This is a genomic window from Kocuria sp. CNJ-770 (genome assembly GCF_001942375.1).
In the GTDB taxonomy this organism is placed as follows: domain Bacteria; phylum Actinomycetota; class Actinomycetes; order Actinomycetales; family Micrococcaceae; genus Kocuria; species Kocuria oceani.
Window position 1 is genome coordinate 1 of the sequence record NZ_MKJW01000077.1, and the last position, 54,627, is coordinate 54,627.

At 74.6% G+C, this 54,627-nt stretch carries 52 protein-coding genes, 5 tRNA genes, 6 pseudogenes and 1 riboswitch (1 of these 64 only partly in view); of the genes and pseudogenes, 40 read left to right on the top strand and 23 right to left on the bottom strand.

Annotated features, from left to right (window positions below; all coding sequences use genetic code 11):
* From BJF77_RS04150 to sepH, 3 genes and pseudogenes are all read right to left on the bottom strand, one after another.
* Positions 1 to 462 (bottom strand): annotated as a pseudogene (locus BJF77_RS04150) (hypothetical protein); the annotation flags it as partial.
* Between the two features lie 160 nt (positions 463 to 622).
* Positions 623 to 982: a hypothetical protein gene (locus BJF77_RS04155; protein WP_075871353.1), complete on the bottom strand. Its 360-nt coding sequence runs from the start codon at positions 980 to 982 to the stop codon at positions 623 to 625.
* Positions 979 to 2,097, bottom strand: a complete 1,119-nt coding sequence (sepH, locus tag BJF77_RS04160; protein ID WP_075871354.1) for a septation protein SepH — start codon at positions 2,095 to 2,097, stop codon at positions 979 to 981. The genes BJF77_RS04155 and sepH overlap by 4 nt, the downstream gene beginning before the upstream one ends.
* A 299-nt stretch (positions 2,098 to 2,396) precedes the next feature.
* On the opposite strand from sepH, the gene BJF77_RS04165 reads away from it, so the two are divergent.
* A complete protein-coding gene (locus BJF77_RS04165) occupies positions 2,397 to 2,696 on the top strand; it encodes a DUF4193 domain-containing protein (RefSeq protein ID WP_047802547.1) in 300 nt (99 codons plus the stop codon).
* A gap of 87 nt (positions 2,697 to 2,783) precedes the next feature.
* Here the strand turns inward: BJF77_RS04165 and BJF77_RS04170 are convergent, their stop codons facing one another.
* Complete coding sequence (locus BJF77_RS04170; protein ID WP_047802548.1) at positions 2,784 to 3,305, bottom strand: DUF3093 domain-containing protein; 522 nt, start codon at positions 3,303 to 3,305, stop codon at positions 2,784 to 2,786.
* A gap of 111 nt (positions 3,306 to 3,416) precedes the next feature.
* Between BJF77_RS04170 and dut the strand changes: the two genes are divergently transcribed.
* The 4 genes from dut to BJF77_RS04190 all read left to right on the top strand — a co-directional run bounded on the left by dut (position 3,417) and on the right by BJF77_RS04190 (position 5,776).
* Positions 3,417 to 3,845 carry a dUTP diphosphatase gene (gene dut, locus BJF77_RS04175; protein WP_369821359.1) on the top strand — a complete coding sequence of 143 codons (429 nt, stop codon included), beginning with the start codon at positions 3,417 to 3,419 and terminating at the stop codon, positions 3,843 to 3,845.
* Positions 3,846 to 3,910: 65 nt separating this feature from the next.
* Positions 3,911 to 4,609 (top strand): DUF3710 domain-containing protein, encoded by a 699-nt coding sequence (locus BJF77_RS04180; protein WP_047802562.1) that lies wholly within the window; start codon positions 3,911 to 3,913, stop codon positions 4,607 to 4,609.
* A 3-nt stretch (positions 4,610 to 4,612) separates the two neighbouring features.
* Positions 4,613 to 5,005, top strand: a complete 393-nt coding sequence (locus tag BJF77_RS04185; protein ID WP_238985989.1) for a hypothetical protein — start codon at positions 4,613 to 4,615, stop codon at positions 5,003 to 5,005.
* A gap of 30 nt (positions 5,006 to 5,035) precedes the next feature.
* Complete coding sequence (locus BJF77_RS04190) at positions 5,036 to 5,776, top strand: DUF3159 domain-containing protein (protein ID WP_047802551.1); 741 nt, start codon at positions 5,036 to 5,038, stop codon at positions 5,774 to 5,776.
* Positions 5,777 to 5,836: 60 nt separating this feature from the next.
* Here BJF77_RS04190 and BJF77_RS04195 read toward each other — a convergent pair whose 3' ends face one another.
* Together BJF77_RS04195 and BJF77_RS04200 are read right to left on the bottom strand one after the other, a co-directional pair.
* A complete protein-coding gene (locus BJF77_RS04195) occupies positions 5,837 to 6,520 on the bottom strand; it encodes a TrkA family potassium uptake protein (protein WP_047802552.1) in 684 nt (227 codons plus the stop codon).
* Positions 6,520 to 7,265, bottom strand: a pseudogene (locus BJF77_RS04200) (TrkA family potassium uptake protein). The gene BJF77_RS04195 and the pseudogene BJF77_RS04200 overlap by 1 nt, the downstream one beginning before the upstream one ends.
* A gap of 85 nt (positions 7,266 to 7,350) precedes the next feature.
* On the opposite strand from BJF77_RS04200, the gene BJF77_RS04205 reads away from it, so the two are divergent.
* The 4 genes from BJF77_RS04205 to dxs all read left to right on the top strand — a co-directional run bounded on the left by BJF77_RS04205 (position 7,351) and on the right by dxs (position 15,970).
* Positions 7,351 to 9,357, top strand: a complete 2,007-nt coding sequence (locus BJF77_RS04205; protein ID WP_075871356.1) for an APC family permease — start codon at positions 7,351 to 7,353, stop codon at positions 9,355 to 9,357.
* A complete protein-coding gene (locus BJF77_RS04210; RefSeq protein WP_075871357.1) occupies positions 9,354 to 10,748 on the top strand; it encodes a class I SAM-dependent RNA methyltransferase in 1,395 nt (464 codons plus the stop codon). Before BJF77_RS04205 ends, BJF77_RS04210 begins: the two co-directional genes overlap by 4 nt.
* A 159-nt stretch (positions 10,749 to 10,907) precedes the next feature.
* The gene (locus tag BJF77_RS04215) at positions 10,908 to 13,733 is read left to right on the top strand and encodes an aconitate hydratase (protein ID WP_075871358.1); all 2,826 of its coding nucleotides are present in this window, start codon (positions 10,908 to 10,910) and stop codon (positions 13,731 to 13,733) included.
* 209 nt (positions 13,734 to 13,942) lie between these two features.
* The gene (gene dxs / locus BJF77_RS04220) at positions 13,943 to 15,970 is read left to right on the top strand and encodes a 1-deoxy-D-xylulose-5-phosphate synthase (RefSeq protein ID WP_075871359.1); all 2,028 of its coding nucleotides are present in this window, start codon (positions 13,943 to 13,945) and stop codon (positions 15,968 to 15,970) included.
* Between the two features lie 5 nt (positions 15,971 to 15,975).
* Here the strand turns inward: dxs and BJF77_RS04225 are convergent, their stop codons facing one another.
* The gene (locus tag BJF77_RS04225; protein WP_075871360.1) at positions 15,976 to 16,407 is read right to left on the bottom strand and encodes a Rieske (2Fe-2S) protein; all 432 of its coding nucleotides are present in this window, start codon (positions 16,405 to 16,407) and stop codon (positions 15,976 to 15,978) included.
* A gap of 304 nt (positions 16,408 to 16,711) precedes the next feature.
* Here BJF77_RS04225 and BJF77_RS04230 point away from each other — a divergent pair, with 304 nt between their 5' ends.
* The gene (locus tag BJF77_RS04230) at positions 16,712 to 17,125 is read left to right on the top strand and encodes a hypothetical protein (protein ID WP_075871361.1); all 414 of its coding nucleotides are present in this window, start codon (positions 16,712 to 16,714) and stop codon (positions 17,123 to 17,125) included.
* A gap of 159 nt (positions 17,126 to 17,284) precedes the next feature.
* On the opposite strand, the gene BJF77_RS04235 is transcribed toward BJF77_RS04230, so the two are convergent.
* The 4 genes and pseudogenes from BJF77_RS04235 to msrB all read right to left on the bottom strand — a co-directional run bounded on the left by BJF77_RS04235 (position 17,285) and on the right by msrB (position 19,940).
* On the bottom strand, positions 17,285 to 18,718 hold the full coding sequence (locus BJF77_RS04235) for an HRDC domain-containing protein (protein ID WP_369821355.1): 1,434 nt from the start codon (positions 18,716 to 18,718) through the stop codon (positions 17,285 to 17,287).
* A 52-nt stretch (positions 18,719 to 18,770) separates the two neighbouring features.
* On the bottom strand, positions 18,771 to 19,151 hold the full coding sequence (locus BJF77_RS21380) for a DUF3000 family protein (RefSeq protein WP_369821356.1): 381 nt from the start codon (positions 19,149 to 19,151) through the stop codon (positions 18,771 to 18,773).
* A 182-nt stretch (positions 19,152 to 19,333) separates the two neighbouring features.
* Positions 19,334 to 19,441: pseudogene (locus tag BJF77_RS21385) on the bottom strand (DUF3000 domain-containing protein); the annotation flags it as partial.
* 64 nt (positions 19,442 to 19,505) lie between these two features.
* On the bottom strand, positions 19,506 to 19,940 hold the full coding sequence (msrB, locus tag BJF77_RS04245; RefSeq protein WP_047805047.1) for a peptide-methionine (R)-S-oxide reductase MsrB: 435 nt from the start codon (positions 19,938 to 19,940) through the stop codon (positions 19,506 to 19,508).
* Positions 19,941 to 20,076: 136 nt separating this feature from the next.
* Here msrB and BJF77_RS04250 point away from each other — a divergent pair, with 136 nt between their 5' ends.
* Positions 20,077 to 21,399 (top strand): S9 family peptidase, encoded by a 1,323-nt coding sequence (locus BJF77_RS04250; protein ID WP_075871362.1) that lies wholly within the window; start codon positions 20,077 to 20,079, stop codon positions 21,397 to 21,399.
* A gap of 6 nt (positions 21,400 to 21,405) precedes the next feature.
* On the opposite strand, the gene ybaK is transcribed toward BJF77_RS04250, so the two are convergent.
* The 3 genes from ybaK to BJF77_RS04265 are packed head-to-tail and all read right to left on the bottom strand — an operon-like array spanning position 21,406 to position 23,275.
* Positions 21,406 to 21,897, bottom strand: a complete 492-nt coding sequence (gene ybaK, locus BJF77_RS04255; protein WP_047804928.1) for a Cys-tRNA(Pro) deacylase — start codon at positions 21,895 to 21,897, stop codon at positions 21,406 to 21,408.
* 17 nt (positions 21,898 to 21,914) lie between these two features.
* A complete protein-coding gene (locus tag BJF77_RS04260) occupies positions 21,915 to 22,370 on the bottom strand; it encodes a SufE family protein (protein ID WP_075871363.1) in 456 nt (151 codons plus the stop codon).
* Positions 22,367 to 23,275 (bottom strand): sulfurtransferase, encoded by a 909-nt coding sequence (locus BJF77_RS04265; RefSeq protein ID WP_075871364.1) that lies wholly within the window; start codon positions 23,273 to 23,275, stop codon positions 22,367 to 22,369. The genes BJF77_RS04260 and BJF77_RS04265 overlap by 4 nt, the downstream gene beginning before the upstream one ends.
* A 224-nt stretch (positions 23,276 to 23,499) precedes the next feature.
* On the opposite strand from BJF77_RS04265, the gene zapE reads away from it, so the two are divergent.
* Positions 23,500 to 24,558 (top strand): cell division protein ZapE, encoded by a 1,059-nt coding sequence (zapE, locus tag BJF77_RS04270; protein WP_075871365.1) that lies wholly within the window; start codon positions 23,500 to 23,502, stop codon positions 24,556 to 24,558.
* Between the two features lie 179 nt (positions 24,559 to 24,737).
* On the opposite strand, the gene BJF77_RS04275 is transcribed toward zapE, so the two are convergent.
* Positions 24,738 to 24,809, bottom strand: a tRNA-Val gene (locus BJF77_RS04275).
* 272 nt (positions 24,810 to 25,081) lie between these two features.
* Here BJF77_RS04275 and BJF77_RS04280 point away from each other — a divergent pair.
* The 17 genes and pseudogenes from BJF77_RS04280 (at position 25,082) to BJF77_RS04360 (ending at position 36,721) form a co-directional block, all read left to right on the top strand.
* Positions 25,082 to 25,154 (top strand) — tRNA-Gly (locus tag BJF77_RS04280).
* A gap of 60 nt (positions 25,155 to 25,214) precedes the next feature.
* Positions 25,215 to 25,285 (top strand) — tRNA-Cys (locus BJF77_RS04285).
* A gap of 50 nt (positions 25,286 to 25,335) precedes the next feature.
* Positions 25,336 to 25,410, top strand: a tRNA-Val gene (locus tag BJF77_RS04290).
* A gap of 157 nt (positions 25,411 to 25,567) precedes the next feature.
* A complete protein-coding gene (locus BJF77_RS04295) occupies positions 25,568 to 26,422 on the top strand; it encodes a cytochrome (protein ID WP_075871366.1) in 855 nt (284 codons plus the stop codon).
* Between the two features lie 76 nt (positions 26,423 to 26,498).
* Positions 26,499 to 27,080 carry a peptide deformylase gene (gene def, locus BJF77_RS04300; protein WP_047801448.1) on the top strand — a complete coding sequence of 194 codons (582 nt, stop codon included), beginning with the start codon at positions 26,499 to 26,501 and terminating at the stop codon, positions 27,078 to 27,080.
* A gap of 33 nt (positions 27,081 to 27,113) precedes the next feature.
* Positions 27,114 to 28,037, top strand: coding sequence for a methionyl-tRNA formyltransferase (fmt, locus tag BJF77_RS04305; RefSeq protein WP_075871367.1), 924 nt, complete (start codon positions 27,114 to 27,116; stop codon positions 28,035 to 28,037).
* Positions 28,034 to 29,664 (top strand): annotated as a pseudogene (locus BJF77_RS04310) (RsmB/NOP family class I SAM-dependent RNA methyltransferase). The gene fmt and the pseudogene BJF77_RS04310 overlap by 4 nt, the downstream one beginning before the upstream one ends.
* Positions 29,665 to 29,698: 34 nt before the next feature.
* A complete protein-coding gene (gene rpe / locus BJF77_RS04315) occupies positions 29,699 to 30,364 on the top strand; it encodes a ribulose-phosphate 3-epimerase (RefSeq protein ID WP_047801451.1) in 666 nt (221 codons plus the stop codon).
* A 61-nt stretch (positions 30,365 to 30,425) separates the two neighbouring features.
* Positions 30,426 to 30,565: riboswitch (FMN riboswitch) on the top strand.
* A gap of 116 nt (positions 30,566 to 30,681) precedes the next feature.
* Complete coding sequence (ribD, locus tag BJF77_RS04320; RefSeq protein ID WP_075871368.1) at positions 30,682 to 31,740, top strand: bifunctional diaminohydroxyphosphoribosylaminopyrimidine deaminase/5-amino-6-(5-phosphoribosylamino)uracil reductase RibD; 1,059 nt, start codon at positions 30,682 to 30,684, stop codon at positions 31,738 to 31,740.
* Positions 31,741 to 31,811: 71 nt separating this feature from the next.
* Positions 31,812 to 32,486 carry a riboflavin synthase gene (locus tag BJF77_RS04325; protein ID WP_075871369.1) on the top strand — a complete coding sequence of 225 codons (675 nt, stop codon included), beginning with the start codon at positions 31,812 to 31,814 and terminating at the stop codon, positions 32,484 to 32,486.
* Positions 32,486 to 33,160 carry a 3,4-dihydroxy-2-butanone-4-phosphate synthase gene (gene ribB, locus BJF77_RS04330; protein WP_075871370.1) on the top strand — a complete coding sequence of 225 codons (675 nt, stop codon included), beginning with the start codon at positions 32,486 to 32,488 and terminating at the stop codon, positions 33,158 to 33,160. Before BJF77_RS04325 ends, ribB begins: the two co-directional genes overlap by 1 nt.
* Positions 33,157 to 33,858, top strand: coding sequence for a GTP cyclohydrolase II (locus BJF77_RS04335; RefSeq protein ID WP_047801454.1), 702 nt, complete (start codon positions 33,157 to 33,159; stop codon positions 33,856 to 33,858). The genes ribB and BJF77_RS04335 overlap by 4 nt, the downstream gene beginning before the upstream one ends.
* Positions 33,855 to 34,334, top strand: coding sequence for a 6,7-dimethyl-8-ribityllumazine synthase (gene ribH / locus BJF77_RS04340; protein WP_047801455.1), 480 nt, complete (start codon positions 33,855 to 33,857; stop codon positions 34,332 to 34,334). Before BJF77_RS04335 ends, ribH begins: the two co-directional genes overlap by 4 nt.
* Before the next feature lie 72 nt (positions 34,335 to 34,406).
* Positions 34,407 to 34,670, top strand: a complete 264-nt coding sequence (locus BJF77_RS04345; RefSeq protein WP_075871371.1) for a phosphoribosyl-ATP diphosphatase — start codon at positions 34,407 to 34,409, stop codon at positions 34,668 to 34,670.
* A 42-nt stretch (positions 34,671 to 34,712) separates the two neighbouring features.
* The gene (gene hisG, locus BJF77_RS04350) at positions 34,713 to 35,558 is read left to right on the top strand and encodes an ATP phosphoribosyltransferase (protein WP_047801457.1); all 846 of its coding nucleotides are present in this window, start codon (positions 34,713 to 34,715) and stop codon (positions 35,556 to 35,558) included.
* Between the two features lie 38 nt (positions 35,559 to 35,596).
* Complete coding sequence (hisF, locus tag BJF77_RS04355; RefSeq protein WP_075871372.1) at positions 35,597 to 36,361, top strand: imidazole glycerol phosphate synthase subunit HisF; 765 nt, start codon at positions 35,597 to 35,599, stop codon at positions 36,359 to 36,361.
* Between the two features lie 180 nt (positions 36,362 to 36,541).
* Complete coding sequence (locus tag BJF77_RS04360; protein WP_047801459.1) at positions 36,542 to 36,721, top strand: hypothetical protein; 180 nt, start codon at positions 36,542 to 36,544, stop codon at positions 36,719 to 36,721.
* A 71-nt stretch (positions 36,722 to 36,792) separates the two neighbouring features.
* Here BJF77_RS04360 and BJF77_RS04365 read toward each other — a convergent pair whose 3' ends face one another.
* Complete coding sequence (locus tag BJF77_RS04365; protein WP_075871373.1) at positions 36,793 to 37,182, bottom strand: hypothetical protein; 390 nt, start codon at positions 37,180 to 37,182, stop codon at positions 36,793 to 36,795.
* A 326-nt stretch (positions 37,183 to 37,508) separates the two neighbouring features.
* On the opposite strand from BJF77_RS04365, the pseudogene BJF77_RS22485 reads away from it, so the two are divergent.
* Positions 37,509 to 37,973: pseudogene (locus BJF77_RS22485) on the top strand (Pr6Pr family membrane protein); the annotation flags it as partial.
* A gap of 80 nt (positions 37,974 to 38,053) precedes the next feature.
* Positions 38,054 to 39,592, top strand: a complete 1,539-nt coding sequence (locus tag BJF77_RS21390; RefSeq protein ID WP_075871374.1) for a CHAD domain-containing protein — start codon at positions 38,054 to 38,056, stop codon at positions 39,590 to 39,592.
* Here BJF77_RS21390 and BJF77_RS04375 read toward each other — a convergent pair.
* A tRNA-Ala gene (locus BJF77_RS04375) sits at positions 39,584 to 39,656 on the bottom strand. The genes BJF77_RS21390 and BJF77_RS04375 overlap by 9 nt on opposite strands.
* A 120-nt stretch (positions 39,657 to 39,776) precedes the next feature.
* Between BJF77_RS04375 and BJF77_RS04380 the strand changes: the two genes are divergently transcribed.
* On the top strand, positions 39,777 to 40,655 hold the full coding sequence (locus BJF77_RS04380; RefSeq protein WP_075871375.1) for a LysR family transcriptional regulator substrate-binding protein: 879 nt from the start codon (positions 39,777 to 39,779) through the stop codon (positions 40,653 to 40,655).
* 56 nt (positions 40,656 to 40,711) lie between these two features.
* On the opposite strand, the gene BJF77_RS04385 is transcribed toward BJF77_RS04380, so the two are convergent.
* The gene (locus BJF77_RS04385) at positions 40,712 to 41,704 is read right to left on the bottom strand and encodes a mechanosensitive ion channel family protein (RefSeq protein WP_047801788.1); all 993 of its coding nucleotides are present in this window, start codon (positions 41,702 to 41,704) and stop codon (positions 40,712 to 40,714) included.
* 129 nt (positions 41,705 to 41,833) lie between these two features.
* On the opposite strand from BJF77_RS04385, the gene BJF77_RS04390 reads away from it, so the two are divergent.
* The gene (locus BJF77_RS04390; RefSeq protein ID WP_053004692.1) at positions 41,834 to 42,580 is read left to right on the top strand and encodes a DedA family protein; all 747 of its coding nucleotides are present in this window, start codon (positions 41,834 to 41,836) and stop codon (positions 42,578 to 42,580) included.
* Positions 42,581 to 42,589: 9 nt separating this feature from the next.
* Here BJF77_RS04390 and BJF77_RS04395 read toward each other — a convergent pair whose 3' ends face one another.
* Positions 42,590 to 43,624, bottom strand: coding sequence for a magnesium and cobalt transport protein CorA (locus BJF77_RS04395; protein ID WP_075871389.1), 1,035 nt, complete (start codon positions 43,622 to 43,624; stop codon positions 42,590 to 42,592).
* A gap of 71 nt (positions 43,625 to 43,695) precedes the next feature.
* On the opposite strand from BJF77_RS04395, the gene BJF77_RS20445 reads away from it, so the two are divergent.
* The 4 genes from BJF77_RS20445 to BJF77_RS04415 are packed head-to-tail and all read left to right on the top strand — an operon-like array spanning position 43,696 to position 47,360.
* Entirely contained in the window at positions 43,696 to 44,169 is a 474-nt protein-coding gene (locus BJF77_RS20445) for an NUDIX hydrolase (protein WP_238985950.1), read from the top strand.
* A complete protein-coding gene (locus BJF77_RS04405; protein WP_075871376.1) occupies positions 44,166 to 45,194 on the top strand; it encodes a glycine betaine ABC transporter substrate-binding protein in 1,029 nt (342 codons plus the stop codon). Before BJF77_RS20445 ends, BJF77_RS04405 begins: the two co-directional genes overlap by 4 nt.
* 44 nt (positions 45,195 to 45,238) lie before the next feature.
* On the top strand, positions 45,239 to 46,456 hold the full coding sequence (locus tag BJF77_RS04410; RefSeq protein WP_047801786.1) for a pyridoxal phosphate-dependent aminotransferase: 1,218 nt from the start codon (positions 45,239 to 45,241) through the stop codon (positions 46,454 to 46,456).
* A 34-nt stretch (positions 46,457 to 46,490) separates the two neighbouring features.
* Positions 46,491 to 47,360, top strand: a complete 870-nt coding sequence (locus tag BJF77_RS04415) for a PPK2 family polyphosphate kinase (RefSeq protein WP_047801785.1) — start codon at positions 46,491 to 46,493, stop codon at positions 47,358 to 47,360.
* A gap of 75 nt (positions 47,361 to 47,435) precedes the next feature.
* Here BJF77_RS04415 and BJF77_RS04420 read toward each other — a convergent pair whose 3' ends face one another.
* Positions 47,436 to 47,702 (bottom strand): exodeoxyribonuclease VII small subunit, encoded by a 267-nt coding sequence (locus tag BJF77_RS04420; RefSeq protein ID WP_047801819.1) that lies wholly within the window; start codon positions 47,700 to 47,702, stop codon positions 47,436 to 47,438.
* 429 nt (positions 47,703 to 48,131) lie between these two features.
* On the opposite strand from BJF77_RS04420, the gene BJF77_RS04425 reads away from it, so the two are divergent.
* On the top strand, positions 48,132 to 49,730 hold the full coding sequence (locus BJF77_RS04425) for an immune inhibitor A domain-containing protein (protein WP_255396130.1): 1,599 nt from the start codon (positions 48,132 to 48,134) through the stop codon (positions 49,728 to 49,730).
* On the opposite strand, the gene xseA is transcribed toward BJF77_RS04425, so the two are convergent.
* A complete protein-coding gene (gene xseA, locus BJF77_RS04430; RefSeq protein ID WP_369821357.1) occupies positions 49,622 to 51,151 on the bottom strand; it encodes an exodeoxyribonuclease VII large subunit in 1,530 nt (509 codons plus the stop codon). The two genes, BJF77_RS04425 and xseA, sit on opposite strands and share 109 nt — an antisense overlap.
* Before the next feature lie 61 nt (positions 51,152 to 51,212).
* Here xseA and BJF77_RS22295 point away from each other — a divergent pair, with 61 nt between their 5' ends.
* Both BJF77_RS22295 and BJF77_RS04440 read left to right on the top strand, forming a co-directional pair.
* Positions 51,213 to 52,157, top strand: a complete 945-nt coding sequence (locus BJF77_RS22295) for a hypothetical protein (protein WP_075871377.1) — start codon at positions 51,213 to 51,215, stop codon at positions 52,155 to 52,157.
* Positions 52,158 to 52,167: 10 nt separating this feature from the next.
* Positions 52,168 to 53,249: pseudogene (locus tag BJF77_RS04440) on the top strand (4-hydroxy-3-methylbut-2-enyl diphosphate reductase).
* Positions 53,250 to 53,300: 51 nt separating this feature from the next.
* On the opposite strand, the gene BJF77_RS22490 reads toward BJF77_RS04440, so the two are convergent.
* Positions 53,301 to 53,651 (bottom strand): hypothetical protein, encoded by a 351-nt coding sequence (locus tag BJF77_RS22490; RefSeq protein ID WP_075871378.1) that lies wholly within the window; start codon positions 53,649 to 53,651, stop codon positions 53,301 to 53,303.
* On the bottom strand, positions 53,588 to 54,627 hold the 3' portion of the coding sequence (locus BJF77_RS04450) for a DNA recombination protein RmuC (RefSeq protein ID WP_075871379.1). 118 nt of this gene lie beyond the right edge of the window; only the last 1,040 of its 1,158 coding nucleotides appear in the window; its start codon lies beyond the right edge, outside the window; its stop codon occupies positions 53,588 to 53,590. The genes BJF77_RS22490 and BJF77_RS04450 overlap by 64 nt, the downstream gene beginning before the upstream one ends.

The window sequence follows — 54,627 nt, forward strand, 5'->3', positions numbered from 1 at the left end:
CGTGCGGGACGGTGTGGGCGTGGCGGTGGCGGTGCGGCTCACGGAGGGAGCCGGGACGAACTGCGCCTCCCGGCCGGGGGCGACGGGCTCCGGTTCCGCGGACGGGCTGGGCGCAGCGGTCCGGGACGGCGACCGGGTGGGCTTCGGAGAGGGCGTGCGGGACGGTGTGGGCGTGGCGGTGGCGGTGCGGCTCACGGAGGGAGCCGGGACGAACTGCGCCTCCCGGCCGGCCCCGAACAGGTCGCGACCCACCCCGCCGAGATAGAGGGCGCCGACGCCGGCCAGCACCACGAGCACCACCGCGCCGAGCACGAGCCCCGCCACCACCCGGCCGGGCCCGGAGCCGTGGACCAGCTCGGCCGGCGACTCGCTCCCGGTCCGGTCGGCGGAGCCGTCCGGCGCCCCGGCGACGCCGTCGCGCTCGTCCTCACCGAACAGATCGTCCTCGATCGAATTGCCCATGACCTGCTGACCCCTGACGTGGTTCCGTGCGTCCGGGCCGCGCGCAGGACGGGGGAGCGCGCGGACCCGGGGGCGCGGCGCGGACCGGCCCCTGTTGCGTGCACTCTATCCCGTGGCCGTCCCGGTGCGCCGGAGGCCGGCGCGCGCCGGGGCCGGGAGCTCAGTCGGAGGAGCTGCCGAAGACGATCTCGTCCCAGCTGGGCACGGAGGAGCGCGCCGAGCGGCGGGCCTTCGCGGTCCGGTTGCGCGGCCGGGGCCGCTCGGGCGCGGCGCCCTCGCCGTCGGCCGGACCGGTGTCCGCGCCCGCCGGCCCGGACTCGTCCCGGGCGTCGGGGCGCTCGGAGCCCGCGCCGACGGCGTCCTCGGCACGGCCGGACGCGGGGCGGTCGGCCGGCGACTCCGGGGCCGGGGCCACCGGCCGGAGCGCGGCGATCGGGCCCGGCACCTCCTGCGCCGGGCGCCCCGGCTCCGACGGGTCCTGGGCGGCGGCAACCTGCTCGGTGACGTCCTGCTCGGTCACGTCCTGATCAGGGGTGTCCTGCTCGGGGGCGTTCTGCGGGGACGCGTCCTGGACGACGGGCTCCTGCCCCGCGGCATCCTGCCCCGCGGCGCGGGGGGCGGTGCTGCCCTCGGGGTGGGACGGTGCCGTGCCGGGACCGTCCTCGGGCGCGCCGCGGTCCTGGGACGCATTCTGCGGTGCCGCGCCTGCGGGGTCGTGCCCGGTGCGGCCGGGGCGGCGTCGGGGAAGCGGGTGGCGGGCTGGAAGGGCCGGTCGAACACCGGGGCGTCCTCCGGCGCGGCCAGCGGTCGGGGACGCCGCTCGACGTGGCCCATGCCCCGTCCCAGCAGCTCGGCCAGGGCGTCGTCGCCCTCCACGTCCTCGCCGATGCGCTGACCGCGCCGGGCCTGCAGGACGTCGAGCAGGTCGTCGGCCTCCACGGCGGAGCGGCGCAGCTGCGTGAGCTCCGGGTCGAGCCCGCCGTCCAGGACGCCGAGGCCGGCGCCGAGCGGCGTGTCCGGGGTGCCCGTCTCGGTGAGGGCCTCGGCCCAGGAACTGGCCGGGCGCACGCTCTGGTTCGCCGGGTTGTAGAGCCACTCGGCCTGGGGCTCGTCCTGGGTGGGGGCGGACCCGGCGTCGGCCACGGAGAACCGGGCGACCACGGTCCACAGGTGGTCCTCGCGCTGCCAGGAGTCCCACTCGAGCGAGGAGGGGTCCACGCCGAGGTCACCGGCCCGGTGGGCCACGGCCCGGCCCAGGGTCAGCGGCTCGCCCTCGAAGACGGAGTGGTAGCCCCGGTGCGCGGAGCGGTCCTCGATCTCGACCTTCTGCGCCTCGGCGGCGATGTGGGCGCGCTCGGCGAGGATCGGCCACTCGTAGCGGCGGACGCGCGCGGCCTCCCAGCCGCTCTCGGCCACGATCTCCTCGACGGTGGCCCCGGCGCGGAACCGGGCCTGGATCTCGCGCGGACCGAACTGGCCCGTGCCCCGGGGGCGGGCGCCGGCGAGGCGCCGGGCGCGCTGGACGGCCAGGCGCAGCTCCTGGTCGATCCGCAGCAGGCGGCGGGTGCCCGTCTCGTCCTCGACGACCAGGTGCTCACCGTCGTCGTGCACACCTGCCAGGCGCAACTGCTCCATGCTGTCATTCCTCCGGGTGGTTCTCGGGTGCGCTCGCGGTCGTCGAGCGGGGACTGCGCGGCGGGGCCGGTGGCCGCGGGCGTGGTGCCGGTGCGACCCTGCGCCCCAATCCTACTGGCCGCCGCACGGGGGTCGCCGGACGCCGCCCGCGAACCCCTCGGACCGCGTGTTCGCGGGCGGGAGCACGGTTGGATTTTTGCCCTCACATGGTGAACAATCTACGCGATACAGAGCCCGGTGGGCGGCGCGGCAGCCGCCCGAGAGCTCGTCCTGGACCCATCTTGGAGCGAAGACCGACTATGGCCACTGATTACGACGCGCCGCGCAAGCAGGACGACGAGCTCAAGGAGGACTCGATCGAGGAGCTGCAGACGCGCCGCAGCGACCCGCAGTCGGGCAGCGTCGACGAGGACGAGGCGGCGGCGGCCGAGAGCTTCGAGCTGCCCGGCGCGGACCTCTCCAACGAGGAGCTCTCCGTGGTGGTGCTGCCGGCCCAGGAGGACGAGTTCACCTGCGGCTCGTGCTTCCTGGTGCGCCACCGGTCCCAGGTCGCCGAGGAGAAGAACGGCGTCAAGTACTGCATCGAGTGCGTGGGCTGAGCACCGCACCCGCCGGACCGCCCCGGCACCGGAGGAACCCCGCCGCGACGCGTGTCGCGGCGGGGTTCCTCCGTCCGGGTCCGGGGCTCACACCGGCTGGGACAGGACCTCCACGATCCGCTCCGGGTGCCGCGTCGACGTCAGCCAGTACGGGGTCGGGTCCACGGGATCGGTGATGCGGATCCGCACCACGGGGCCCACGGACGCCCGGAAGTTCATGAACGCGCGGCCGTCGAGCTCGGGGCCGCGCACGCGGCGCACCTCGTCACCGCGGAAGGCCTCGGCGGTGCCGACGAAGCGCCGCTCGATCCGGGCCCGGCCGACCTGCAGCGACTCGTCGGTGATCACGATGGAGCTGGTGGAGGCGAGCAGCGCCGCGGCGGCGCCCCCCGCGGCTCCGAGGGCGGCGAGCCCGGCCACCCAGAGGTTGATGGGCGCGAGCGCCACGAGGACGACCAGTCCGGTGAAGAGCACGAGGAGCCACATCCACCACGCGGCGGTGAGCTTCTCCTCGTAGAGGACCCGGGTCCCGGGGTCGCCGGCCGGGGACGGTCGGGCGCCGCGGGGGTCGTCGGACGGGGACTCGCTGGAGGAAGCAGGGTGGGACATGGGACAAGGTTCTCACGACCGCGGGCGTGGTCCGGCGCGTTAGAGTGGGGCACTGTGAACGACCAGTCGACAGGCCACCGGCCTTCCCCGGGCCCCGGGCGCCCGCTCAGCATCGCGCTGCAGGCGATCGACCCGGACCTCCCCCTGCCCGTGTACGCGAAGTCCGGCGACGCCGGCGCGGACCTGCGCTCCCGCGCGGACCTGACCCTCGGCCCCGGTGAGCGCGCCCTGGTGCCCACGGGCGTGGCCATCGCGCTGCCCGAGGGCTACGCCGGGTTCGTCCACCCGCGCTCGGGCCTCGCCGCCCGCCACGGCATCACGGTGGTCAACGCCCCCGGGACGGTGGACGCCGGCTACCGGGGGGAGATCATGGTGACGCTGCTCAACACGGACCGGGACGAGCCCTTCCGGGTCAGCCGCGGGGACCGCATCGCCCAGCTCGTGGTGCAGCGCGTGGAGCAGGCCGTCTTCGAGGTCGTCGACGTCCTGCCGGTGTCCGAGCGCGGCGGAACGGGCTTCGGCTCCAGCGGCACCGCCTGACCACGAGCTGACCCGAGAGCTGACGCCACGAGCCGGCACGCGTGCCGGCGGAGGAGAACGAGAACATGTTCGGTCGCAAGAAGAACAAGCCGGCGGCGCAGGACGTCCCGGAGCAGCCGCAGGACGCCCCGGAGGAGCAGCCGGCGCCGCCCCGGGAGCCGCAGGGCCCGCTGGACGTGGCCCAGCTCGAGGACCGGGACGGCTACCTCGACCTGGGCGCGCTGCTCGTGCGGCCCCGGCAGGGCCTGGGGGTGCGCCTGGAGGTCGACGAACGCACCCAGCGTCCGCGCGCGGTGGCGCTCGACCTCGCCGGCGGCTCGGTGCAGGTCCAGGCGTTCGCCGCGCCCCGCTCCGAGGGGCTGTGGGACGAGGTCCGCCGCGAGCTCGTCCAGTCCCTGCGCGAGGGCAACGGGGAGCCCACGGTGGAGGAGGGGCCCTTCGGGCTCCAGGTGCTCACTCGCTTCCCGGCCACCGCCTCGGACGGGACCCGGGGCTTCCGCCTCGCGCGCTTCGTCGGCATCGACGGTCCCCGCTGGTTCGTGCGCGCGGTGTTCACGGGCACCGCCGCGGTGGCAGCCGAGTCCGCCGCCCTCGAGGAGGTCGTCCGCGAGCTCGTCGTGGTGCGCGGCGACCGTCCCATGCCCCCGCGGGAGCTGCTCCCGCTCACCGTGCCGGAAGGCTCCGTCCGGGCGCCGGCCCCGCGGCCGGAGGCCGGGCCCGTGGCCCCGCCGCGGCGCGGCCCCGAGATCACCGAGATCGGCTGAGCCGTGGCACACGCGCACATCGGCTCACCGCGGGCGGGATCGGCGACGGGAGCGATCGACGTGGTCACCGAGGCTCCCGTGTGCGCCGGGGACCTCGACCCGGCGGCCGCCGGCGGCCGGCACCGGGTGATGGCCACCGGCCAGGTGGTCGAGGTGACGGTGCCCCCGGTGACCGGGGTGCAGAACTACACGGCGCTGCTCGTGCCGGAGTGCGACCGGGATCCCGACGCCCCCGAGCCCCGGGCGCTGCTGCTCGTGTGGCAGGGCCAGCGCAGCGTGCCGGGCGTGACCGCCGGGACGCGGCTGCGCTGTGTGGGGGTCGTGAGCTTCCGCGACGGCCGCCCCACCATGTTCAACCCGCGCTACGAGATCATCGCCAAGCAGGTCAGCAGATAGGACGGAACAGCACATGTGGCAGGTCGACGGATGACACGTCCCGGGGAGCCGGACGAGACGGCGGGCCCCGCCCCGCGCCGCGCCGGGATGGAGGACTCGATGGCCGCCTACGCGGCCCGCTCCGGCATGCGGCGCAAGGACAACGGCCAGCTCGACGTGCTGCACGCCGTCGGGGGCTGGCGGGGCCTGGCCGAGACGATCCTGCCGGGCTTCGTGTTCCTGGCCGTGCTCCTGGTGGGCAACACCCTGGGGGTGGCCCTGCTGGCGTCCCTCGGGACCGCGGCCGCGTTCACGGTGCTGCGCCTGGCCCAGCGGCAGAGTCTGGTCCAGGCGGTCTCCGGTGTGGTGGGCGTGGGCGTGTGCGCGCTGTTCGCCCGCGCCACCGGCGAGGCCCTGGACTACTACGTCCCCGGGTTCTGGATCAACACGGTCTCCTTCGTGGGCCTGGGGATCTCGCTGCTCGCCGGCTGGCCGCTGCTCGGGGTGTTCTACGGCTACATCCGCGGGGAGGGCACCCAGTGGCGCGACGTCCCGGTGCGCCGGCGCGCGTACCGGGTGGCCACGGTGATGCTCATGGCCATGTTCGCGGCCCGGCTCCTGGTGCAGGTGCCGCTGTACTTCGCGGAGAACCTCACCGGGCTGGGCGTGGCCCGGCTGGTCATGGGCGTGCCCCTGTACGCGCTGACGCTGTGGCTGGCGTGGCTGGTCTCCCGGCCGCCGGAGCAGATCGCCGCCGAGCAGGACGGCACCGAGCAGGACGTCACCCAGTAGGACGGCGCCGAGCAGGACGGAGCCGAGGGGGACAGGGCCGGCTGAGCCGCCCGGCCGGGCTCAGCCCTCGAGCGGCTCGTGCTGGTCGGCGGTCGTGAACATCGCGCGCAGCTGCCCCTCGCCCTCGGCGGTGGAGACGAAGAAGAGCTGGTCGGCGCCCTCCAGCACGTCGTCGCCGGAGGGCGTGATGGGCACGCCGTCGCGCAGGATCGCCACGAGCGTGACGTCCGGGGGCCACGGCACCTGGGAGACCATCGAGGCGATGACCGGGTGCTCGTGCGGGACGGTGTAGGCGGAGAGGGTCGCCCCGCCCGTCTGCAGGGTCAGCAGCCGCACCACGTCGCCCACCTCCACGGCCTCCTCGACGAGCGCCGTCATCAGCCGCGGCGTGGACACGGCCACGTCCACGCCCCAGGCGTCGTCGAAGAGCCACTCGTTCTTGGGGTTGTTCACCCGCCCCACCGTGCGGGGCACGCCGAACTCGCTGCGCGCCAGCAGGGAGACCACCAGGTTCGCCTTGTCGTCGCCCGTGGCGGCGACGACGACGTCGGTCTGCTCCAGGCCGCCCTCCCGCAGCGTGGACAGCTCGCAGGCGTCGCCGATGATCCACTGGGCCCCGCGCAGGTCGGAGCGCCCGATCACCTCGGGCTTCTCGTCGAAGATCACCACCTCGTGGTGGTGGGAGAGCAGCTCCCGGGCGATCGAGGCCCCCACGGCGCCCGCGCCCACGACGACCACGCGCATCAGTTGCCTCCCGGGTAGGTGCGGTCGGCGCCGGACGCGTCCTCGGCGTCGCGGCGCAGGGAGTTGGCGAAGTCCAGGACGTCCGGGTCCGGCGGGCGGGAGAGGATGCGAGAGATCGCCTCCACCTCGCCCGTGCGCATCATCGCGTGCACCACGTCCCCCTGCTGGTAGCTGGTGTCCGGGCCGGGCAGGACGCCCTCCCCGAAGCGGGTCACGAAGGCCACGCGCACGCCGGCGGCCTCCTCGATCGCCTCCAGGTGCAGGCCCGACCACGAGTCGTCGAGGGACAGCTCGCCCAGCTGCAGCCGGCCCGAGCCTCCCGGAAGTCGGCGGTGATCGACTGCTCGGGCAGGATCCGGCGCAGCGCCTGGTCCGCGCTCCAGCGCACGGCGGCGACCGTGGGGATGCCCAGGCGCTGGTAGAACTCCGCGCGGGAGGGGTCGTAGATGCGGGCGACCACGTGGCGGACCTTGAAGGTCTCGCGCGCGACCCGCGCGGCGATGATGTTGGAGTTGTCCCCGCTGGAGACGGCCGCGAACGCGTAGGCCTCCTCGATCCCGGCCCGGCGCAGCACCTCGCGGTCGAAGCCCAGCCCGGTGACCTTCTTGCCCTCGAAGGACTTGCGCAGCCGGCGGAAGGCCCGGTCGTCCTGGTCGATCACCGCCACGGTGTGCCCGGAGTCCTCCAGGGTGTGCGCGACCATCACGCCGACGCGCCCCACTCCCATGATCACGAAATGCGCCATGTCCTCAGCCTAGGCCACGCGGGGCGGCGCACCTCACGCCCGTCCCGGCGGACAATCGGTGCCGGACGGACTACCGTGGGGAGCCGTGCAGAGCATTCCCCGGGCGCTGCGCCGCGCACTCGTCGGCAAGCCCATCCACAACGAGCGGTTCCACGACGCCGTGCTGCCCAAGCGCACGGCGCTGCCGGTCTTCTCGGCGGACGCGCTGTCCTCGGTGGCCTACGCGCCGGACGAGATCATCCTCACGCTCGCCCTGGCGGGGACCACGGCGGTCGCGATCTCCCCGTGGGTGGGCCTGGCCGTGCTCGTGGTGCTCGCCGTGGTCATCGCCGCCTACCGGCAGAACGTGCGCGCCTACCCCTCCGGCGGCGGCGACTACGAGATCGTCTCCAAGAACCTCGGGCGCACCGCCGGCGTGGGGGTCGGGGCGGCCCTGATGGCCGACTACACGCTGGTCGTGGCGGTGTCCATGGCCACCGCCGCGCAGTACGTCACGGCGGCCCTGCCCGGCCTGGCCGACCGGCGGGTGGAGCTCGCGGTGGTGGGGGTGCTGCTCGTCGGGCTGCTCAACCTGCGCGGACTGGCGTTCATCGGCCGGGCCGCCGCGGTGCCCACCTACTTCTTCCTGGCCGTGCTCGCCGCGCTGCTGCTCGTGGGCGTGGGCCAGGACCTCACCGGCTCCCTGGGGCAGGCCCCGAGCGCGGACCGGGAGGTCCTTCCCGCCGCCGGCTTCGACGCCGGGCTGACCGGCCTGGCGGGGGCGCTGCTGGTGCTCCGGGCCTTCTCCTCCGGGGCCGTGGCGCTGACCGGCGTGGAGACCATCACCAACTCCGTGCCCTACTTCCGCAAGCCGCGCGCCGCCAACGCGGCGGCCACCCTCGGCCTGCTGGGCGCGCTCTCGGCGGCCCTGCTCGCCGGGGTCATGTACCTCGCGGACCGCACGGACGTCGTCGTCGTGGGCAACCCCGAGGAGCAGCTGCTGGTCGACGGCCGGCTCCCCGCCCCGGACTTCTTCCAGGACCCGGTCCTGGGCCAGCTCGCCAAGACCGTCTTCGGCACCGACTCCCTGTGGTTCTACGTGCTCGTGGCCGCGACCGTCGGGGTGCTGGTCCTCGCCGCGAACACGGCCTTCTCCGGGTTCCCCACGCTGGCCTCCCGGCTGGCGCGCGACGCCTTCCTGCCGCGGCAGCTGCAGGCGCGCGGGGACCGGTTCGCCTTCACCAACGGCATCCTGCTGCTGCTGCTCGTGGCCGTGGTCCTCATCGTCGCGTTCGGGGCCAACGTCAACAGCCTCATCCAGCTCTACATCGTGGGCGTGTTCGTCTCCTTCACCCTCACCCAGGCGGGCATGGTCCGGCACTGGGGGCGGGTCCGGCGGATGCGGCCCCACCCCGGGGTGCGCCGGGAGCTGTTCGGCCGCCGGGCGGTGGCGCTGGTCGCCTTCGTGCTGTGCGCGGCCGTGCTCGTGGTCGTGGTCGTGACCAAGCTGACCCAGGGGGCGTGGATCACCCTGGTGGCCATCGTGCTGCTCAGCGCCGTGATGGCCGGCGTCCGCCGGCACTACGACGCCGTGGACGCCGAGCTCGCCCTGCAGCCCGACTCCCCGGTGCGGGCCCTGCCCTCCCGGGTGCACGCCATCATCTACGTCTCCTCCGTGCGCAAGCCCCTCATGCGCGCCCTCGCCTACGCCCGGGCCTCCCGGCCCTCGACCCTCGAGGCGGTGGTGGTGGACACCAACGCCGCTGCCACCCGGCGGATCCTCGACGAGTGGCAGCGGCTCGAGATTCCGGTGCCCGTCACCGTGCTCGACGCCCCCTACCGGGACACCATCGGCCCCGTGGTCGACCACGTGCGCGGGGTCCGCCGGAAGTCCCCGCGGGACCTGGTCGTGGTCTACCTGCCCGAGTACGTGGTGCGCCACCGCTGGGAGCGGCTGCTGCACAACCAGGCGATCCGCCCGCTGCGCGCCCGCCTGCACCAGGAGCGCGGGGTCATGACGGCCTCCGTGCCCTGGCACCTGTCCTCGGCCGCCGGCCAGGACGTCGGCCCCGAGTCCGCCCCCGCCCCCCAGCAGAGAGCCGCCCGCCCGTGACCTCCCCGCACCCCCCGGCCACTCCCGACGAGCACGACGAGCTCGAGCTGCGCCTCGGCCCGATCGCCCACGGCGGCCACACCGTGGCCCGCACCGGCGAGGGCCGGGTGGTGTTCGTCCGCCACGGCCTGCCCGGGGAGCTGGTCCGCGTCCGGCTCACGGAGGCCGGCGCCGAGGCGCGCTTCTGGCGCGGCGACGTGGTGGCGGTCCTGGAAGCCGACCCCGGCCGCCGCGATCGGCACGTCTGGGCGCCGGCCGACGCCCTCCTGACCTGGCGGCGCGGCGAGCCGCCCGTGGGCGGGGCGGAGTTCGGCCACGCCGAGCTCCCGGCCCAGCGCCGGCTGAAGGCCGCCGTGGTCGCCGAGCAGCTCTCCCGCCTGGCGGGTCTCGAGACCGTGGTGGAGGTCGAGGCCATGCCCGGGGAGGACCCCCTGGGCCTGGGCTGGCGGACCCGGGCCCACTTCGCCGTGGACGCCGCCGGGCGGATCGGGATGCACCCCCACCGCGATGCCGCCGTCGTCCCGGTCGAGAGCTTCCCGCTCGTCGTCCCGGCCATCGACGAGCTGAGGCTCTCCGCGCTGGACCTGCGGGGCGCGGTGCGCGTGGACGTCGCGGCCCCGGCCGGCGGCGGGACGCCGCTGGTCCACCTGGCCCTGGCCGCCGGCGCCGACCGGCAGCGGCTGCGCCGGGAGCTGGACCGCCTCGCCGCCGGCCGGGAGGTCTCCGTCACCGCCCGCGCCGAGGACTCGCGCGAGCTCGAGACGTGGTCGGGGCGGCCCGCCGTCGTCGAGCACGCCGGCGCCCACCGCTGGGAGGTCTCGGCCGAGGGCTTCTGGCAGATCCACCGCAGCGCCCCCGGCCTGCTGCTCGAGGCGGTGCCTGCCGCGGTCGGGGCCCGCCCGGGGGAGCACGCCCTCGACCTCTACGCCGGCGCGGGCCTGTTCACGGCCGCGCTCGCCGACGCGGTCGGCCCCGCCGGGTCCGTGCTCGCCGTCGAGGGGTCGCCCGTCACCAGCGCCGACGCGCGGCGCACCTTCACGGACCGCCCGCAGGTCCGGGTGGAGCGCGGCAGCGTCGACAAGGTCGCGGCCCGGCTCTGGCCGGGCACCGCCGCGCCCCGCAGGCGGAGGTCCCCGGGACGGGCCCGGGCGGCGGACCGGCCGGACGTCGTGGTCCTGGACCCGCCCCGGGCCGGCGCCGGGCGGGTCGTGGTGGACCAGCTCGTGGCCCTGGCCCCGCGCCGGATCGCCTACCTCGCCTGCGACCCGGCCACCCTGGCGCGGGACCTCGGCCGGTTCCGCCGGGCCGGGTGGCGGGTGCGGTCGGTGCGGGCCTTCGACATGTACCCCAACACCCACCACGTCGAGACCCTGGCGGTCCTGGAGCCCTGACCCGCGCCCGGTTGTGTCGTCGGGCCGACGGCCGCTCGGGAGCCACCGCGCCCGATCGGGCTACACTGACAGGTGACTGTTCACGGGAGAACGCCCGGCACTTCGCCGGGATCCTCCCGCGGGCGTTTCCATGACGGTGGCGAGAGGAGTTCCACGCATATGAGCACGGTGGACAGCTTCGGAGCCAAGGGCGTTCTCGACGTCGACGGCACCGAATACGAGATTTTCCGACTGAACACGCTGGAGGGGGCGCAGAAGCTCCCGTACAGCCTCAAGGTTCTGCTCGAGAACCTGTTGCGCACCGAGGACGGCGCCAACATCACCTCCGAGCACATCGAGGCCCTGGCCGGCTGGGACCCGGAGGCCGAGCCCAGCATCGAGATCCAGTTCACCCCGGGCCGTGTCATCATGCAGGACTTCACCGGCGTGCCCTGCATCGTCGACCTCGCCACGATGCGCGAGGCCGTCGCGGACCTCGGCGGCGACCCCGCCCGGGTGAACCCGCTCGCGCCCGCCGAGCTCGTCATCGACCACTCCGTGCAGATCGACTCGTTCGGCAGCCCGGAGTCGATCGAGCGCAACATGGACATCGAGTACCAGCGCAACGGCGAGCGGTACCAGTTCCTGCGCTGGGGCCAGACCGCCTTCGACGACTTCAAGGTCGTGCCCCCGGGCATGGGCATCGTCCACCAGGTCAACATCGAGAACCTGGCCCGCGTCGTCATGACCCGCGAGGTCGACGGCGTCCTGCGCGCCTACCCGGACACCTGCGTGGGCACCGACTCGCACACGACCATGGAGAACGGCCTGGGCGTGCTCGGCTGGGGCGTGGGCGGCATCGAGGCCGAGGCCGCGATGCTCGGCCAGCCCATCTCGATGCTCATCCCGCGCGTGGTCGGCTTCAAGCTCACCGGCGAGATCCCGGCGGGCGCCACGGCCACCGACGTGGTGCTCACCATCACGGAGATGCTCCGCGAGCACGGCGTGGTCGGCAAGTTCGTCGAGTTCTACGGCGAGGGCGTGGGCGCGGTGCCCCTGGCCAACCGCGCGACGATCGGCAACATGAGCCCCGAGTTCGGCTCGACCGCCGCGATCTTCCCGATCGACGACGTCACCCTGGACTACCTGCGCCTGACCGGGCGCTCCGACGAGCAGGTCGCGCTCGTCGAGGCGTACGTGAAGGAACAGGGGATGTGGCACGACCCGGCCGAGGAGATCACCTTCTCGGAGTACCTCGAGCTGGACCTCTCCACCGTGGTCCCCTCGATTTCCGGGCCCAAGCGCCCCCAGGACCGCATCTCGCTCACCGACGCGAAGGCGCAGTTCCACGAGGACATCAAGAACTACGCCACCCACGTGGACGAGGACGTCACCGCCGGCAACTCCGCCGACGACGCCTCCGCCCAGTCGTTCCCGGCCTCCGACGCCCCGGCCTACAGCCCGGGCGACCAGCAGACCGAGGCCGACCGCCCGCGCGAGCACCACGCGTACGCCGAGAACGGCCGGCCGACCAAGCAGGTCCCCGTGTCCATGCCCGACGGTCGGGAGTTCGAGCTCGACCACGGCGCGGTGTCGATCGCCTCGATCACCTCGTGCACCAACACCTCCAACCCCTCGGTCATGATGGCCGCGGCGGTGCTGGCCCGCAACGCCGTCGAGAAGGGCCTGAAGGCGAAGCCGTGGGTCAAGACCTCGATCGCACCGGGCTCCAAGGTCGTCACCGACTACTACGAGAAGTCCGGTCTGGTGCCGGCGCTGGAGGAGCTCGGCTTCTACATCGTGGGCTACGGCTGCACCACCTGCATCGGCAACTCGGGTCCGCTGGAGGAGGAGATCTCCCAGGCCATCCAGGACAACGACCTGGCCGTGACCTCGGTGCTCTCCGGCAACCGCAACTTCGAGGGCCGGATCAACCCGGACGTGAAGATGAACTACCTGGCGTCCCCGCCGCTGGTCATCGCCTACGCCCTGGCCGGCAACATGGACTTCGACTTCGAGAGCGAGCCCCTGGGCCAGGACGCGGACGGCAACGACGTCTACCTCAAGGACATCTGGCCGGAGCCGGCCGAGGTGCAGAAGATCATCGACGCGTCCATCGACACGGAGATGTTCACCCGCGAGTACGGCACCATCTTCGACGGTGACGAGCGCTGGCAGAACCTGGACACCCCCACCGGCAAGACCTTCGAGTGGAACCCGCAGTCCACCTACGTGCGCAAGCCCCCGTACTTCGAGGGCATGACGATGGAGACGACCCCGGTCGAGGACATCTCCGGCGCGCGGGTGCTGCTGAAGCTGGGCGACTCGGTCACCACCGACCACATCTCCCCGGCGGGCTCCTTCAAGTCCGACACCCCGGCCGGCCAGTACCTCATCGCCAACGGCGTGGAGCGCAAGGACTTCAACTCCTACGGCTCCCGGCGCGGCAACCACGAGGTCATGATCCGCGGCACCTTCGCCAACATCCGGATCAAGAACCAGCTGCTGGACGGCGTGGAGGGCGGCTTCACCCGCGACTTCACCCAGGAGGGCGGCCCCCAGGCCGCCGTGTACGACGCCGCGATGAACTACCAGCAGGCCGGCGTCCCGCTGGTCGTGCTGGGCGGCAAGGAGTACGGCTCCGGGTCCTCGCGCGACTGGGCCGCCAAGGGCACCTCGCTGCTGGGCGTCAAGGCCGTCATCGCCCAGAGCTACGAGCGCATCCACCGCTCGAACCTCATCGGCATGGGCGTGCTGCCGCTGCAGTTCCCGGCCGGGGAGTCCGCCGACTCCCTCGGCCTCGACGGCACCGAGACCTTCGCCATCGAGGGGGTGACCGCGCTCAACGAGGGCACCACCCCCAAGACGCTGAAGGTCACCGCCACGAAGGAGGACGGCTCCACGGTCGAGTTCGACGCGGTCCTGCGCATCGACACGCCGGGCGAGGCGGACTACTACCGCAACGGCGGGATCCTGCAGTACGTGCTGCGGCAGATCGCCAAGTAGCTCCCCGGGCGCGCTCCGGCGCCCCGGGGAAGCACGGGCGAGCGGTCGCCCGGTCCTGATCCAGGACGCACGAGGGGCCCGGTCCGGCGACGGACCGGGCCCCTCGTGCTGCCCGGGGGTGTCGGGGCGAGCGAGTAGGATCGGGGGAACGCGCCGCCCCGGCGACCCCGGAGCGGCCGACCACGACGCCGAGAAGTGCGGGAGGAAGCATGAGCGTGCTGGAACGGGTGTCCGGGCCCGAGGACCTCGCGGGGCTGACCCGCGCGGAGCTGACCGAGCTGGCCGCCGAGATCCGTGACTTCCTCGTCACCCACGTCTCCGCGACCGGGGGCCACCTGGGGCCGAACCTGGGGGTCGTGGAGCTGACCATGGCTGTCCACCGCGTCTTCGACTCGCCCAAGGACTCCGTGGTCTTCGACACCGGGCACCAGTCCTACGTGCACAAGCTGCTCACGGGACGCCAGGACTTCCGCACGCTGCGCCAGGAGGGAGGCCTCGCCGGCTACCCGGACCGGGCGGAGTCGGTGCACGACATCGTCGAGTCCTCGCACGCGTCGTCGTCCCTGTCCTGGGCGGACGGGATCTCCCGCGGCTACGCCATGACGGGGCAGTCCGACCGGCACACCGTGGTGCTCGTCGGGGACGGCGCGCTGACCGGCGGCATGGCGTGGGAGGCCGTCAACAACATCGCCTCCGACCGCGACCGCAAGGTCGTGATCGTGGTCAACGACAACGGCCGCTCCTACGCCCCCACGGTGGGCGGGTTCGCCAACCACCTGGCCGAGCTGCAGGCGAGCGTGCAGCAGGGCGTGGACGCGGTGCGCACGGACCGGCGCTACGAGCAGACCCTCGAGTCGGTGAAGAACCTGCTGAAGCACTCCGGGCCGGTGGGGGAGATGCTCTACCGGGGCCTGCACGGCATGAAGCAGGGCCTGAAGGACGTCGTGGTCCCGCAAGGGATCTTCGAGGACCTCGGCATGAAGTACCTGGGCCCGGTGGACGGCCACGACCTCGAGGCGGTCGAGCAGGCGCTGAGCAACGCCAAGAACTACGGCGGGCCCGTGATCGTGCACGCCATCACGGAGAAGGGCCACGGGTACGCGCCCGCGATCGCCCACGAGGACGACCAGTTCCACGCCGTGGGCGTCATCGACCCCGTGACGGGACGCTCCACCGCGACGAGCTCCGAGCGCAGCTGGACGGCCGTGTTCCGGGACGAGATCGCCCGGATCGCCGACGAGCGCGAGGACGTCGTCGGCATCACCGGGGCCATGCTCATCCCGGTGGGGCTGCAGAAGATGCAGGCCGCCCACCCCGACCGCGTGGTGGACGTGGGCATCGCCGAGCAGCACGCCGTGGCGATGGCCGCGGGCATGGCCTACGGCGGGCTCCACCCCGTGGTCGCCCTGTACGCCACGTTCCTCAACCGCGGCTTCGACCAGCTGCTCATGGACGTGGCCCTGCACCGGGCCGGGGTGACCCTGGTCCTGGACCGGGCCGGGGTCACCGGACCGGACGGGCCGAGCCACCACGGCATGTGGGACCTGGCGCTGCTCCAGATCGTCCCCGGGCTGCACCTCGCCGCCCCACGGGACGAGCCCACCCTGGTCGAGGAGCTGCGCGAGGCGGTGGCCGTCGGCGACGCCCCCACGGTCATCCGCTACCCCAAGGGGTCCGTGGGCACGCCCGTCCCGGCGGTCGAGCGGCTCCGCGACGGCGTGGACGTCCTCGCCCGCCGCGGCGGGGAGAGCGGCACCGAGGGGGCCCGCCGCGACGTCCTGATCGTCTCCGTGGGCGCCATGAGCGGGCTGTCCCTCGACGTCGCCGACCGGCTGGAGGCCCACGGGGTGTCCTCCACCGTGGTCGACCCCCGGTGGGTGCTCCCGGTGCCCGGGTCGGTCATCGAGCTCGCCGCCCAGCACCGGATCGTGGTCGTTGTGGAGGACGGGGTGCGCGCGGGCGGGATCGGCTCAAGGATCCGGCAGGAGATGCGCGCCGCCGGCGTCGACACCGCCCTCAACGAGGTCGGCCTGCCGACCCGGTTCCTCGCGCACGGCTCGCGCTCCCAGGTCCTGGAGCGGGTGGGGCTGACCGCCCAGCGCGTCGCCCAGGACACGCTCGCCTCCGTGCTCGGCACCCGGGTGCCCTACGCCCGCCCGGTCGAGGCGGAGGACACCGAGGTCCTCCCCGACACGGCCCGGGACAGCACGTCGCTGCCGCGGCCGGGCCGGGGCTGAGCGGCTCAGCCCAGCACGATCCGGCCCTCCCGGACGGCCACCGGGTACGGCGTGAGCCCCGTCCGGGCAGGTCCGCCCCGGACCTCCCCGGTGGCGAGGTCGAACTGCGAGGCGTGGCAGGGGCAGACGTAGAGCTGCTCCTCGGGCACGACCATGCAGCCCTGGTGCGGACACACGGGGGAGAACGCCACGACGGTGTCCTCGGCGGGCCGGGCCACCACCGCCTGCACGCCGTCCCGGTCCACCTTGACGCCGGAGCCCACCGGCACGTCGCCGACCGCGCCCGCGTCCACGGACCGGGCAGGTCCGTCCGGCGGCCCGTCCTGGCCGCCGCAGGCGCTGAGTGCCGCTGCGGCGCCGAGGCCCGCGCCGGCCACGCCCAGGACCGTGCGCCGGGGCAGTGCCGTGGGGGCGGTGGAGGCGTCGGGCTCGGCCATGGTGGTCCTCTCGTCGGCGGTGCTGCGGGTGCACCGCCAGTCTAGGCGCCGCCGCCGACGGGCCGGCCGGAGCTCCACCGGTGCGGTCGAACGGTGCGGACGAACGGTCGGTCGAGGAACGTGCTCGGGGCGTGCGCCCGGGCGGGGCGGGTGATCGCTCTCAGCGGAGACCGGCGGGAGCAGTGTCGGCCACAGCATGTGATCAGTAGGATGATGATGACAACAGACACCGGGGACGAGCCGTGCACCAGAGGCTCCGACCCGTTCCCGGCCGCCGCGCCGGGACGGACGGAAGGACAGCACCATGATCAAGCGACTCATCTTCGTGACCGGTTTCGGCGTCGGCTTCGTGGTCGGCTCGGCCTCGGGCCGCCAGAGCTACGAGGCCCTGAAGCAGAACGCCATGAAGACCTGGCAGGACCCCAAGGTGCAGGCGAAGGTCTCCGAGGGCACCGACTGGGTCAAGTCGGAGGTGCCCGTGGTCGGCGGCAAGCTCGCCGACTCCGCCAAGAAGGCCGCCGACACGGTGGGCACGAAGGCCTCGGACGCGTCCTCGACGGTCAAGGACAAGGTCTCCGGCTCCTCGGGCGGCACCGACGCGGCGACCGGCACCTCCACTACCGGCTACGCGGACCTGCAGACGGCGAAGCCGGTCACTCCGGAGAGCCCGCTGGAGCCCGCCGAGCCGCAGCCGGCCCCCGGCGACACCCAGAGCTGATCCCAGCAGCCCCGTGACGGGCCCCGGCCGACGGCCGGGGCCCGTCGTCGTGCCGTCCCGCGCGGCGCCCGGCCCGAGACGGCACCGACCGGGGACGGCACCGACCGGGGACGGCACCGACCGGGGACGGCACCGGCCGGCCGCCGCAGGCCGTACGGTTCAGGCCGCGGGGGCTCCCTCGCCGCCGGCGGGAGAGGGACCGGTCCCGGGCTGCTCGTCCTGGATCTGCTCGTCCTGCACCTGCTCGGTCCGGGACGGCTCGACCTGAGGGGGCCCGGCCTGGGGCTGCTGCTCGGCGTGGCGGGCGGCGCGCTTGCGGGCCCGCAGCTCCCGCCACGCCGCGCCGATGACGGGGGCCGTGAGCTGGACCTGCCAGCGGCGGGCGCCCAGGTCGCGCAGCCGGTCGGCCACCGCCTGGTCGCCGGTGCTCTTGGGCGGCTGCCAGCAGAACCGGCGCAGGTGCTCCGGGGTGAGCAGGTTCTCGGTCGGCAGCCCGTGCTCCTCCGCCAGCTCGGTCACGACCGGCTTGAGGACCTTCAGGCGGGCGGCGGCCTCGGGGCGCTTGGCCTCCCAGGCCTTCACGGGCGGCAGGGCGTCGGACCGCACGGTGACGGGGACGAGCTCGGTGGCGTTGCGGGCCTCGGCGATCGCCCGCAGCCACCGGGGAGCCTCCCGCGCGGCCTGCCGTCCGTGGAATCCGGGGGTGGCCAGCAGCTGGGGCACGGTCCGCGGCATGGCGGAGGCCGCCGCCACGAGAGCCGCGTCCGGCAGCAGCCGGCTGGGGGAGAGGTCCTTGTGCCGGGCCAGCGCTTCGCGCTCCTCCCACAGCAGGCGCAGCGCGGTGAGCTGGCGACGGCCCTTGACCTTGGTGATCCCGGAGGTCCTGCGCCACGGGTCCTGGCGCGGCGGGGCGGGCGGAGCCGTGCGCACGGCCTCGAACTCCTCCAGGGCCCACTCGAGCTTGCCCTGCTCCCGGAGCAGGTCCTCCATCGCCCAGCGCAGCGGGATCAGCATCTCCACGTCGAGGGCGGCGTAGTTGAGCCAGTCCTGCGGCAGGGGCCGCTTGGACCAGTCGACGGCGGAGTGCTCCTTCGCCAGCGTGTAGCCGAGCAGCTCCTCCGTCTCGGCGGCCAGCCCCACCCGGCGGAGCCCGGCGATGCGCCCGCCCAGCTCGGTGTCGAACAGCTGGTCCGGCTCCATGTCCAGGGCCCGCAGCGAGGGCAGGTCCTGGGTGGCGGCGTGCAGCACCCACTCCACGCCGGCGAGCGCCTCGTTCAGCACGGCCAGCGACCCGGTGGCCTCGGGGTCGATCAGCACGGTGCCCACGCCCTCGCGGCGGAGCTGGACGAGGAAGGCGCGCTGGCCGTAGCGGAAGCCGGAGGCGCGCTCGGTGTCGATCGCGGCCGGGCCCGTCCCCCCGGCCACGGCGGCGGCGGCCCGCTCGAGCCCGGCCACGGTCTCGACGACGGGCGGGACGCCGTCGAACGGGGCCGCGAGGTGGACGCTGTCGGGGATCTCGTAGTCCTCGAATCCGGCGACCACCGGGGTCGGGGACTCGTCGGGCGCGGATCGGCGGTCGGCTGGGCTGGTCAAGGAGCGTCTTCGATTCTGTGTCGGCCCCGTCGGGGCGCGGTCGGTTCGGTGGTCAGCGGCGCGGGTGCAGCACGGTCACCCCGCGCGGGTAGGGCGGCAGGCCCGCGAACGCGCAGACCGTGTCCGCCCAGGCGGCGAGGTGCGGCTCCACGTCGGACCCGTGGGGCGTCCAGGACGCCCGCAGCTCGACGTCGGCCCCCTCGAGCTGGTCGCCGAGGGTCCCGAAGCCCTCGGCGAGGACCCGGGACGCGGTGCCGCCCTCCCGAGAATATCCGGCCCGGTGGCGCCGCAGGGACTCGAGCAGCCGGGTCCAGGCGAGCAGCCCGGCGGTGTCGTCGCACCCGACCTCCCGGCCCACGGCCGCCCGCGCCCAGGTGACGATGCGGAGGGGCCCGCCCCAGGCCTCGGGCTCGGAGGGGTCGAACAGCAGCACGAAGCGGCCCGCGGCCAGCTCGTCCGTCGGTCCCCGGTCCCCGAGCTCGTCGGCCGGGAGGCCGTGCGCGGCCGGGGCGGGAGCGGGGTGCCGGGCTCCGCCGCCGGGCCGGCGGGCGGGGCCGGCGGCTGCCGCACCTCCGCGCGCACCGCGGCCGCGAAGGGGGCCAGGTGCGTGGGCGCGGGGATCTCGGTGAGCTCGATGCCGTCCCGGTACGGGGTGCGGAGCAGGTGCTCCAGGGCCTCCTGGAAGCCCTGGGACACCCCTGAGAGGTCGTTCACGGTGCTCACACTGGAAGGGTAGGCCGTCCGGGCGCCGGCGTGGCCGGTGCCACGCCGCGCGCGGGCCCGCCGGTCACGAGGAGGCGGGGACCAGCCGGACCGAGACGGAGTTGATGCAGTACCGCAGGTCGGTCGGGGTCGGGAAGCCCTCGCCGCCGAAGACGTGGCCCATGTGCGAGTCGCAGGCGGCGCACCGGACCTCCACCCGCTCCATGCCCAGGGCGGTGTCCTTGATGTAGCGGACCCGGTCCTCCGCGAGCGGGGCGTAGAAGGAGGGCCACCCGCAGTGGGCGTCGAACTTCGTCTCCGAGCGGAACAGCTCGGCGCCGCACGCGCGGCAGGTGTACACGCCCTCGGTCTGGGTGTTCCAGTACTCGCCCGTGAAGGGCCGTTCCGTCCCGGCCTCCCGCAGCACGTGGTACTCCTCGGGGGACAGGATCGAGCGCCAGTCCTGCTCGGTCCGGTCGGTGGGCTCGGGGCGGTCGTCGTGCCTGGTGGTCTCGCTCATGGTGTCGTCCTCCGGGATCGGGCGGGCGGGTGGTCGGGCGGGTGGTCCGGCCGGCGGCCCGGGAACCGGAGCACCCGGCAGGGACAACGACGTGCCCCTCCGGGTTATGCCCGCGGCCCCGTGGAAGACTGGTGGCATGCCTCGACGCTTCCGCCCGGCCCCCGCCGCGCCCCCCGCGGCGCCGCCCGCTCCCGCCACGGCGTGGGCCCGCGGCGCCGTGGTCGGCGCCGCCGCCACCGTGGGCGCGGCCTCCCTGTCCTTCGGGCTCTCCAGCGCCGCCGCGGCCTACTTCGCCCGGCAGGTCGTGGTGCCGCCGAAGTACCGTTCCGAGGACCTGCCCATCCTCGGGCTGACCCGCACCGGCGAGGACGGGGACCCGGCCGCGACGACCCTCGTGAAGCTGCCGGCCACGGTGGACACGACCGTGGCGGGCACCTACAGCCTGCGCTTCGACGCCGGCCGCGGCCACGCCCGGATCGGCGCGATCCGCTCCTACTCCCCGCAGGAGGGCACCGTGACCCGGGTGGTGGAGGAGGTCTACACGGGGGACCTCGCGAAGGCCTCCCGCGGCTTCTGGTCCGGGACCGTCTACCCGGACCCCGGTGCGGCCGGGCTGCCGTTCGAGGAGGTCGAGATCCCCATCGAGGTCGGCCCGGCGCCCTGCTGGGTCGTGCCCGCCGAGGGCGGGCCCACCCCGGAGGGCGAGCGGCCGCGGGAGCTGCCCGGGCCGTGGGCGATCATGGTGCACGGGCGCGGGGCCAACCGGATGGAGACGGTGCGCGCGGTGCCCGTGGCCCGGGAGCTCGGGCTGACCTCCCTGCTGATCTCCTACCGCAACGACCGCGAGGCGCCGCCCACCCACGACTTCCGGTACGGGCTGGGGTTCACGGAGTGGAAGGACGTGCAGACGGCGATCAGCTACGCCAAGTCCCGCGGCGCCACGCAGATCGTGCTCTTCGGCTGGTCCATGGGCGGGGCCATCTCCCTGCAGACGGCCGATCTCTCCTTCTACCGCGACGACATCGCCGCCCTGGTGCTGACCGGGCCGGTCGTGGACTGGTTCGAGCTGATCGCCCACCACTCCCGCACCCGGCGCATCCCCTCCGGGATCGGCCGGCTGGCCACCAGCCTCATCTCGCACCCGGGGGGCCGGATGCTGACCGGACTCGCCGCGCCGGTGGACCTCAAGGCCCTCGACTGGCTCTCCCGCAGCGAGCAGCTGCACACGCCCACCCTGGTGCTGCACTCCGTGGACGACGAGTTCGTCCCCGCCGCCAGCTCCCGCCGGCTCGCGGAGCTGAACCGGCTCGTGGAGTTCGTGCCGTTCACCCGCGCCCGGCACACCAAGGAGTGGAACGTGGACCCGCGGCGCTGGGAGGACGCGGTGCGGAGGTGGCTGCCGGAGCGGCTGGCGCAGGACGCCCTGCCGGCCGGGGGAGCCGGGGCCGCGCGGCCCTGAGCCCGGTCAGCTCCGCAGCGCCGCCGTGCAGCCCCCGGTGAGCCGCAGCAGCTCAGCCGGGGCCAGCTCCACGTCCAGGCCGCGGCGCCCGCCGGAGACGAGCACCGTGGCCCACCCGAGCGCGGAGTCGTCCAGCAGGGTGGGGGAGGGGGTCTTCTGGCCCAGCGGGGAGATGCCCCCCACCACGTAGCCGGTGCGCCGCTCCGCCAGCCTGGGCTCGGCCAGGGCGGCCCTCTTCCAGCCCAGCGCGGCTGCGGCCGCGCGCACGGACAGCCGGGCGGAGACGGGCAGCACCGCCACCGCCCAGTCGCGCTCGTGGACGAGCATGAGGGTCTTGAACACCTGCGCGGGGTCGCGGCCCAGCGCGGCGGCGGCCTCCAGGCCGAAGGACGCCGCCGCGGGGTCGTGCTCGTACTCGTGCCGGGCGTAGGCCACCCGCTCCCGCTCCAGGAGCGCGACGGCGGCCGTGGGCCCGGCACGGCGGGCGGTCCTGGCCATGACGGGCGGCCCGGCCCTCAGGCGCCCTGGAGCTCGCGCACGCGCCGCTTGACCCGCCCGAGCATCGCCGACATCCCGCGCATCCGCAGCGGGGAGACGAGCTGGGTCAGGCCGAAGCGCTCCGGCAGGTCGTCGGGGACCTCGAGGACCTGCCGGGCGGGCAGGCCGTCGAGCCCCTCGTGCAGGATGGACGCGAACCCGCGGGTGGTGGGTGCCTCGGCCGGGGCGGAGAAGAACAGCCGCACCGGGGCCTCGGGGCCCGGCTCGCTGCCCTCGTCCCACTCGACGGTCAGGAACAGCGGCGACTGGCACTCCACGACCTGCTCCAGCTCCTCCGGGTGCTCGCCGAGCCGGGCGGGCAGGGCCGGCAGGGAGCGGGAGAACTCCAGCAGCAGCTGGAGCTTGTCCTCCTCCGGGACGGCCGTGAAGTCCTCGACGAGCTCCTCGAGCTGGGCGGGCAGCGGAGCGCTCATCGGGACGCCCCCGGGGCCTCGCCGCGCTCCTCGCCGAGGACGATCGGCACGCGCACGGAGTTGCCCCACTCGGTCCACGAGCCGTCGTAGTTGCGCACCTTCTCGAAGCCGAGCAGGTACTTCAGCACGAACCAGGTGTGGCTGGAGCGCTCGCCGATGCGGCAGTAGGCGATGATGTCGTCGTCCTCGGCCAGGCCGACCTCGTCGCGGTAGACCGCCTCGAGCTCCTGGCGGGAGCGGAACCGGCCGTCCTCGGCGGCGGCCCGGGCCCACGGCACGGAGGCCGCGGTGGGGATGTGCCCGCCGCGCAGCGTGCCCTCCTGGGGGTACTCGGCCATGTGCGTGCGCTCACCGGTGTACTCCGGCAGGGACCGGACGTCGATCAGCGGCTGCTCGCCGAGGTGGCCGAGCACGTCCTCCTGGTACGCACGGGCCCGGGAGTCGTCGCGCTCGACCACCGGGTACTCGGCGCGCTCGGGCACGACCTTGTCGGTGGACTGCTCCCGGCCCTCGGCGATCCACTTGTCCCGCCCGCCGTTCATGAGCCGCACGTCGGGGTGGCCGAACAGCTCGAACACCCACAGGGCGTAGGCGGCCCACCAGTTCGACTTGTCCCCGTAGACGACCACGGTGGTGTCGCGGGAGATGCCCTTGCGGGACATCAGCTCCGCGAACTGCGCGCCGTCGACGTAGTCGCGGGTGTCGGGGCGGTTCAGGTCGGTGTGCCAGTCCACCTTCACGGCGCCCGGGACGTGCCCGGTCTCGTACAGCAGCACGTCCTCGTCGGACTCGACGAGGACCACGCCCGGGTCGTCGAGGTGCTCGGCGACCCACTGCGTGGACACCAGCCGCTCGGGGTGCGCGTACTGCGCGAACTCTTCGTTGTTCTCCACGGCAACGCCCATGGGGGCTCCTTCCGGGGTGGGGATCGGATTCCCCTCCAGCGTAGTGCTCCCGGCCGGGTGCCGCCCCCCGCACGGGCGGCACCCGGCCCGGGGCGGCCGGGATTTCGCGGCCGGCGCACCGGCGGCCGCGGGGCGCGGGCTAAAATCGCCGGAGCACCCGCGCGCGTCGCTCCGGCGCGCCGAACCAGCGAGCCGTCGTGCCCGGCGGACAGAGAGGTCTCCCCGTGAGCATCCGCATCGAACACCTCACCGACCGCCGGCCGCACGTGTCGGCCGACGAGCTGCTGGCGGGGTTCCGCCCGTCCGAGCGCTTCGGCGAGGTCTCGTTCGACACCTACCGCCCCGATCCCCAGCAGCCGTCCCAGGCGGAGGCCGTGCGGGAGCTGCGCGCCTTCGCGGACTCCGTGGGACGGGCCGGCTCCGGCGGCGGGTTCTTCGCCAAGCTCTTCGTCGGCGGCCCCCGCCCCGCCGACGTCCGCACGGGGATCTACCTGGACGGCGGCTTCGGCGTGGGCAAGACCCACCTCCTCGCCTCGCTGTGGCACGCCGTGCCCGGCCCCAAGGCCTTCGGCACCTTCGTGGAGTACACCAACCTGGTGGGCGCGCTGACCTTCCGCAAGGCCGTCGACGCCCTGAGCACCTACCAGCTGGTGTGCATCGACGAGTTCGAGCTCGACGACCCCGGGGACACCGTGCTGATGTCCCGCCTGATGCGCGAGCTCGCCGACGCCGGCGTCCGGATCGCCGCGACGTCCAACACGCTCCCGGGCTCCCTCGGCGAGGGCCGCTTCGCCGCCCAGGACTTCCAGCGGGAGATCCAGGTGCTGGCCGACCAGTTCGAGGTCGTGCGCATCGACGGTGAGGACTTCCGGCACCGCGGCCTGCCGCAGGCTCCGGCGCCGCTGTCCGGCGGCGAGCTCGAGCGCGCCGTCGAGGAGCGGTTCTCGGGCCGGGTGGTGGCCGCGGACGCGTTCGCCGACCTGATCGAGCACCTCTCCGACGTCCACCCCTCCCGTTACCGCAAGCTCCTGGAGGGGATCGACGCGATCGTGTGGCAGGACGTGCACACGATCGAGCAGCAGGCCGTGGCCCTGCGCTTCGTCGTGCTCGCCGACCGGCTCTACGACAAGAACCTGCCGATCATCGCCTCCGGCCGGCCCTTCGACGAGGTGTTCACGGCCGAGATGATGGCCGGCGGCTACCAGAAGAAGTACTACCGGGCGGTCTCGCGGCTCACCGCCCTGGCCCGGGAGGGGATCCTGGGGGACGTCTCCACGGTCTGAGGCCACCGCCCGGGTGCACGGCCCGGGCGCACCCTCCGCGCCCGCTCCGCCGCCGTCCCCGGACGGGCCGGCGGGGCGGGCGCCGTCGTCGGGGGCCCGCAGGGGCACCGCCCAGGAGGCGGCACGACGACGAGGGCCCCGGCTGAGATGATCTCAGCCGGGGCCCTCGTCGGTGCTCGTGCGCGATACTGGGTTCGAACCAGTGACCTCTTCGGTGTGAACGAAGCGCGCTACCACTGCGCCAATCGCGCTCACTGCTCGAAAACCATAACCCACAACCGGGCCGTGGGCCAATTCGCCCGTCCGGCCGCAGTGCCGGCCGCCGATTTGGCGATCCGGAAAACCGTCCCGTACAGTCTCTGCCTGTCAGGAACACCGACGGGTTCCGGCGAACGGACGGGCCGCGAGGCCGGGACGCTCCAGGACTCCGCCGGATGTTGACGCACCGGACCGGCGGGAACGCCGGGCACGGGGCTGTGATAGAGTTCCACACCGGAAGATCGAGAGATCCCCGGAAAGACATGCGGACGTAGCTCAGCTGGTAGAGCACCACCTTGCCATGGTGGATGTCGCGGGTTCGACTCCCGTCGTCCGCTCGCAGGAATCGGCATGTCCCATGCCGTGACCGACGGCCCTGTCCGCGAGGACGAGGCCCCGGTGGGGTGGCCGAGTGGTTAGGCAGCGGCCTGCAAAGCCGTCTACGCGGGTTCGAATCCCGTCTCCACCTCGGTGCACGACCCACCATGCTTGACGGCCTCCCCGGAGGTCGCCGGTCAAGCGCGATTGGCGCAGCGGTAGCGCGCTTCCCTGACACGGAAGAGGTCACTGGTTCGATCCCAGTATCGCGCACCACCCGAAGGCCCCGGCTCCCCGAGCCGGGGCCTTCGTCGTGCCCGGCGGGCCCCGGGCGTCCCGTGTCCGAGGCGGTCGGTAGCCTGCGGCCCAGGACCCGGAGCACCGGGGACCCGCCCGGTCGAGCCGGGGACCCGACGGAGAGGCGACGAGCAGCGTGACACAGCCCAGGCTGGCGGAACAGACCGAGTACGGACGGATGTACGCGAGGTCCATCTCCGAGCAGGCCACCGTCCCCTCCATCACCACCGTGCTCTCCCGTGCCGCCACCGACCTGGACGGCTGGTACGGCTACTCCGCCGCGCAGGCGGCCGTGCAGGACGACCGGCTGCGGGCGGCCCTGGGCTCGCCCGCCCAGCTGCGCGCCGTCGTGCGGGACGCCGCCAAGGCCGCCCAGCGGCACCGGGACGACGCCGCGGCCCGCGGGGACCGGGTGCACACCTACGCCGAGCAGATCGCCCTGCGCGCCCTCGGGAAGCCCCACCGGGCCGCGGAGGCGCGGGCCACCCTGGCCGAGCACGGCGAGGAGCGCTTCGCCTCCCGCTTCGACGAGTGGTGGGACCTCTACGCGCCCGAGCCCCTCGCCGTGGAGGTCACCGTCTGGAACTCCACCGTCGGCTACGCCGGCACCCTCGACCTCGTCGCCCGGATCGCGGGCAAGGTCTGCCTGATCGACTACAAGACGAAGGGCACGGACCGGGACGGGCGCGTGAAGTCCCTGGACGCCAAGGTCGTCACCCAGCTCGTGGCCGGGCTCAAGGCCGAGGAGTCCCTCGTGGACGCCGAGGCCGGCACCTGGGAGCCCTGGGCCTACGGCGGCGCGGACCTGCTGCTGGGGGTCGCGATCGGGGAGACGGAGGTCGTGCCCGTGCAGGCCGTGCCGGAGGTGCTCGAGCAGCACTGGTACAAGTTCTGCGCCCTGCACCGGCTGTGGACGCAGGAGACCGCCCTGGCCGCGGCCGGCCCCGCCCTGCGCCCCGTGCCGCCGCCCCCGCCGCCGGAGCAGCCCTAGGACCTCCGGAACGGGTCCGCGCCCCGCGCCCCGCGGGCGGCCCGTAGACTTGTCGGGTCGAGAGCGAGGTTGCCCCATGCCCATCCTGCCCATCCGCACCATCGGCGATCCCGTCCTGCGCACCCGCGCGTCGGAGGTCACGCAGTACGACGACGCGCTGCGCCGGCTCGTCGCCGACATGACCGAGACGATGCTCGACGTCGGCGGCGTCGGCCTCGCCGCGCCCCAGGTGGGGATCGGTCTGCGCCTGTTCACCTGGGCGGTCGAGGGCAGCGCCGGACACGTGGTCAACCCGGTCCTGGAGGTGGGCGACGCACCGCAGGAGGGCGGCGAGGGCTGCCTCTCCGTGCCCGGTCTCGGCTTCGACACCCCGCGCCGCGACTGGGCCCGGGTCACCGGCACGGACCAGGACGGCCGGCCGGTCACCGTCGAGGGCACCGGTCTGCTCGCGCGCTGCCTGCAGCACGAGACCGACCACCTGGACGGGCGGCTGTACGTCGACCGCCTCGTGGGCGCCGCCCGGAAGGAGGCGCTGCGGGCCATCCGCGCCGCCGACTACGACGGGGTGGTCCACGGCGTGGCCGGGCAGCGGGCCGCGACCGTGGGCTCCTCCTTCGGCAGCGGCACCGGCAGCGCTTTCGGCTCCGCCCGCGGCTGAGTCCACCCCCCGTCCCCACCCGTCTGGAGAGCAGTGAAGATCCTCTACGCCGGCACGCCGTCCGTCGCCGTGCCGCCCCTGGTCCACCTGGCCGACCGGTCCGACGTCGAGATCCTCGCCGTCCTGACCCGCACCGACGCCCCCGTGGGCCGCAAGAAGGTGCTCACGCCCTCGCCCGTGGCGCAGGAGGCGCAGCGGCGGGGCCTTCCCGTGCTCAAGGCCAACCGGATCGACGCGGAGCTGACCGAGCGGATCCGGGACCTGGGCGCCGACGTGGCCGCGGTGGTCGCCTACGGCGCGCTGGTGCCCCAGGCCGCGCTCGACGCCCTGCCGCACGGCTGGCTCAACCTGCACTTCTCCCTGCTCCCGCAGTGGCGGGGCGCCGCCCCCGTGCAGCGGGCGCTGATGGCCGGGGACACGGTGGTGGGCGCCAGCACGTTCCTGCTGGAGGCCGGGCTGGACACCGGCCCGGTGGTGGGGACGATGACCGACGAGGTCCGCCCCGAGGACACCGCCGGCACGGTCCTGGAGCGGCTCTCCCGCACGGCCGCGCCCCTGCTGGCCGACTCGCTGCGCGCGGTGGTCGAGGGCACGGCCCGGCCCGCCGCCCAGCGGGGCGACGTCTCGCTGGCGCCCAAGCTCACCGCGCAGGACGGGCGGGTCCGCTGGGCGGACCCCGCCCTGGCCGTGGTCCGCCGGGTCCGCGGGACGACGCCGGAGCCCGGGGCCTGGACCCAGCTCGACGGCCGCCGGATCAAGCTCGAGGGCGTCGCCGCCCGCCCCGAGGTCCGGGACCTCGCGCCGGGGGAGTGCGCGCTGCGCGGCGGCGCCGTGCTCGTGGGCACCGGCTCGGGCGCGGTGCAGCTGGGCACGGTGCAGCCCGCCGGGAAGAAGACCATGGACGCCGCCGCCTGGGCGCGGGGCCACAACACGGAGGACAGGGTGGTGTTCGAGTGAGCGAGCGCGAGAGCCGGGGGCGCGACGACCGCCGCCGCGACCGCCAGGACGACCGCCAGGACGAGCGCCGGGGCGGCCGGGACCGGCGCCCGGGGGGTGAGCGGCGCAACGCCCGGGGCCACGAGCGCAACCGGCGCCCCCGGACCGAGCGGACGTTCTCCTCCGCCGCGCCGGCGGCCCGGACCCGGCGGGCCGACCCGGCCCGGCTGGCCGCGTTCGAGACGCTGCGGGCGGTCTCCGAGGAGGGCGCCTACGGCAACCTCGTGCTCCCGAAGGCCGTGCGGGCCCACCGGCTCGACCGGCGCGACGCCGGTTTCGCCACCGAGCTGGCCTACGGGGCGCTGCGCTGGCAGGGGACCTGGGACGCGGTGCTGAGCCGGTGCGTGGACCGGCCGCTGGCCGACCTCGACGGCGCGGTGCTCGACGCCCTGCGCCTGGGCGTGCACCAGCTGCTGGCGATGCGGGTGCCCGACCACGCCGCCCTCGACCAGACGGTCGGGCTGGTGCGGGCCGTGGTGGGCGCCGGGCCCGGGTCCCTCGTCAACGCGGTGCTGCGCAAGGTCGCCGCCCGGGACCTCCCCGCGTGGATCGCCGAGCTGAGCGAGGACGCCGCCGACGGGACCGCGCGGCTGGGCCTGGCCCACGCCCACCCGGCGTGGCAGGTCCGCGCGCTGCGCCAGGCCCTGGTGGCCCACGGCCGGTCCGGCACCGAGCTCGAGGCCCTGCTCGCGGCGGACAACGAGGCCCCCGTGGTCAACCTCGTGGCCCTGCCCGGCCTCGGCGAACTGACCGAGGCCCTCGAGGCCGGCGCGCAGAAGGGCGCCCTCGTGCCCGGCTCCGCGCTCAGCAGCGGCGGCGACCTGCACCGGCTCTCCTCCGTGCGCGCGGGCGGGGTCCGGGTCCAGGACGCCGGCTCCCAGCTGGTCGCCCGGGCCCTGGCCGCGGCCGGCGGCGGGAGCGCCGGGGCCGGGGACGGCCGGGGCGAGCGCTGGCTCGACCTGTGCGCCGGTCCCGGCGGCAAGGCCGCGCTGCTGGCCGCCCTGGCCGCCGAGCGCGGCGCGCACCTGACGGCCAACGAGGTTGCCCCGCACCGGGCCGAGCTGGTCCGCCAGGCCCTGCGGCCCGTGCCCGGGCACGCGTGGTCGGTGCGCACCGGGGACGGCCGGGCCGCCGGCGAGCTGCTCGGGGGCCGCCCCGCGGAGGAGGCCGGCTACGACCGGGTGCTCGTCGACGCCCCTGCACCGGACTCGGGGCGCTGCGCCGGCGGCCGGAGTCCCGCTGGCGCCGCACCCCGCGGGACCTGGCCGAGCTGGGGCCGCTGCAGCGGGAGCTGCTGGAGGCCGCCCTCGACGTCACACGCCCCGGGGGCACGGTCGCCTACGCCACGTGCTCCCCGCACGCGGCCGAGACCCTCGCGGTGGTCCAGGACGTGCTGGGCCGCCGGGAGGACGTGGAACTCCTCGACGCCCTCGGCCCGGCCCGCGACGCCGCCCTGCCCGGGGCCCTCGAGGGGGACCGGGACCCGTCCCGCCCCTGGGAGGGCGCCGCGGGACCGGCGACCGTCCAGCTGTGGCCGCACGTGCACGGCACCGACGCCATGTTCCTGGCCCTGCTGCGCAAGCGCTGAGCCCCCCGAACCCCCGACCACCCAGGAGTCCTCCGTGCCCCAGCCCTGCATCCACCCCTCGATCCTCTCCGCCGACTTCGTCAACCTCGAGGCCGAGCTGGCGCGGATCGCCACTGCCGACGCCGTGCACGTGGACGTCATGGACAACCACTTCGTCCCCAACCTCACCCTCGGGCTGCCCGTGGTGGAGCGGCTGCTGGCCGTCAGCCCGGTCCCGCTGGACGTGCACCTGATGATCGAGGACGCCGACCGCTGGGCCACCGGCTACGCCGAGCTCGGCTGCGAGTCGGTCACCTTCCACGCGGAGGCCGCGCGCGCCCCGCTGAAGCTGGCCCGGGAGCTGCGGGCCCACGGTGCGCGGGCCGGGATGGCCCTGCGCCCGGCGACCCCCGTGGAGCCCTACCTCGACCTGCTCCCGGAGCTGGACATGCTCCTCGTCATGACGGTGGAGCCCGGCTTCGGCGGGCAGGCCTTCCTGGACGTGATGCTGCCGAAGATCCGCCGGGCGGCCGAGGCGATCCGTGCCGGCGGGGGGCGGGTGGCCCTGCAGGTGGACGGCGGGATCACGGAGGAGACGATCCTGCGCGCCGCCGAGGCCGGGGCCGACACCTTCGTGGCCGGCTCCGCCGTCTACGGGGCGGGGGACCCCGAGGCGGCGATCACGGCGCTGCGCAGTGCCGCCCACGACGCCCGCTCCTGAGCGGGGACCGCCGCCCGGTGCTGCCGGCCCGGCGGGGCTGTGCCATAATCGGGCTCAAGAACAACGTGTTCCGGGGTCGGTGCAAGTCCGAACCGGCGGTCACAGTCCGCGAACCGTGCGGCGCCCCAGCGGGGCGGGCACGGCCGAACCGGTGGAACTCCGGTACCGACAGTCACAGTCTGGATGGAAGGCAACACGTTCGACGGCCCTCGCGGCGCGCCCTGCCGGCCCGCCGCGTCGCCGGTCGCGGCCGCACGGGCCCGGCCGGCGGCGCCGTCGTCCTGCCCCCGGAGCCGACCCGGGAAAGGACGACGCGAATGGACCCGCAGCACCGGCCCGGCGGAGACGCCGAACGGTCGATCATGCGGACCGCCCTGCACGCGGCGGCGCGCGGCCCGCGCGGGGCCAACCCCCTCGTGGGAGCCGTCCTCGCCGACGCCGCGGGCCGGATCCTGCACGTCGGCCACCACCGCGGGGCCGGCACCGTCCACGCCGAGGTCGACGCCCTGCAGCAGGCCGCCTCCGCCGGCACGGACCTGCGCGGCACCACCATGTACGTCACCCTCGAGCCCTGCAACCACTGGGGCCGCACCGGCCCGTGCGCCGACGCCATCGTGGAGGCGGGCGTGCCCCGGGTGGTCTTCGGGGCCCCCGACCGGACCTCCGCCGCCGCGGGCGGGGCCGCCACCCTGCGCGCGGCCGGGCTGCAGGTGCGCTCCGGCGTGCTCGCCGAGGAGGCCGAACGGCTCAACGACCGCTGGGGCGAGACGATGCGCGCCCAACGGCCGTTCGTCACCCTCAAGGTCGCCCAGACCCTCGACGCCCGGATCGCCGCGGCGGACGGGACCAGCCAGTGGATCACCTCCGCCTCGGCGCGCGAGCACGGCCACGACCTGCGCGCCCGCGCCGACGCCGTGCTCGTGGGCACCGGCACGGTCCTGGCCGACGACCCGCGGCTCACCGCCCGGACCGGCGACGGCGCCGCCGTGCCGCGGCAGCCGCTGCGCGCGGCCATGGGGCTGCGCGCCGTCCCGGCCCACGCGGCGATCCGCGGCAGCGACGGCCGGTTCCGCCACCTGGTCACCCACGACCCCCACGCCGCCCTGGCCGAGCTCTACGACGCCGGGGTCCGCCACGTCCTCATCGAGGGCGGCGCCACGGTCGCCGCGGGCTTCCTGCGCGCCGGCCTCGTCGACGAGATCAGCCTCTACCAGGCGCCGCTGCTGCTGGGCGCCGGGCGGCCCGCGTTCGCCGAGCAGGGCATCGGCACCCTCGCCGACGCCTCCCGGTGGCGGCTGGACCCCACCGGCGGGGGACCGGTGCAGCAGCTGGGCCCGGACCTGTGGATCCACCTGCGGCCCGCCCCCGCGGACTGACCGCACCGAACGAGCCTCACCGAACAGACCTCACCGACCGACCGCACCCAGAGAGACAGAGGACAAGCCGCATGTTCACAGGAATCGTCGCCGGGCAGGGCACCGTGCGCTCGGTCGAGCCCCGCCCGGACGGCAGGAGCGCCCGCCTCCTCGTGGACGCGGGCCCGCTCGTCGCCGACCTGCCGCACGGCGGCTCCCTCGCCGTCAACGGCGTGTGCCTGACGGCCACGCGCACCGAGGACATCGGCGCCGGGCAGTTCCTGGCCGACGTCATCGGCGAGACGCTGGTGCGCACCACCCTCGGGGCGCTGGCCCCCGGCGACACCGTGAACCTGGAACGGTGCGTGCCCGCCGGTGGGCGCCTGGACGGCCACGTGGTCCAGGGCCACGTCGACGGCACCGGCACCGTCGTCGCCCGGGAGGACCTGGGGGAGTGGGAACGGGTGCGCATCGCGGTGCCCGGGGAGCTCGCCCCCTTCGTCGCGGAGAAGGGCTCGGTCGCCGTGGACGGGGTGTCCCTGACCGTCACGGCGGTCAGCGCCCCCGGCGCCGCCGAGCCCTGGTTCGAGATCGGGCTCATCCCCGCCACCCTGGCCGAGACCACGCTGGGACGGCGCCCCGCCGGGGCGTCCGTCAACCTCGAGGTCGACGTCCTCGCGAAGTACGCCCAGCGGTTGCTGGCCTTCGCCCGCACCGACAGCACCCCGGCACCGGAGGCCGGGCCCACCGCAGGAGAAGGAGCATGATGCGCACCAGCAGCACCCGGACGGACACGGGCCCCGGCGCGGGCGGGACGGGCGAGCCGATCCGCCTGGACGCCGTGCGCACGGCGGTCGAGGCGATGGCGCAGGGCCGGCCGGTGGTCGTCGTGGACGACGCCGACCGGGAGAACGAGGGCGACATCGTCTTCGCGGCCCAGCACGCCACCGCCGAGCTCATGGGCTTCACCATCCGGCACACCTCCGGCGTCGTGTGCGTGCCGATGACGGGGGAGCGGGCGGACGCGCTGCGCCTGCCGCCCATGGTCGCCGTCAACGAGGACTCCAAGGGCACCGCCTACACGGTCACCTGCGACGCCCGCCACGGCGTGAGCACCGGCATCAGCGCCGCGGACCGGGCGCTCACCGCCCGGGTCCTCGCCGACCGGTCCGCCGGCGCGGAGGACCTGACCCGGCCCGGGCACGTCCTGCCGCTGCGTGCCGCCGACGGAGGCGTCGCGGTCCGCCGCGGGCACACCGAGGCCGCCGTCGAGCTGTGCGTCCTCGCGGGCCTGGAACCGGTGGGGGTCATCGCGGAGCTCGTGCACGACGAGGGGGAGCTGATGCGGCTGCCGGCCCTGCGGGCCTTCGCCGACCGGCACGGCATCCCGCTGGTGAGCATCGAGGACCTGGCGGAGCAGCTGCGCGGGGACCGCCGATGACGCCGGACGCCCCGCTGGTGAGCTCCGAGCCCGTGGTCGTGCCCACCCCCGAGGGGCGGTTCGAGGTCGTGGGCTGGCAGGTGCCCGGCCGGTCCGGGGACCCGGCCGCCGAGCACCTCAGCCTCACCGCCCCGTCCTCGGAGCGGGTGCCGGTGGGCCAGCCCCCGCTCGTGCGGCTGCACTCCGAGTGCCTCACCGGGGACGTCTTCGGCTCCTACCGGTGCGACTGCGGCCCGCAGCTGCACCTGGCCCTGCGCCGGATCGCCGACGACGGCGGCACCCTGCTGTACCTGCGCAACCACGAGGGCCGCGGGATCGGCCTGGTGAACAAGCTGCGGGCCTACAAGCTCCAGGACGGCGGGGCGGACACCGTGGAGGCCAACGAGCTGCTCGGCCTGCCCGCCGACGCGCGGGACTACACCGCCGCCGCCGCCATCCTGCACCGCCTGGGCCTGTCGCGGATCCGGCTGCTCAGCAACAACCCCGCCAAGGCGGAGCGGCTGGCCGAGCTGGGCATCGACGTCGTCGCGATGGTGCCCAACGAGGTCCCGGCCCGTCCCGAGAACCACGACTACCTCGCGACCAAGCGGGACCGCATGCACCACCGCCTGCGCCACGTCGACGACACCACCGCACACCCCGAGGCGCCGGCGCACGCCGGCGACCGCACGAACAGCACAGGAGACCTCACCCCATGAGCGGACACGGAGCCCCCGACATCGACCTGAGCGCCGCCGACGCGAGCGGACTGCGCGTCGCCGTCGTCGCCTCCAGCTGGCACACGGTGATCATGGACGGGCTGCTCGACGGCGCCCGCCGCGCGCTCGCCGACGCCGGCGTGACCGACGCGGCGGTCGTGCGCGTGCCCGGCAGCTTCGAGCTGCCGGTCGCCGCCGCCCGCCTGGCGCCCGGGCTGGACGCCGTGGTGGCCCTGGGCGTGGTCGTGCGCGGGGGCACCCCGCACTTCGACTACGTCTGCTCCGCCGCCACCCAGGGCCTCACGGACGTCTCGGTGCGCACCGGCGTGCCGGTCGGCTTCGGCGTGCTGACCTGCGACACCGAGCAGCAGGGCCTCGACCGCGCCGGCCTGGAGGGCTCCCAGGAGGACAAGGGCTACGAGGCGACGGCCGCCGCGGTGCAGACCGCCCTGCTGCTGCGCTCGCTCGGCGTCTGAGCCCCCGCGCCCCCGGACCGGCCGAGCGCGGCCGGTCCGGGGGGAGTCCGCGGACCCATTACCCTGGTAGTCGTGAAAACCTTCGAGACCCTCTTCGCCGAGATCAGCGACAAAGCCGTGACCCGACCGGAAGGCTCCGGCACGGTCCGGGAGCTGGACACCGGCGTGCACGGGATCGGCAAGAAGGTCGTCGAGGAGGCCGCCGAGGTCTGGATGGCGTGCGAGTACGAGACCGCCGAGCAGGCCGCGGAGGAGATCTCCCAGCTGCTCTACCACCTGCAGGTCATGATGGTCGCCAAGGGCCTGACGCTCGAGGACGTCTACCGCCACCTCTGAGCGCCCCCGCCCCCGTCCCACCGAAGCCGAGAAGGATCCCCCATGCTGCGTGTCGCAGTGCCCAACAAGGGCGCCCTGTCCGAAGCCGCCGTCACCATGCTCAAGGAGGCCGGCTACCGGCAGCGCCGGGACTCCCGCGAGCTGGTGCTCGTGGACCCCGAGGCCAACATCGAGTTCTTCTACCTGCGCCCGCGCGACATCGCGGTGTACGTGGGCGGAGGCACCCTCGACGTCGGGATCACCGGCCGCGACCTGCTGCTGGACTCCGGCGCGCACGCGGACGAGGACCTGGCCCTGGACTTCGCCCGCTCCACCTTCCGCTTCGCCGGCCCCGCCGGCCGGTACTCCTCGATCGCCGAGCTGGCCGGCCGGCGCATCGCCACCAGCTACGACGGCCTGCTGCGGGACTACCTGGCCGAGCGGGGCGTGGACGCCTCGGTGGTGCGCCTGGACGGGGCGGTGGAGTCCTCCATCCGGCTGGGCGTGGCCGACGCGATCGCCGACGTGGTGGAGACCGGCAACACGCTGCGCGCCGCGGGGCTGCAGGTGTTCGGGGAGCCGATCATGACCTCCGAGGCCCTGCTGATCCGCAGCCGCCGGGCCGAGGAGCCCGAGGGCCTGTCCGTGCTCCGCCGCCGCCTGCAGGGCGTGCTCGTGGCCCGGCAGTACGTGATGATGGACTACGACGTCGCCGAGGAGCTCGTCGAGGCCGCCACCCAGATCACTCCCGGCATGGAGGGCCCCACCATCTCCCGGCTCGGGCGCGGCAACGCGTGGGCGGTGCGCGCCATGGTCCCGAAGTCGGAGACCAACAAGGTGATGGACGCCCTCTACGACGTCGGCGCGCGCGCCATCCTGGTCTCCCCGATCCAGGCCGCCCGCATCTGAGCCCTTCCCACCCCACCGCAGCCGAGGAGGTCCCGCCCGTGGGCGTTGCCGTACGTGTCATCCCGTGCCTGGACGTCGACGCCGGTCGCGTCGTCAAGGGCGTGAACTTCGAGAACCTGCGCGACGCCGGGGACCCGGTCGAGCTGGCCAAGCGCTACAACGAGGCCGGCGCCGACGAGCTGACGTTCCTCGACGTCACGGCGTCCTCGGCCGCCCGCGCCACGACCTTCGACGTGGTCTCCCGCACCGCCGAGGAGGTCTTCATCCCGCTCACGGTGGGCGGCGGCGTGCGCGCGGTCGCCGACGTCGACCGGCTGCTGCGCTGCGGGGCGGACAAGGCGTCGATCAACACCGCGGCGGTGGCCCGTCCCGGGGTGATCGACGAGATCACCGGGCACTTCGGCAGCCAGGTGCTGGTGCTCTCCCTCGACGCCCGCCGCACGGGCAACACCCCCTCCGGCTTCGAGGTCACCACCCACGGCGGGCGCACCCTCACGGGCCTGGACGCCCTCGAGTGGGCACGGGAGGCCGAGGACCGCGGGGTGGGCGAGATCCTGCTCAACTCCATGGACGCCGACGGCACCCAGGAGGGCTTCGACCTGGAGATGATCCGCGCCGTGCGCGCCCGGGTGCACGTGCCGCTCATCGCCTCGGGCGGGGCCGGTGCCCCGGAGCACTTCCCGCCGGCCGTGGCGGCCGGCGCCGACGCCGTGCTGGCGGCCTCGATCTTCCACTTCGGGCCGGTGCACGCCATCGCCGAGGTCAAGGACGCCCTGCGCTCGGCAGGCCACGAGGTCCGCTGAACGACTCCGCCCTCCCCGCGCCGAGGTCGCAGCCGTCGGCCACCGGAGCGGCGTCCGTCGCCGCCGTGCGCCACCTCGCGGGCGGCAGGGGTGCCCGTAGCCGTGGGCCGGTGGTCGGGCGTAGAGTCGTCAGTGAGCTGACGACAGTCGCTCGACAGGCCGATCGCGAAGGAGCCCACCGTGGGACTGAACAGCATCATCAAGAGCTTCACCGGGCGGGGAGCCGGGGGCACCGCCGGACGGGGCGCCGGAGGCCGCCGGGCCACCCGCGGCATGAACGCCGCCGGGCAGGCCGGTGCCGGCCGGAACACCGGGCGCGGCCTCGGAGGCCGGCTGAGGGGTCTGCTCAATCGCCGCTGACCGCCGCCGGGCGCGGCCGGTCACCGTCGACCGCCGCGCCGACCGAGCCGGGCACCCAGCGGGTGCCCGGCTCAGCGCGTGTCCCGGCAGGTCCCGTCGAGCCAGTCCCGCACCGGTGCGAGCGCCTCGTCGAGGGCCTCGCCGTCGAACCGGGCGTCCGGGTCCTCCACCAGCTCCTCCCCGTAGGAGTCCACGAGCAGCTGCACCCGGGCGTGGTCCGCCGCGAGCTCCGGGGGAGCCGCCGCCAGCATGCCGGCGACCTGGTCCTCCACGGCATGCACCTGCTCGGTGGTCGGTCCGCCGGAGAGACTGGCCGGCAGCAGGGCGAGCGCCACGAGGTCCTCGGCCACCGCGGCGCACGCCTCGCCCCGGCCGGGGTAGGCGCCCCACGGCCCGGAGGCGGCCGTGGCGGAGGGCGCCGAGGGGGACGCCGTGGCCGTGGGCGCCGCGGCGGACGGCACCGGGCTCCCTGGCGGGTCCGGGGTCGGACCGGGGCCCGTGCACCCGGTCAGGAGCAGGCCGCTGAGGGCCGCCGCCGCGCCGCGCCGCGCTGTCCTGGCATCCATCGTCGTCGGTGTCCTGCCCGTCGTGCCCATCCGGTTCTCCGCCCCACCATAGGCCCTGGCGCCCCGTGGCGGGAGACGGAGGACACGGCGGGGCACAGCCCATATCCTGGGTGACGGGCGACCGGGAGGAGGGGCACGTGCGAGTCGTCGTCGTCGCGGCCCGGGTCTCGGCCCTGGTGGTCGCGATCTGGGCCCTGGTCTCCCGCGCCGACTGCGCCTTCGTGACCCGCACCTGTCTCGGCTCCAACCTGTTCAGCTACTTCACCGTGCACAGCGCCTTCCTGCTGATCCTGGCGTTGCTGCTGGCGGTGCTGCACACCGCCACCGGGCGCCCGGAGCAGGGCTGGCTGACGGGCCTGCGCGCCCTGGCCACCACCTACACGACGGTCTCGGGCGCGGTGTTCGCGGTGCTGCTCGGCAACGCCGAGCTGTTCGGGCACCTCTTCCTCGTCCCGCGGTCCTCCCAGGTGCTGCACTTCGTGCTCCCCGTCTACGCCCTGCTGGACTTCCTCCTGGCCCCGGGGCGGAACCGGCTGCGCTGGGCCACCGTCTGGGTGGCCACGGTCTTCCCCGCGCTGTGGGCGGTGTACACCCTCGTCCGGGGCCGGATGGTCGGCTGGTACCCCTACTTCTTCCTGGACCCCGCCCTGGTGGGCGGCTACCGGGCGGTGGGCACCTACGCCCTGGGGCTGTCGATGTTCATCCTCGCTCCGAGGCCACCGGACGGCAGGAGTGGCAGGTCCCGCTGCTGCGGACCCCGGACCGGATGCCCGCGGCCGTGCGCCACCTGCTGGCCGGGCTCACCGGCGGGGAGCCGCTGCGGCCGATCGCGACCCTGCGCACCGTCCGGCAGATCCAGACGGTCAGCGACGCCGGTGGGGACGAGGTCGCCGAGCTCGCCGCCGACGTCGTGGAGGCCGTCGACGAGCGCACGGGCACGGCGCGCTCCTGGTCCGAGTGGGAGGTCGAGCTCCTCGACGGGTCGATCCCCGAGGAGCGGCAGCAGGAGATCTTCGACGCGGTCGAGTCCGCGATCTTCGCGGTGGGCGGCCGGCCCTCGAACTCCCGGGCGAAGATCGCCCGGGCGCTCGGCGCCGAGGACGGGGCCGGCGCACCCGCGGCGGACGGGTCCGCGCAGGAGGCGTCGTCGCCGGGGGAGAAGCCCGGGCGGACGACGGGGACGGACGCCGCGGGCCAGAAGGGCCAGCAAGGCAAGAAGGGCAAGCAAGGCAAGAAGGGCCAGAAGACCGAGAAGAAGACCGATAAGACAGGGAAGAAGGGGCGGAAGGCGAAGGGCACGGGCCCGGAGGCCCTCCGGACGGTGCTGGACGGGCTGGCCGAGCAGCTGGTGCTGTGGGACTTCAAGGTCCGCCTGGACGCCCCGGACGCCGTCCACCAGATGCGGGTGACCTCGCGGTCCCTGCGCAGCGTGCTGCGCGCGGCCGGGCCCTTCTTCGCGGGGGACACCGCGCAGGAGCTGGACGGGCGGCTGCGCGAGCTCGCCGGGGCGCTGTCTGGCGCGCGGGACGCCGAGGTGACCGCGGAGCTGCTCGCCGGGCGCGTGGCGGCCCTGGACCGCCGGGTGGACCCGGCCGCGGCGGAGGTCCTGCAGCGCGCCGCGGAGGAGCAGTCGCAGCGGGCCGCCGCCGCCGTCCGCCGGCGCGTCACCTCCCGGGAGCACCTGCAGCTGCTGGCGGACGTCGGGGAGTTCGCGGCGGCGCCGCCGCTGACCGAGGAGTGCGCCGAGCTCTCGGCGCGGGAGGCCGCCGACGCCCTGGTGCACCGGGCCCTGCGGAAGGTGGTCCGGGTGGCCGAGCGGGGGGCCGCGGCGGAGGAGGCCGGGGAGACGGCGCAGGAGCAGCGGCTCGAGCACCTGCACGACGTCCGCAAGGCCGTGAAGCGGGTGCGCTACGTGGACGCCGTCCTGGACCGGGCCGGGTTCCGCCCCGGGAAGTCGCTGCGCCGGGCCGCCCGGGACGCGGAGGACTACCAGGACGCGCTCGGCCGGGTGATGGACACCACGGTGGTCGAGCGGTGGCTCGCGGACCGGGCGAAGGCCTCCAGGGATCGGGGGAGGACGCTACGCGGTGGGCCTGCTGCACGGTGCCGAGGTGTCCCGGATGCACGCCGGGGCGGAGGGCGGCTCCGAGGTCGTGGGAGTGCTGCTGTCGCAGCTGCGCGCGGACCTCGGCTGAGGGCTGGGGTCCGGGCCGGCGGCACCCGTGGGGCGCGGCCGGCCCGGACACGACGGAGGCCCCCACCTGGCGTCCTGCCTGGTGGGGGCCTTCTGATCCGGTGGAGCTAAGGGGAATCGAACCCCTGACCTTTTCATTGCGAACGAAACGCTCTACCAACTGAGCTATAGCCCCGGAGCAACCGTTTCATCCTATACACCCGGCGCCGGTTTCGCATCTCGGGGGATCGGCGTGCCGCCCGACCTCCCGCCCCCGTGGCCGGGAGACTGCACGGCAGTGGGTAGATTGGCGGCCATGGACGACGCGCCCGGGCCCCTGCACCCCACCGACGACGACGCCGGGAGGGCGGCCGACCTCGCCGTCGCCTTCGTGCCCGGAGTGATGCCGGGCAAGTGGTTCTTCCGCTGGCGGGACCGCAACCGCGGCCGGGTCCTGGCCGAGCACCCGCTGGAGACGGACGCGTGGCGGGAGGAGCTCGCGACGGGGCGCGCGCACGCCTGCTTCGTGCGGCTGCCCGCCCACCCGAGGGCCGGCGCCGAGGACCTCGCCACCCTGCGCCGGCAGTTCCGGGCCGTGGAGCTCTACGCCGAGCAGCAGGTGGTGGTGCTCCCGCGCGAGCACGAGCTGACCCTGCTCGACGAGGTGCCCGTCGCGGAGCTCGTGGACGAGGTGCTGCTGCAGGAGCCGGCGACCCTGCCCGAGCGGGAGCGGCTGCGCTCCCCGCAGGCGGCGGCCGCGGACGCCCCGCTGCCGCCGATCCGCCACGCCCGGGACGCGATCGAGCTCGTCGCCGCGGGGCTGGGCCTGGTCGTGGTGCCGATGTCGGTGGCGCGGCTGCACCACCGCAAGGACCTCGTCCACCGTGTGGTGCCCGACGCCGCCACGGTGCCCGTGCTGCTCGTGTGGCCGCAGGACCTGCCGGAGGAGCAGGAGGAGCTCGTGCAGGACTTCGTGGGCGTGGTCCGCGGGCGCGGCCTCAACAGCTCCCGCGGAGCGGCGGCGGTGCCGGCCCGTGAGGACGGGGCGGCCGCGGGCGGCAAGGGGGGACGCCGGCGCCCTCCCGCGGGCCGGCCGGGTGTCGCGCGGCACGGCCCGGGGCGGCGGCGGCGCGCCGCAGGAGCCAAGGGGCAGGTCAGGGGCGGGCGCCGCTCCGGCGGCCGGGGTCGGCGCTGACCCTGCGCGGACCCCGGTGTCTGCCGGGACGGGGGTCGCGTTGGTCGTGACGAAACTCAGGCACCCGATCCCGGCCCACCGGGCCGGACGGCCCGGACCTGTCCCGTCTCGGGCGCTCCGGACGGGCCGGGGGCCGTCCCGTCCTGCCGGATCACCGTCTGGTTCAGCAGCGGCACGTGCAGGCCCTCGCGGTCGAGCATCTTCTTCATCCGCAGCCGCAGCGCCCGGGCCACGTCCCACTGCTTGAGGGGCACGGTGCGCACGGCGACGCGCACGGTCACGGACTCGCCGGTGACGGCCTCCACCCCCCACACCTCCGGGTCCTCGGTGATGAACTCCCCGACCTTGGGGTCGTCCCGCAGCAGGGTGGCCTCGTGCAGGATGAGCTCGGTCATCAGCTCGATGTTCGTGTCGTAGGGCACCGGCAGGTCCAGCACGCAGCGCGCCCAGCCCTGGGACTGGTTGCCGACGCGCAGGATCTCGCCGTTGCGCACGTGCCACAGGGTGCCGTTGACGTCCCGGACCTGCGTCACCCGCAGCCCCACGGACTCCACGGTGCCGCTGGCCTCGCCGAGGTCGACGACGTCGCCGATCCCGAGCTGGTCCTCGGCGACGATGAAGATCCCGGACAGGTAGTCCTTCACCAGGGACTGTGCCCCGAAGCTCAGGGCCACGCCGGCGATCCCGGCGCTGGCCAGGACGGGGCCGATGTCGTACTCGAGCTCCGAGAGGACCATCAGCAGCGCGACCGCCCAGATCAGCACGGTGCCCACGGAGGAGAGCACGGAGCCGATGGTCGTGGCCCGCTGCGACTGGCGGGCCCCCGCGAGCCCGGCGTCCTCGACCCACCGCGGCCGGCCCCGGTCGAGCCGGCGGACGATCCTGGAACGGGTGCCGCGGGCGATGCCGCCGGACACCCGGCGGATGAGCAGCCGGGCCACGGCGGCGAGCAGGGCCGCGCCGAGCAGGACGACCAGGATCCGCAGGGGCTTGTCCAGCCAGAACTGCCAGCTCAGGTCGGGAAGGGAGGGCGACATGGGGAGGAGCATGGGGGAAGCGTAGCGAACCCACCCGCCGGTCCGGGCGCCGTCCAGCCGGCCCGGAGGAGCATCGGGCACAATGGGGGTCGATCCGGCGGGCCGACCGCGGCCCGCCCCCGCCCAGCCCCGAGGGGACCCATGACTGCCGCCATCCCCGTCCTGCCCGCCGCCCTCGCACCCACCGCTGCCGCGCTCCCCACCGCTCCGGACCTGGCCGCCGCGAGCGGCGCGGCCGAGGGACTGGGGGGCGTCGCGGACTGGGCGGTGCAGGTGATGGAGACCATCGGCGCCCCGGGCGCCGGTCTGCTGGTGGCGCTGGAGAACCTCTTCCCGCCGCTGCCCTCGGAGGTGATCCTCCCGCTGGCCGGGTTCACCGCCAGCCAGGGCAACTTCTCGCTGGCCGGCGCGATCTTCTGGACCACCCTGGGCGCGGTGCTCGGGGCGGTCGCCCTGTACTGGATCGGCGCGGCCCTGGGCCGGCGGCGGCTGCGGGTGATCGTGGACCGGATGCCGCTGGTGGACCTGCACGACCTGGACCGCACCGAGGCGTGGTTCGAGCGCCACGGCCGGGCGGCGGTGTTCTTCGGACGGATGATCCCGATCTTCCGGTCGCTGATCTCCATCCCGGCCGGCGTCGAACGGATGTCCTTCCTGGCCTTCGTGCTGCTGAGCACCGCGGGGTCGCTGATCTGGAACACGGTGTTCGTGCTCGCCGGGTTCTACCTGGGGGAGAACTGGCACCTCGCGGAGCAGTACGCCGGGATCTTCTCGCGCGTGGTGGTCGTGACGGTCGCCGTGCTCGTGGCCTGGTGGGTGGTCAAGCGGGTGCTGCGCAACCGCCGGGGACTGTCCGACGCCGCCCGGCGTGAGCACGGGGAGCCCTGAGCCCGGCGCTCACAGCCAGCGCTTGAGCCTGAACACCACGTAGAGCACCACACCGGTCACCAGCATCAGGGCCAGGGCCATGGGGTAGCCCCACACCCAGGACAGCTCGGGCATGAACCGGAAGTTCATCCCGTACACGGAGCCGATGATCGAGGGCGCGAAGAGGATCGCCGCCCACGACGAGATGCGCTTCATCTGCTCGTTCTGCTCGATCGCGGCCTCGTTCTGCCGGGCGGCGAGCTGACTGGAGTCCAGCATCAGCGCGTTGGTGAGGGAGGACTGGAAGCCCTCGACCTTGTTGTTGACGTAGATCAGGTGGTCCAGGACGTCGCGCAGGCCGTGCCGCAGCTCGAGGTCCGCGCCGTCGAGCTCCTCGAGGAACTGCCGCAGCTCCGTCTCCAGCGGGGCGACCGCCCGGTGGAAGGCGCTGACCTCCCGGGTGAGCTGGTAGATCCGCTGGGAGACGAGGCCGTCGCCCGAGCCGGAGAACAGGGCGTCGGAGATCTCGTCGATGTCGTTCTCCAGCCCCTGGACGACGGGGTAGTAGTCGTCCACGGTCTGGTCGAGCACGGCGTAGAGCACCGCCTCGGGGCCGGTGGCGAGCAGCCGCGGCTCGGCCTCCACCCGGGCGCGGACCCGTCCCACCCGGCCGTGCTCGGACCGGCGGACGGTGATCACGAAGTCCGGGCCCGTGAAGACGTGGATCTCCCCGAAGTCGACCGTCTCGGTGGCGTCCTGGTAGACGGCCGGGCGCAGCACCGTGAACAGGGTGCGGCCGTAGCGGTCCAGCTTGGGCCGCTGCTCGGCCTGCCGCACGTCCTCCATGGCCAGCTCGTGCAGCCCGAAGTGCCGGGCGAGGGAGTCGAGCTCCTCCTCCGAGGGGCTGTGCAGTCCGATCCACGCCAGCACGCAGTGCCCCTCCGGGTCCGCGCACCGCGGGTCCTCGGCCCGGAGCCGGGCGAGCAGCCGGTAGGTCTCCTCGAGCGTCGCGGGCGACGCGACGCGCTGACCGTCCCGGTAGACGGCGTTGTCGACGATGCTCACGCGGCCCATTATCCCCGGGCCCGCCGCGCCGCCGGTCGTCGGTTCCCGTGGGGCCTTCCTAGAATGGGTCCATGAGCTTCCCCATGGACACCCGGGTGGGTGCCTACGCCGTCATCGTCGAGGACGGGGCGGTGCTGCTGAGCCACTGGAACCCCCGCCACCCCACGCTGCGGGGGGCGTGGAGCCTGCCCGGAGGCGGCATGGAGATCGGGGAGCAGCCCGCGCAGACCGCCCGGCGGGAGGTCGCGGAGGAGACGGGATACACCGTGGAGCTCGACGAGCTGCTCGGGGTGCACAGCCGGCACATGGGGCCCGAGGAGCGCCTGGACGGGCGCGGGCGCCCCTTCCACGCGATGCGCGTCATCTACCGGGCGCACATCACGGGCGGGACGCTCACCGCCGAGGTGGACGGCTCCTCGGACGAGGCGCGCTGGTTCCCGCTGCCCGAGGTCCCGCAGCTGCCGCTGGTGAGCCTGGTGACGGTGGGCCTGGACCTGGCCGGCGTCGCCCCGGCCGCCGCGAGGCCCGCGGGGCGGGACCGGTGAGGCGCCGCCGCACGACCGCCGGCCTGCTCGCCCTCACCGTCCTCACCGGGTGCGCCGGCACCTCCGGGGTCCCGGCGCCGGTCTCCCCGGCCGCGGGTTCGGGCGTCCCGGCGGGCCCCGTCCGGATCGCGGCCGGACCCACCGGGCAGACGGCCGTGCTCGCCCACGTCTACGCCGGGCGGCTGCGGGAGGCGGGCTTCGACGCCACCGTGGTCGAGACGGGGACCGAGCGCGCGGACTATCTCGCGGCCCTGGAGCGCGGCGACGCCGACCTCGTCGCCGACTACTCCGGCAACCTCTACCTGCATCTGCGCGGGCGGGCCCCGGTCGGGTCCGCGACACCGGCGCCCACGGGCGCCGCCGGCCCCGGCCGCACGCCCGCCCCCGAGGACGGGGGGCTCGCCGAGGACCTCTCCGAGCTGCTCGGCCTGGGCGAGGAGCGGGCGGACGACGACGACGTGCTCTCCGGCGTGCGCGACGTCCTGCCGAAGGGGCTGCGCGCCCTCGAGCCGGCGCCGGCGGAGAACACGGTGGCGGTCGTGGTCACCCGGGCGACCGCCGTGGAGCACGAGCTCGACGACCTCGAGGACCTCGGGCCCGTGTGCGACGAGCTCGCCATCGGCACCGACCTCGACTTCGCGGGCCGCTCCTACGGCCCGGAGGGACTGGAGGACGCCTACGAGTGCGTCCCCGAGCGCTTCGTGCCGTTCGGCGACCAGGAGGAGCTCGTGAACGCCCTGCTGGGCGACCGGGTCCAGGCCGCGGCCCTGTTCACGGCCTCGCCCGCGATCGAGGACAACGCCCTCGTGGTCCTCGCGGACCCGCTCAACAACTTCGTCCCCCAGCGCGTGGTCCCGGTCGGAGACGAGGAGCTGCCGGCCGCGGCCGTGGAGGTCGTCGACGAGGTCTCCGCGCAGATCGACACCGACGACCTCGTGCTGATGACGCGGATGACCACCGCCCGCGATCCGTACACCCCCGAGGAGGCCGCGCGGTACTGGCTCGAGGGCGGCGACGACACCTGAGCGGCACCCCGGGCGCCCACCGGCCCGGGGGTAAGGTGGACCGCATGTCAGTGGTGAAGCAGTCCGACAAGCTCAAGAACGTCCTCTACGACATCCGCGGGCCCGTGCTGGAGCAGGCGGAGCACATGGAGGCGGAGGGCCACCGGATCCTCAAGCTCAACATCGGCAACCCCGCGCCCTTCGGCTTCGAGGCACCCGACGCGATCCTCGTGGACATGATCAAGAACCTGCCCAACGCGCAGGGCTACTCGGACTCCCGCGGCATCTACTCGGCGCGCACCGCCGTGGTGCAGTACTACCAGACCCGCGGGATCCTGAACCTGGACACCGACGACGTGTACCTGGGCAACGGCGTCTCCGAGCTGATCACCATGACCCTGCAGGCGCTGTGCAACCCCGGCGACGAGATCCTCATCCCGTCCCCGGACTACCCGCTGTGGACCGCCTCCGTGGCCCTGTCCGGCGGCACCCCGGTGCACTACCGCTGCGACGAGGACAACGACTGGAACCCCGACCTGGAGGACCTCGCGGCGAAGATCACCCCGAACACCCGGGGCATCGTGGTGATCAACCCCAACAACCCCACCGGCGCGGTCTACTCGCGCGAGGTGCTGCAGTCGATCGTGGACCTCGCCGCCGAGCACGAGCTGATCCTGTTCGCCGACGAGATCTACGAGAAGATCACCTACGGGGACGCGGAGATGATCAACACCGCGAGCCTCACCGGGGAGGACGTCCTCTGCCTGACGTTCTCCGGGCTGTCCAAGGCCTACCGGGTGGCCGGGTACCGCTCCGGGTGGCTGGCGATCACCGGCCCCAACTGGAAGGCCGAGAGCTTCATCGAGGGCATCAAGCTGCTGGCCAACATGCGGATGTGCGCCAACGTCCCGGCCCAGCACGCGATCCAGACCGCCCTGGGCGGCTACCAGTCGATCAACGACCTGATCCTGCCCGGCGGCCGGCTGAAGGCCCAGCGCGACCTCGCCCACCGGCGGCTCAACGAGATCGACGGCGTGTCCTGCCGGCAGGCCGACGGGGCGCTGTACCTGTTCCCGAAGCTGGACGTGGAGAAGTTCCACATCGTCGACGACGAGAAGTTCGCCCTCGACCTGCTCAAGGAGCAGAAGATCCTGGTCAGCCACGGCCGGGCCTTCAACTGGCCCGAGCCCGACCACTTCCGGCTGGTGACCCTGCCCTCCGTGGAGATGCTGGCCACCGCCCTGGACCGGATCGAGGAGTTCCTCAGCAACTACCGCCAGTGAACGGCGGTCCGCCCCGCAGCCCAGGAGGACCAGCATGAGCGTCGCCGACCGCAGGACCGGCACCGGCTTCGAGCAGGACGTGCGGCCGCTGCTGCGCGCCCGGCCCGGACTGTCCCTGGCCGACGTGGACACCGGCTCCACGCCCGGGTTCTCCGGGTCCAAGAAGCTGGGCACGGCCCTGCGGGCCGCCCGCGAGGGCGAGCTCGCCGAACTGCAGCGGCTGATCTACGCCGAGGCCACCACCGGGGCCCGGCACCGGGTGCTGCTGGTGCTCCAGGGCATGGACACCTCCGGCAAGGGCGGGGTCATCCAGCACGTGCTCGGCCGGCTGAGCCCGCACGGCGTGCACACCCACGGCTTCGGCCGGCCCACGGCCGAGGAGGCGTCCCAGCACTTCCTCGAGCGCATCCGCCGGCAGCTGCCGCGCCCGGGGGTGATCGGCGCCTTCGACCGCTCCCACTACGAGGACGTGCTCGTGCCCGTGGTCCACGACGTCCTCGAGGACCGTCAGGTGGAACGGCGCTACACGGAGATCCGGAACTTCGAGCAGGAACTGGCCGACGACGGCACCGTCATCGTCAAGGTCTTCCTGCACCTGGGCCGGGACGAGCAGCGCCGCAACCTCACGGCCCGTCTGGGCGACCGGACGAAGCAGTGGAAGTTCGACCCCTCGGACCTCGCGGCCCGCAGCCGGTGGGAGACCTACATGGCGGCCTACGAGCGGGCGATCGACGCCACCGACGCCGACCACGCGCCCTGGTACGTGGTGCCCACCGACCGGAAGTGGTACGCCCGGGCCGTGGTCCAGGACCTGCTGATCTCCGCCCTGGCCGGTCTGCGCCTGGACTGGCCGGAGCCCCAGTACGACGTCGAGGAGATGCGCCGGCGGCTCGCCGAGCTCTGAGCAGCCCGCCGCTGCGCCGGGGCCCCGCCCCGGCGTGTGCCGGCCGGCCCTGTCCGGCCGGTGCGCCGGGACGGGTCAGCCGCGGGCGTCGTCGTCGCCCTCGGCGTCGGCGCGGCGGGCCCGGGCGGCGTCGAGGCGCTCGCGGGCGCCGTCCAGCCACTGCTCGCAGCGCGTGGCCAGGGCCTCCCCGCGCTCCCACAGCGCCAGGGACTCCTCGAGCGAGGTCCCTCCGGCCTCGAGCCGGGAGACCACCTGCACGAGCTCCTCACGGGCCTGCTCGTAGCCCATGTCCGCGATGTCGGACAGGTCGGGCGCTGCTGCGGGACGGTCGGTGCTCGCCATGGTGGGGCCTCTCTGCGGCGGGTGGGTGCGGGCGGCGGACCTCGTCCGGTCCGCGGCTGCGCCCATTCTTCCACCTCCGGCCGTGCCCGCGCCCTCCCGGAGCACCGGTCCCCGTCCGGCGTGCGGGTGTGTCGCGCATCCCACCGGGCGGTCCGGGCCTATCGTCGGGAGCGTTCGCATTTGCAGTGGCACATGAATCGAGGCCCCCTTGACACTCGACATCACCCGCCGCGGCGCCCGCTGCGCCGCGGCACTCGCCGTCACCGGCGCCGTCGTCCTCGCCCCCGTCCCGGCGACGGCCGCCCCGGCCGACGGCGCCCCCTCCGCGCACCTCGCGGGCGCGCACCGGGCGCGCACGGACCGGCCGCCGCGGCCGACGACCGCCCCGACCGCGCCGCCGAGGCCCGCCGGGAGCGCAACCAGCAGGCCGTGGAGCTGGTCGTCTCCGAGAAGGCCCCCGTCCAGGACCGCGGGGGCTCCCGCTCGGTGCAGGTGGCGCCGGGCCAGTGGGCCCAGTACGGCCTGCAGGAGAGCGACCAGATCCTGTCCTTCCTCGTGGAGTTCGGCGACCAGGCCGACCCGCGCTTCCCCGACGCCCCCGCGGGGCCGGTGCACAACGACATCGCCGCGCCGGACCGCGCCGCCGACAACTCCACCTACTGGACGGAGGACTTCGACCGGGAGCACTACCAGGACATGTTCTTCGCCGGGGAGGGCGAGTCCCTCAAGACCCTCTACGAGGAGATGTCCAGCGGCCGCTACACGGTCGACGGTGACGTCAGCGACTGGGTCACGGTGCCCCACAGCTCGGCCAGCTACGGCGAGACCGAGAGCCAGGCGGACATGACCCGCTTCATCCAGGACACCGCCGACGCCTGGTACGCGGCGCAGCTCGAGGCGGGGAAGACCGCCGAGGAGATCGACGCCTACCTGTCCGGCTTCGACCGGTGGGACCGCTACGACCACGACGGCGACGGCGACTTCGCCGAGGCGGACGGCTACATCGACCACTTCCAGGCCATCCACGCCGGCGAGGGCGAGGAGGCCGGCGCCGACTCCTCCGCCATCTGGTCGCACCGCTGGGCGGCCGGCCAGGCCGGCCGGGGGACCACCGGGCCGGAGGCCAACCCCTTCGGCGGCGTCCGGATCGGCGACTCCGAGCTGTGGATCCGCGACTACACCACCGAGCCGGAGAACGGCGGACTGGGCGTCTTCGCCCACGAGTACGCCCACGACCTCGGCCTGCCCGACCTCTACGACACCAGCGGCGGGGAGAACGGCACCGGGTTCGCCACGCTGATGAGCTCCGGGTCCTGGCTGGGCCACGGGGACGGCACCATCGGGACCACCCCGAACCACATGGGCGCCTGGGAGAAGCTGCAGCTGGGCTGGCTGGACTACGAGGTGGCCACCGCCGGTGAGCGCTCGACGCACCGCATCGGCCCGTCCTTCCACGCCACCAAGGCCCCGCAGGCGGTGATCGTGACCCTGCCGGAGGACGCCGAGGGCAACGGCCGGTACTACATCGCGGAGAACCGCCAGTACCTCGGCTACGACGCGACGCTGCGGACCGGGCCCTACAACTTCGGCTGGGCGCAGTCCGCGCCGGACACCGTCGAGCACTTCCCGTACCAGGACGGGCTGAGCATCACGTACTGGAACACGGCCCAGCGCAACAACAACACGCGCCAGCACCCCGGCTCCGGGCTGGCCCTGCCGGTGGACGCCCACCCGCAGGCCCTCGTCTGGTCGGACGGCGCCCTGGTGCGCAACCGCATCCAGGGGTTCGACGCCACCTTCGGGAAGGAGCCGACGGACCCGATCAGCCTGCACCGTGAGGCGAACGGGGCCGTGACCACCCTGGAGGTGCCCGCGCGTGCCGGGGTGCCGGTCTTCGACGACACCGACCCGGGGGCCTACTACGACCCGGCCAACCCGCAGGGCAGCGTGCTCGTGGCGGGCACCGGGACCCGGATCGAGGTCGTCCAGAGCAATTCCCAGGGCATGATGACCGTCCGCGTCGGCTGACCCGGCGCGCCGCCCGGCGCTCCCGCCCGAAGGGGAGCCGCCGGGGCGGCACGCCCGTGGCGCAGGGGCCGGGAGCCGCTCCCGGCCCCTGCGGCGTGCCGGCCCGGGGCGGCGCCCGGCTCAGGCGCCGCGGGGTGCTCTCCCGGGCGGCGGGCGGAGACCGTCTCGGTGCGCACGCCCAGCTCCCCGGCGGCCAGGCGCACCGCCAGCTGGTCCCCGGCGCGCACGGCCGCGGCGTCGGTGACCACCGCGCCGGAGGCGTCCAGCACCACGGAGTAGCCGCGCTGCAGCGTCTCCTGCGGGGACAGGGCGCGCACGCGGGCGCGCAGGTGCCGCACGGCGTCCCGCTCCCGCAGCGCCCGGGAGTCCACGGCCGACAGCGCCCGGGTGCGCCACCGGTCGACGTCCTCCTCCCGCAGCAGGATCATGTCCTCGGGCTGGGCGAGGGCCGGGCGGGAGCGCATCCCGGCCAGTCCCGCGGCCTCCCGGTCCAGGAAGGCGCGCACGGCACGGTCCAGGGACGCCCGGGCCCGGGCCACCCCGGCGCGCTCCTCCACCACGTCCGGGACGATCCGCTTGCCGGCGTCCGTGGGCGTCGAGGCCCGCAGGTCGGCCACCCAGTCCAGCAGCGGCTGGTCGTTCTCGTGCCCGATGGCGCTCACCACCGGCGTCCGCGCGGCCGCCACGGCCCGGATCAGGGCCTCGTCGCTGAAGGCCAGCAGGTCCTCGAAGGACCCGCCGCCGCGGGCGATCACGATGACGTCCACCTCGTCCGTCCCGTCGAGCTCGCGCAGCGCCTGAGTCACCGCCCGCACCGCCCCGGAGCCCTGCACGGCGACCTCGCGCACCTCGAAGTGCACGGCCGGCCAGCGCAGCGAGGCGTTGCGGATCACGTCCTTCTCGGCGTCCGAGTTGCGCCCCGTGACCAGCCCGACCCTGCGGGGCAGCAGGGGCAGCGGCTTCTTGCGCCCAGCGTCGAACAGGCCCTCCTCGGCCAGGGCCCGGCGCAGCCGCTCGAGCCGCTCCAGGAGGTCCCCGAGCCCGACCGGCCGGATCCCGCGGCCGAGCATGGACAGCCGGCCGGTCTTGGCCCAGAAGTCGGGCTTGAGCTGGGCGACCACCCGCATGCCCTTCTCGAGCGGGCGGTCCAGGTGCGCGGTCTCGTTGGCGAAGAGGGTCACGGGCACGGAGATCTCCGCCTCGACGTCGCGCAGGGTCACGTAGGTGACGCGCGCGCGCTTGTTGAGCTCGATGATCTGGCCCTCGACCCACGTGGGGGCGCAGCGGGCGATGTAGGCGTGCAGGTTCTCCGAGAGCATCCGCAGCGGCCAGGGGTTCTCCGGGGTGGTCCGGTCCGCCCGCGCGGGCAGCTCGCGTCCACCGCCCGGGGGCACGTCCTCCTGCGGCTCGAGATAGGTCATGTCCCATGCTTACCACCCGGCGAGGACCGCCGCGCGCGGCCCCCGCCCGTACAGTGGTGCCGTGACGTCCTCCGCGCCCCCCACCTCCGGACACCGTCCCCGACGACGCTCCGCCACCGTCCTGCGCACCGGCCTCGGCACGGTCCTGGGCCTGACCGCCGCCGCGCTCGTGGCCGTTCTCGTGCCGCTGCACTGGGCCCAGGACACCCTCGTCTCGAAGGACGGGTTCACCCAGGTGGTGGGCACCCTGGCGGAGGACGAGCCGTTCCAGGAGGAGCTGGCCCGCACCGCGGTGGACCAGGCGGCCGAACGGATCGTGGGGGAGCGGGCCACCGGGGTCGGCTTCCTCGACCGGATGCTCGAGAACGCCGTCCGCCGCGCCGCGGACGTCGCGGCGGGACTCACCTCCGACCCCGCCTACCAGCGCGCGTGGACGGAGTCGCTCGCCCGCACCCACGAGGCCAACGTCCCCGCCGACGGCGCGGCGGACGCACCGCCCCAGCACCTCGTGCTCGACATCGGCCCGGTCCTGCAGGAGGTGGACGCCGCCGTGCAGCGGGCCGTGGGCGTGGACGTCGGACTGGCGGACCGGGAGAGCACGATCACCGTGCCGGGGTCGAACACCGGGCGCCTGATCGCGGCGGGGACCCGGCTCACGGACCTGGCCGTGCCGCTGACCTGGGTCGCCGCGGCCCTGGCGGTGCTCGCGCTGCTGGTGACCCGGCACCGCCTCGCCACCCTGGCCGTGCTGGGGCTCGGCTCGCTGGCCGGTCTCGGCGTCGTGTGGCTGGTCGTGGAGGAGAGCGTGCAGCGGGCCTCCGGCGTGCTGGGCTCGGACCCGGTGGTCCGGCTCGCCGCCGACCGCGTGCTGACACTGCTCACCGGCTCCCTCGGCGAGCACATGGCCACGGCCGCCTGGGCAGCCGGGATCACGGGCGTCGTGGGCCTCGTGGGAGCGATCGCGGTGTCGGGCGGATCACGGCGCGGTGTCCGGCCCACCGCGTAGCATGGAGGCCATGCCGACCACCGTTGCGCTCTCCATGCCCACCGTCCCCCGTCAGCGGCGCTCGCCCGCCGACGTGGCCGCCGCCGCCCCCGTCGACGGACCCAAGAAGGTCCTGCTCGCGTCCCCCCGCGGCTACTGCGCCGGGGTGGACCGCGCGGTGATCGCCGTGGAGAAGGCGCTCGAGCACTACGGCGCCCCGGTGTACGTGCGCAAGGAGATCGTGCACAACAAGTTCGTGGTCGGCACCCTCGAGGAGCAGGGCGCCGTGTTCGTCGACGAGACCGACGAGGTCCCCGAGGGCTCCCTGCTGATCTTCTCGGCGCACGGGGTCTCCCCGGCGGTCGTCCGCTCGGCCGAGGACCGGCAGCTGCGCACCATCGACGCCACCTGCCCGCTGGTCACCAAGGTGCACCGCGAGGCCGTGCGCTTCGCGAGGAGCGACTACGACATCCTGCTCATCGGTCACGACGGCCACGAGGAGGTCGAGGGCACCTCCGGCGAGGCCCCCGAGCACATCCAGGTGGTCAACAGCCCCGACGAGGTCGACCAGGTCGTGGTCCGCGACCCCGACAAGGTCGTGTGGCTGTCCCAGACCACTCTCAGCGTCGACGAGACCCTGGAGACCGTGCAGCGGCTGCGCGAGCGCTTCCCGTCCCTGCAGGACCCGCCGAGCGACGACATCTGCTACGCGACCTCCAACCGGCAGACCGCGATCAAGAAGATCGCCCCCGACGCCGACCTCGTGATCGTGGTGGCTCCGCCAACTCCTCGAACTCCGTGCGGCTCAAGGAGGTCGCCCTGGAGTACGGCGCCCGCCGGGCCGAGCGCGTGGACTTCGCCCACCAGGTGGACGAGGCCTGGTTCGAGGGCGTCGCCACGGTCGGGGTGACCAGCGGCGCCTCGGTGCCCGAGGTGCTCGTCCAGGACGTGCTGCGGCTGCTGGCCGACTACGGCTACGGCGAGGTGGAGCAGGTCGTCACCGCCGAGGAGGACGTCCTGTTCTCCCTGCCCAAGGAACTGCGCGCCCGCCTGACCGCGGCCGGGGACACCTCCCACCGCCTCGGCGGCCGCGGGGCCCGCCCCACGCGCTGAGGCGCGTCCTGCTCCCCGTCCGCTGAGCCCCGGCCCCCGCTGCGCCGGGGCTCAGCCGGCCGCCCGGTCCGCGCCGGCGCCCGCCCGCCCCGGTGCGGGGCGGTCCGCGGACTCGGCGGACCGCACGCGTCCCGGCTCCCGTGCCGCCCCCTCGAACCGCGTCCCGCTCGGCTCCGCGACCGCGAGCCGCGCCGCGCCGGGCTCCGGCCCGGTGACCTCCGGCGCGGCGACCTCCGGCGCGGTGATCTCCGCCTCCGTGGGCTGCGCCCCGGTGGACTGCGCCTCGGTGAACTCCGGGGCGGTGAGCGGACGCGGCGCCACCACGAGGGGCCGGGTGCTCAGCCGGTCGTCCGGCGCGAGGGTGGGGTCGAGGTCGTTGATCCGCCGGGCCGTGGGGAACACCCGGGTCTCCACCGAGCCGGCCAGCCGGTTGTACGTCTCGACCGACTTCTGCAGCGACCTCCCCATGTCGTCCAGGTGCTTGCCCACCGTGCCCACCGCTCGTAGAGCTGGCGGGAGAGGTCGAAGAGCTCCTTGGCGTTCTCCGCGAGCCCGTGCTGGCGCCACGTGAACGCCACGGCCTTGAGCGAGGCCAGCAGCGAGACCGGGGAGACGAGGGCCACGTTGCGGCCCGCCGCGTGGTCGAGCAGGGTCGGGTCCGTGTCCAGGGCCGCCGACAGCGCCGACTCGGCGGGCAGGAAGCACAGCACCAGCTCCGGGGAGGCGTCCCGCGCCTCCCAGTACTTCTTCGAGGCCAGCGCGTCCACGTGCCCGCGCACGGCCTTGGCGTGGGCGCTCAGCTGGGCGCGGCGGGCGTCGTCGTCCCCGGCGTCCTGGGCGCGCAGGTAGGCGGTCATGGGCGCCTTGGCGTCCAGCACGATGTCCCGGCCGCCGGGCAGGTGCACCACCATGTCCGGGCGGATCGCGCTGCGCTCGCCGTCGGCGGTGGTGCCGGTCGAGGCGACCTGCTCGCGGAAGTCGACGTGGGCGGTCATGCCCGCGGCCTCGACCACGCGGCGCAGCTGCACCTCGCCCCAGGTGCCGCGCGCGGAGCCCGAGCGCAGCGCGGAGGACAGCGAGGTGGTGGCGGTGCGCAGGTGGTCCCCGACCTCCCGGGTGTGCGCCAGGGCCTGGGTGATCCCGCCGTACTGCTCGGCGCGGTCCCGCTCCAGCGCGGCCACGTGCTCCTCGACCGAGCGCAGCTGGTGGGCCACCGGCGCCAGGGCCCGCAGCACGTTGTTGTCCTGCACCGAGCGGGCGTCGGCGTCGCGCAGCCGGTCCTCGAGCTGCGCCCGGGCCTCGACGGCGGCGGCGCGCTCGGAGGCGAGGTCCACGAGCCGGTCCTGCACGGCGGCGAGCTCGGCCTGCAGCCCGGCCC

What these genes read in the sequence shown, in the direction of transcription:
- sepH (WP_075871354.1), bottom strand. Translation starts at nt 2,097, where the DNA reads ATGGAGCAGTTGCGCCTGGCAGGTGTGCACGACGACGGTGAGCACCTG.
- BJF77_RS04165 (WP_047802547.1), top strand. Translation starts at nt 2,397, where the DNA reads ATGGCCACTGATTACGACGCGCCGCGCAAGCAGGACGACGAGCTCAAG.
- BJF77_RS04170 (WP_047802548.1), bottom strand. Translation starts at nt 3,305, where the DNA reads ATGTCCCACCCTGCTTCCTCCAGCGAGTCCCCGTCCGACGACCCCCGC.
- BJF77_RS04180 (WP_047802562.1), top strand. Translation starts at nt 3,911, where the DNA reads ATGTTCGGTCGCAAGAAGAACAAGCCGGCGGCGCAGGACGTCCCGGAG.
- BJF77_RS04190 (WP_047802551.1), top strand. Translation starts at nt 5,036, where the DNA reads ATGACACGTCCCGGGGAGCCGGACGAGACGGCGGGCCCCGCCCCGCGC.
- BJF77_RS04195 (WP_047802552.1), bottom strand. Translation starts at nt 6,520, where the DNA reads ATGCGCGTGGTCGTCGTGGGCGCGGGCGCCGTGGGGGCCTCGATCGCC.
- BJF77_RS04215 (WP_075871358.1), top strand. Translation starts at nt 10,908, where the DNA reads ATGAGCACGGTGGACAGCTTCGGAGCCAAGGGCGTTCTCGACGTCGAC.
- dxs (WP_075871359.1), top strand. Translation starts at nt 13,943, where the DNA reads ATGAGCGTGCTGGAACGGGTGTCCGGGCCCGAGGACCTCGCGGGGCTG.
- BJF77_RS04225 (WP_075871360.1), bottom strand. Translation starts at nt 16,407, where the DNA reads ATGGCCGAGCCCGACGCCTCCACCGCCCCCACGGCACTGCCCCGGCGC.
- BJF77_RS04230 (WP_075871361.1), top strand. Translation starts at nt 16,712, where the DNA reads ATGATCAAGCGACTCATCTTCGTGACCGGTTTCGGCGTCGGCTTCGTG.
- msrB (WP_047805047.1), bottom strand. Translation starts at nt 19,940, where the DNA reads ATGAGCGAGACCACCAGGCACGACGACCGCCCCGAGCCCACCGACCGG.
- BJF77_RS04250 (WP_075871362.1), top strand. Translation starts at nt 20,077, where the DNA reads ATGCCTCGACGCTTCCGCCCGGCCCCCGCCGCGCCCCCCGCGGCGCCG.
- ybaK (WP_047804928.1), bottom strand. Translation starts at nt 21,897, where the DNA reads ATGGCCAGGACCGCCCGCCGTGCCGGGCCCACGGCCGCCGTCGCGCTC.
- BJF77_RS04260 (WP_075871363.1), bottom strand. Translation starts at nt 22,370, where the DNA reads ATGAGCGCTCCGCTGCCCGCCCAGCTCGAGGAGCTCGTCGAGGACTTC.
- BJF77_RS04265 (WP_075871364.1), bottom strand. Translation starts at nt 23,275, where the DNA reads ATGGGCGTTGCCGTGGAGAACAACGAAGAGTTCGCGCAGTACGCGCAC.
- def (WP_047801448.1), top strand. Translation starts at nt 26,499, where the DNA reads ATGCCCATCCTGCCCATCCGCACCATCGGCGATCCCGTCCTGCGCACC.
- ribD (WP_075871368.1), top strand. Translation starts at nt 30,682, where the DNA reads ATGGACCCGCAGCACCGGCCCGGCGGAGACGCCGAACGGTCGATCATG.
- BJF77_RS04325 (WP_075871369.1), top strand. Translation starts at nt 31,812, where the DNA reads ATGTTCACAGGAATCGTCGCCGGGCAGGGCACCGTGCGCTCGGTCGAG.
- ribB (WP_075871370.1), top strand. Translation starts at nt 32,486, where the DNA reads ATGCGCACCAGCAGCACCCGGACGGACACGGGCCCCGGCGCGGGCGGG.
- BJF77_RS04335 (WP_047801454.1), top strand. Translation starts at nt 33,157, where the DNA reads ATGACGCCGGACGCCCCGCTGGTGAGCTCCGAGCCCGTGGTCGTGCCC.
- ribH (WP_047801455.1), top strand. Translation starts at nt 33,855, where the DNA reads ATGAGCGGACACGGAGCCCCCGACATCGACCTGAGCGCCGCCGACGCG.
- hisG (WP_047801457.1), top strand. Translation starts at nt 34,713, where the DNA reads ATGCTGCGTGTCGCAGTGCCCAACAAGGGCGCCCTGTCCGAAGCCGCC.
- BJF77_RS21390 (WP_075871374.1), top strand. Translation starts at nt 38,054, where the DNA reads ATGCCCGCGGCCGTGCGCCACCTGCTGGCCGGGCTCACCGGCGGGGAG.
- BJF77_RS04380 (WP_075871375.1), top strand. Translation starts at nt 39,777, where the DNA reads ATGGACGACGCGCCCGGGCCCCTGCACCCCACCGACGACGACGCCGGG.
- BJF77_RS04385 (WP_047801788.1), bottom strand. Translation starts at nt 41,704, where the DNA reads ATGCTCCTCCCCATGTCGCCCTCCCTTCCCGACCTGAGCTGGCAGTTC.
- BJF77_RS04390 (WP_053004692.1), top strand. Translation starts at nt 41,834, where the DNA reads ATGACTGCCGCCATCCCCGTCCTGCCCGCCGCCCTCGCACCCACCGCT.
- BJF77_RS20445 (WP_238985950.1), top strand. Translation starts at nt 43,696, where the DNA reads ATGAGCTTCCCCATGGACACCCGGGTGGGTGCCTACGCCGTCATCGTC.
- BJF77_RS04410 (WP_047801786.1), top strand. Translation starts at nt 45,239, where the DNA reads ATGTCAGTGGTGAAGCAGTCCGACAAGCTCAAGAACGTCCTCTACGAC.
- BJF77_RS04415 (WP_047801785.1), top strand. Translation starts at nt 46,491, where the DNA reads ATGAGCGTCGCCGACCGCAGGACCGGCACCGGCTTCGAGCAGGACGTG.
- BJF77_RS04420 (WP_047801819.1), bottom strand. Translation starts at nt 47,702, where the DNA reads ATGGCGAGCACCGACCGTCCCGCAGCAGCGCCCGACCTGTCCGACATC.
- xseA (WP_369821357.1), bottom strand. Translation starts at nt 51,151, where the DNA reads ATGACCTATCTCGAGCCGCAGGAGGACGTGCCCCCGGGCGGTGGACGC.